The following is a 57,671-nucleotide window of genomic DNA, read 5'->3' on the forward strand; positions in this document are numbered from 1 at the left end:
TCGCGGAATCCTCACGCAGAGTTAAACAATTCGTGATAACTACACTGTTGCAAAACCCGCACAATGCGCGAATCACGAGAAAAGGTTTTGCCAATGGATCAGCCCAAACGTGTCCTGGTTGTCGAGGACGATGCGCACATTGCCGATTTGATCTGCCTGCACCTGCGGGACGAGCAGTTCGAGGTGGTGCACAGCGCCGACGGTAACGAGGCCGTGCAACTGCTGGAACAAGGCGGCTGGGATGCGTTGATCCTCGACCTGATGCTGCCCGGCGTCGACGGCCTGGAAATCTGCCGCCGCGCCCGAGCCATGACGCGCTACACGCCGATCATCATCACCAGCGCCCGCTCCAGTGAATTGCACCGCATCCTTGGCCTGGAGCTGGGGGCCGACGACTACCTGTCCAAACCGTTCTCGATGCCCGAGCTGGTGGCACGGGTCAAAGCCTTGCTGCGCCGGGTAGATGCCATGGCCCGCAACCTCAAGATGGACGCCGGCAGCCTCGATCTCGGCCAGTTGTTCATCAACCCGCTGACCCGCGAAGCCACCCTGCAAAGCCAGCGCCTGGACCTCACGCCACGGGAGTTCGACCTGCTGTATTTCTTCGCACGCCAGCCGGGCAAAGTCTTCTCGCGCATGGACCTGCTCAACGCCGTGTGGGGCTACAGTCACGAGGGCTACGAACACACGGTCAACACCCATATCAACCGCCTGCGGGCCAAGGTCGAGACCGACCCGGCCAACCCGGCGCGCATCCTCACGGTGTGGGGCCGTGGCTACAAATTCGCCGAGCAAGCGTCATGAAACTGACCCTTACCCAGCGCCTGTCGTTGGTGTTTGCGCTGTTGCTGCTGATTTGCAGCGGCACTTCGGCCTGGTTGCAAGTGCGCTCCAACCACATGCATGAACTGGAGGTGGTGCAAGGCCTGTCCCGCGACCTCGCGGCACACATCGCCCGCGACACCCAGTTGATGGACGCCGACGGCCTCAAGCCCGATGCGGTGCGCAACCTGTTCAGCCAGTTGATGCTGGTTAACCCGAGTGTCGAGGTGTACCTGCTGGACATCAATGGCCGGGTGGTGGGCAATGCCGCGCCCAGCGGGCACTTGCGCCGTGACCAGGTGAACCTGGAGCCGATTCGCCGATTCCTCAGCGGCGCCCGGTTGCCGATCGTGGGCGATGACCCGCGCAGCGTCGACGGGCTCAAGGTTTTCAGCGCCGCGCCGCTCAAGGTCAATGGCCAGCAAACCGGCTACCTGTACGTGGTGCTGCTGGGCGAGGCCCATGACCTGTTCGATGCCCAGGACGCCACCAGCGTAGCCCTGAATATCGCGCTGTGGTCCATCGCCCTGGTAGCGCTCCTGTGTCTGCTGGCCGGCTTGACCGCCTTCGCCTGGATCACCCGACCCCTGCGCCTGCTGACCGAGAAAGTCGGCCAGTTCGATATCAACGGTGCGCCGAAAGTCCAGCAGCCCGTGGCCACTGCCCCGTCGAGCCAGGACGAAATCGCCGTGCTCGACCAAGCCTTCAACCAGATGGAAAACCGCCTGGGCGAGCAATGGCGCGCCCTCACCCACCAGGACCAGGAACGTCGCGAAATGGTCGCCAACATCTCCCACGACCTGCGCACGCCGCTGGCTTCGCTGCATGGCTACCTGGAAACCCTGTCGCTGAAAGACGCCAGCCTGAGCCCCGAAGACCGTCGGCGTTACCTGGGTATTGCACTGGACCAGAGCCGCAAGGTCGGTGGTTTGGCGCAATCGCTGCTGGAGCTGGTGCGGTTGGAACATGGTTTTGTGCAGCCGGTGATCGAGGGCTTTTCCCTGCCGGATTTGGTGCAGGACATCTTTCAGAAATTCGAACTGACCGCCGAGGCGCGCGGCATCGTCTTGAGCGCCACCCTGCCACCGCAGGTGCCAACGGTGTTTGCGGATCTGGGATTGATTGAACGGGTGCTGACCAACCTGCTGGATAACGCGCTGCGGCATACACCGGTGAACGGGGATATTCAGGTCACGCTTGCGCCCAAGGGGGATCGGGTGGAAGTGACCGTCAGTGACAGTGGGCCGGGGATTGATGCGGAACTGCGTGAAGGGTTATTCCTGCGGGCGTTCACCATTGGTGGTGCACGGCGGGATGGCGGGTTGGGGTTGAGGATCGTGCATCGGATATTGCAGTTGCATGGGCGGGAGATTCGGTTGGTGGAAGTGGTTGGGCGTGGGGCGACGTTTAGGTTTTCGTTGGTGAGCCAGCCTAGAATGTTGGCGGGGGAATAAAAGCGGAGCAGATTCATTGGTTAAATAAATCGGCCCCGCTTACTTTGCGCTATTCGTATTATAGTTGTGTCACACGCAACAGAAACACAGAGATCGACTGAAGGTCCCCCCCATTCGATATCGTATTAACTGAGAATTGAAGAGGACCAGTAGCGCTGGCCGTAAACTCTATTTTTAAGTCCTTTCCTTCGTTCTGGAACGTATAGGTCGCACTCCTATGAACACCCGCCATGATATACGCACCTGGCGGACCGCCATAATAGTTCCCGATTAGTGTTGCCTCGAAAATATAGCGTTTACCGGCCGTGACATTGATGTTCTTTGTAAGCGCGCGCCCCTCCCCTTTAATGGGACCATTGTTGTGCCACAAGAAATATTTGATGCCTCCACCATTGGTCAACAATGTAAGGTAAAGCCCCATCGCGGCTCTGGTCCAACCGTTCATGTTTTGATTATCGAAGTTAGTGTAATCCAGTATCTGGATGGATTTGACAGTGTACGTCGTCGTCTGAAGAAGTACCGCCTGAGATTTATTGTTCACTTTGTCGAAAGCAATACGTACCTCAATGGTCAATGTGGTCCCATCTTTAAGTGTCCGAAACCAGTTGTGATTAGGGTTGTAGCTATACGCTCCCGCATGGCCATTGTTCGCCCCAGACCAAGGCTCATAAACCACGGCTTGGTTGTTACTGTCGGTTCCTTTGTAGGTCAGCCATTTAATTTGCCCATTGGAAAACTGGAACGGATAGGCCGCGATACTCCACAAGGTGGACGCACCAAAGCCGGTTATGTCCAGTAAACCACCCGTGGCAATGCTATTGATCAACGGCCTCGGCAAGCTGCCCACAGGAATCGGTGTTACCGTAACCGTCAACGTTATCGAGGGGCGTGTTACATTTGCCCGGGTCACTTCATACTTGAGCATAAAGGTTTTGTTGACATTACCAATGTTGGCACCAATAGCTGATGCTGGAATGCCAAACGTCACAACGCCGCTGGTTAGTCCGTTTTTGGCGGCAATCACTGGAGAACCAGCACCGGCAGTACCTTGCATGGTGACCTGAATCGAATCACCGTCGCGCATGCCGACATAGCTCACCACCAAGGTCGTGCCGGTCTGTACATCCAGTGGCGCAAGTGTGGCAGTACCGGGGCCTGTGATAGTCGCTCGGCTCAAGCCCGGCGGTGGCAACTCGCCTAGGCCCTGGCGAATTTCCACGGTGGCGATATGGGAATAACGGGGCCGTTGCTGGCTACGTTCCAGGGTGTAAAAGACCTTGACCTGTTCGTCCAGATTGGCCGTGATGTAGTCAATCAAAATGCTGTGCTCAGTGGTGGCTCCGTCTACGCCCACTTGAACCCTGACACTGGTATTGGCGCCAGGACCTATCCAGTACAAAGTGATCCAGTCACCCTGCAATGTGCCGGTAAACGGGGCAATCACCCAGGCATACTCCGTAATATCATCCGGGTTCAAAACCCCGTCGTACGCTTTTTCGACAATGGGTTCGGGCAGCTCCCGCACCGGCTCGCCCACATGGACTTTTAAGCGCAAGGACTCCTGAGGCAATGCCCCCTGGCGGGATAGAACGTAATACACCTCGGTGGGGTAACCGTTGAAATGCTTGAGTATGCTGTCGGGTACCATAACGAGCATCTCGCCTTCGGGCGTGATCGGGATGTTGCCAACCGGCGCGCCTATCCTACGCACAATGGGGCTCCCTACCCCCTCCGCAACCACCATCACGTCCAGAAATGCGCCGTCAGGCCAACTCGCCTGGGCAGGAAACCGCACCGTGGCCTCAGGCAGGTCTGGTTCAAGGTAATCACCGATCAGTTGATCGATGGTCGGAGCAGGCCATTTGACTACATCACCCAGGATCCTCAGGTGGCGGTTGTATGAGCGTTTATCCGGCAATCCGTCGCCCTGGAGCAGGTAATAAGCGTACGCCGTCCCCTTGGCCAGTGCAGCCACCAGGGCATGCTCGATATTGAAGTAATAGGCCTTGCCACCGGACAGGTTTTGACTCTCCAGATGCGGCACTGCAACGCCCTCATTGTCAGTACCCGCCCACACCAGCGTGACGACCGAATACGCACGGGCGTCCGCGCTGCTGACGCGCGCACCCACCCTTACCGCCTGGCCACCCAATTGCTCCAGTTCGATGTCCCGCTCAGTCTCGGGGAACGTCAGCCAAGGGGCCTCTGGGCGCTCCGTATCGAGGTACACGTCCACCCAGGTTATCGGCGACCAGCGCGCCCATTCATCCGGATAATTACCGGTCGCTCCCTCCACCTGGAAGCCCACGGGAATCGCTTCGCCGTTACCGGCGGCGCCGATGTTTGCGTAGTCGACAGTGAGGCGGATGTCGGTGTTCACCTCGTCAGGCTGGACCCGGTGTTCGATTCGCTCGGAACCCCAAACCAGAATCAGCAGGTCATAAGGCGCCATGTTTTCCCAATGCCGAAACACGATCTCGACGCCCTGCGCGGCGCGGGTGTCGTCGACGCCATCGATCAGCACATCCGGAGGCAGTTCGTAGACCAGGCGCTGATGCCCCGGCGTTTCGTCATCGGGATCACGCCCACCAGGACGCTGCAGGTTGACCCGTAGCCGCAGGCGTTCGGTTTCGTCGCTATTGCCGCTGCTGCGAATGACTTTGGCATACACCGGATCGGCCCACGCCTCGAGGATGTGGTCCACGGGTACGATGAACGGGATGCGCGTCAGGTCCTCATCGTCCTCGCGGATAAAGTTGCCCGCGACCGGCCACTGCGGGTCGCCCCAGTACAGCTCGAACACCGTGCCGGGCGGCGTATTTTCCGGGCGTGCCATATGCACCAGCAGCGGGTGTTCGATATGCCGCAGGCCGATGCCACCATCGGCGGCCTCGATATCGTCGGGAATGGGCGGCTGAAGCAGTGGAATGTCGACGGGAGGCAGGAGGTCGGCGGATGGGCGATGCATGGGCATGATGAAAGTCCTCGTTGAGTCGCCGTTGGGCGCTGATCCCATCCAATACTTATGGACGCGATGTGGCTACTGTCAGGGGTATTTGATATCTCCAATGGCGCACCCATTTCGCTCAAGGTGCGCCGTCGTCCGAACAGGAGATTGACCGTGCCCAGCCAAAGCCACACTGCATCGCTCACCCCGTCGAATGTGCCCGAGGCCCTTGAGCGTCTGGTTATTCCCGGCATGACCCAGAACGTTCCCGGCTATGACGGCGGGTTACCCGAGTGGTTGTTTGCGTCCGGGCTGACGGCACAGGTCAACAACAGTTGGGGTGCCCAGCCAGGAGACATGATCACGGTTGGCGAACAAATAGACCCCTTGAACATCCGGGCCATGGCCATCAAGCAACTGGAGCCTGGGGATGAGTTGCAAGCGCATTTTTTCTTTAGCTTGCCGCAAAAAAACCTGCCCGACGGTGAGTTCAAGCTGGGCTACGTGTTGCATCGTGCCGGCGGAGTTCCTGGTCAGTTTTCCTTGCCCCTGAATGTGCTGATCAAAACCGATTTACCCGGCGGCCCGGACAGCGGTCACCTGCCGGAAGGACACCCAGCGCTCTCATTCAGCCTCTCCGCCCTGCAAATCTACCCACCCGAAGCCGCCCGGGGCGTTATCGCGACCATCGAGCCTTACCCGAACATGCATGCGCAAGACGTCATCCACTTCCAGTGGGGGGGCTTGACCCTCTTGCAGCCGGTAGAGGGCGTCGGGCAGCAGACCCACATCTCCATCAGCCATGCGCAGATTGTCGAGGCGGGCGACAGCTATGGCTTGTTGGTCAACTTTTATCCGGTCGACCTGGTCGGCAATCCTTCCGTACAAAGCTCCAGGTACCTCGAGGTGGTTGTCGACCTGGCCGGCGCAAAACCCGACGGCCCGGCCATCATCACCGATGACCCGTTGGGCTACATCGACCCGGACCGGCTCAACGGCGAGAGCCTGCAACTCGAGCTGTACACCACTGCCCAGGTTGGCAAACCGGGAGACCTGTATGACATCTCGTTCCGCGCCTACCCACCATTAGGCGGCGTGGTCACATACCGGGGGTTTGAAGAGATTGTCAGGGCCGGGGTGCCCGTCAATCACCCGGTGCCCTACAGCGTGGTCCGCGCCGCCGCCGGGGGCAAGATTGAAACCAGCTTCGTCCTGCGCAAGCGCACGGAACCGTCAGACCTGGTGTCGCAAAAAACCTTCGCCCGCGTGAGGGGGTCGGTGGTGCGCCTGGCGGCTGCGTTTTTTGAACGCTACCCAGGGCACGTCGTGGCGCCCATACCCGATTCGGCCATCGTGAGTATCCCCTGGTACCCATGGTGCAAGCCCACAGACAGCATCACCGTGATCCTGCGGTACGTGAAATCGCTCAATGAAACCATTGTGTTCAGCGAGCCGCGTGTAGTGGGCACATCGTGGGCCGATGGCGCGCCCATCAGGCGTTTGATCTATCGCAAAGACCTTGAACGATTCGAGGGTTTCAGCCCTGAGCTTTATTACGTGTATGAGTCCGCGCAGGTCAGGGCTCGCTCCCTGGACTTGAACGAGTCTGTTCGCCAGCGCGTGCAAATCGGTTAATACCATCCGTCGGAACCTGTTAATTCTGACAGTAGCCAAGCTATCCACGACCGGTATTTGATAATCCAAAAACTCAGGAGCGATTCCTGTATCACGTACCCACTGCCAGACCGGAGAACGCCATGCCGACCAAAAAAACCAAGACATCCGCGGCTAAACCCAAGTTTCTGGATCAATTGTTCATCCCTGGCATGTCACCGGGGTTTGCTAACTATGCTGGCGGGATCCCTCTACGGCTACTGACTCATGGCCTGACCGTGATCGTGTACAAAACCTGGTCGGCGAAGCCCAAGGATAAAATCCAGGTTGTTTCGATGCCAGGCTTGAACGTCTTGGCGGAAAAAACGTTGATGCCGGGAGAAGAGACGGACAACAGCTTCGCGTTTGCCATTCCCGACAGCAGCCTTCCCGAAGGGAGCGTGACGCTGGGCTACGTGGTGCACTATGAAGGCGGCCCGGACTCCGACACCTCCAATCCCTTGGACGTACGAATCAAAAGAACCCAACCGGCAGGCGCCGACAAAAATCAAATTATCCCAGGCCACTCCGAACTCAACTTCAAGCCTAACTACCTCGAAATCAGAGAGTTTCAATCCAGGCTGGTGACGGTCACCGTCGATCCCTATCCGAATATGGATAGCGGAGACCTGATCGCGCTGAAGTTCGGCAACTACAATGCGCCGCGTCAGCAGGTTTCGGGTGTCGGCAAACAGACAGAGATCGCAATCAGCCGTGACGGTATTGTCGAGGCCGGTAACGGCACCAACCGGTTGGTGAGTTTCAGCGTGGCTGACTTGGTCGGGAATGTTTCCACGCCGCGTTCGCGGAACATTCCGGTGCTGATAGACCTTGATCGCGACACCCTGGCTGCACCTATTTTCAATACCCAGGATGTTGAAGGTTTCATCGACCTTGAGCGGCTGAATGGCCAGCCTTTGCATATACAGCTTTACCTGCCCCCTTTTCAAGGCCCCGCAGGTCATACCTACCACGTGACCTACCGTGGTTATCCGAAGCTGGGGGGCGTTGTATTGGAGGAAAAGTACATCACCATTGAGTTTGCCGGCAGAGCGGAAGACTTCTTCATACCCAATGAAAAGGTACGCGCCTGTGCTGGCGGCAGAGTGGAAATCAGCTACCTGCTGCTCAAGACAGGTGTGCCTACGCGGTATTCGAAGTTTGCGACCGCACAGGTGGTGGATGCGATTGTGAAGCTAAGTGCACCGTTCTTCCTGAACCACACCAACCATGTGCTCAACCCCATTCCCAGGGAGGGCGGTGCCGTGGAGATCCCGTGGTACCCATGGCGCAACCCCACGGACAAAATCGAGCTGATACTGCGTCACGTGTTGCCGGGTAGTAATGAGGTCACCCTGTATACCGACCGGTTTACCGTCGGCAATGTGCCGGAAGGCATACCGATCAGGCGCCTGATTCCCTACAGCGAGCTCTTGAAGTTCAACCGCCTTACCCCTGAGCTCTATTACGTCTATGAGCCGGAACAATATCTGAACGCCACCGCGGACATAAACGAATCCGATCGCCAAGTAGTCCAGATTGGCCCACCGGCCGCAGAGGTTTGAACCTGGTTTTGACTATTAAAAGCGCCCGTTCGACGCTGGAGGTTGCCCAATGTCTCGTGCACCGGAAGTAGATTCCGAGCATCCGCTCGATGACGAAGAATACGACATGATTGGTCCGGTATTTATCGATGACCTGTACCCACCGCTCAAAGGCTTTGGCGACTATGACGGCGGCATCGGCCTGCGGCATGTCGAACACGACCTGGTGGTGGTGCTGGTGCCTCCGGCGGTACTGCCGTTAAACACCCAGATCTACCTCCACTGGAGCGATCCCGTACTACCGGTGTACTACATCGTCATCCAACCTGAGAACCAGGGAAACCGACATTTCGAACTCATAGCCCCTAAAGAACTGATCCTGGCGGATTGGGCCGAAGTCTACTGCATCATTCGGCGCCCCAGCGGCAACGCGTCCAAAACCGAACCTTTAAGGCTACGCGTCAAGCGTGACCGCCCTGGAGACCCGGATCCGGACCCGGATACCCCAGGCAACCAAGGCCTGGTGTTTTTCCTGCCTGAAGACCTGGCCGCCGGCAGTCATGTGGATCAGATCAGAGCCAATCGAGGTGTAGCGCTTAGGGTGGAACCCTACGAAAACATGGCAGCGGGTGACACCTGTTTGATTGCCTGGGGTTCCCAAATAGTCCCTTACGTCGTTTCAGAAAAGGAGGTGATGCGCTCGTTTGACGTCGTCGTCACCGCAGACGTGATCAGGCATGACGACTACGAAGACACGCTGCCGGTGGCGATGCAGATCATCGACATGGGCGGTAACTACCCTGCCCCCAATACCGACGCCAACTGGTCCGAAATCAGTCGGGTCAACGTCAACCTTGGAGTCCCACGGCCGCGAGGGCCTTGGCTTGAGCAGCCAGGGGAGATCGTTGACATGGAAGAACTCGGAGGAGCGGCGCAATTGATTTATCTGTGGACCGACCCGGATTTTTTTGAGGTGGGTGACACGGTGAGGTTTGAGTGGCAGGGCCGCGACATACAAAACATACCCTTCTTTCATACGGAAACCAGATTCGTCGACCGCAAAAATCACTTGATGGAGTTCGAAGTCGAGAATGAGTTGCTTAGGGTCATCGCGGGCGGTATCGCGATCATGTATTACGAGGTGTACAAGATCGTGACCAATACCTGGTACCCGTCACGAAAAGTGCGTGTACAGGTTATCGGGCAATTGATCGAATGGCCGGCTCCGACCATTGACCAGGCACCTAACGGACAGATCGACGCCAACTCAATTGCGACGATGAGATTCAGTGCGCAGGATGGTTGGACACCGGGCACTCGAATTCGCGTGGTCTGGGTCGCCCCCGGGGTCAACTTCTCTGATGAGATATTTCTGGAGGCCATTCCTGTAGACCGGCGATTGAGCTATACGGTGCCGAGCGCACAAGTCCAACGTTTTAATACCTTGCCCGTCGAGGTGTATTACGAGCGTATTGATCGCACGCCCCATCGTCCGTCGCTGCGAATGCAACTTCAGGTGGGAGAGCCGACAAGAACATTGCCCGCTGTGATTGTCAGCGGAACCTCGGGGGATTATCTGAACCCAGATGATGTTGGCGCCCAGGTGACTGTCACGCTGCCGGTTACCGATACGCTGGAAAATGACGTCATTACCTTGATCTGGGACGGTGATGTGTCGGATACGTCCGCCGTGGTTACCGTCAGCGCAGCCCAGGCAGGAAGGTCGCTGCAGATTCCAATTCAGAGGCGGTTTGTCAGTGAAAACCTGAATCGATCCGTGAGGATCAGATACGACCTGGCCCGGGCGAATGTCCCCCGGCGCTTTTCGCTGATTCGGGTGTTGCTGATTCGCCCCGGGTTCGACCACATCACCAACTTCCGCAACAGCAACCAGAATGGCTGGGCATTCGGTGCAGCGCTCAGTGATATGCGCGATCGGCGGTTTGTGGACTGGGGCACCTATACAACTTTTTATAACTACACCTATCCGCCAGGCGGCAAGAGCGGCGTAATTTTCAGCCAGGCGTTTGGCAACCTCCGGCCTGGGTCTGCCTACATATTCAGCATTCAGGTGAGAAGATTTGACGGCCGTTTCACGTTACCGTCCATCGGTTTGCGCTCTTCGCAAGGCCAGGTGGTTAGTGCTACCCAGATCAGCAACATGAGTAGCTGGCGCACCCTCTCAGGTCCCGTGACACCTGTGGGGTCCTCAATAACTCTTTTCATCGATAGCCATCAAGTCTCTTCGGAGGGCAATGACTATGAAATCGGTGAAATACGTTTCAGGTTGGCGTAACGCTCGCCTCTGCTCTCCCCCTCAAATGGGGCCATCCAGAAAGGAGTCATTGCGATGTCCACAGTCATTACAGACGTACCCCAACCCACTGCTGAATTGGGTAGCCTTGAGGTGCCAGGGTTGTTTCCAGCCAGTGCCGGTGACGTGGGCATTGACGGTAGCCTGGGCCTTCGAAATATCCAGACGCCCCAAGTGGTTTACGTGCACACGTCCTCAAGGATGGCCAATGGTGATTTACTCGAATTGTTCAGCAATGACCCGCTGATACCGGTGGCTCATACCTTTGTCCAACCTGGCGACTTGCAACAGGCGCGGCTACCGCTGCTGCTGCCGGCGGCCAGTATCAGGCCGCTGTTGATTGACCCACTGGTATGCCGGAACAACCTCACCGGCGAGTCGACCCAGACCCTGCGCCTGCGGGTTGACCTGAACATGCCTGGCGGCCTCGACCCCGACGTAACGACGCCGGGGCACCAGGGGTTGGTTTTTAAACTGCCTGCCGACGTGATGGTTAACGGCGTCAGCAACAAGCGCGCCCGCGAGGGTATCGAAGTCGAAGTGCTGCCCTACCCATTCATTGCAGTCGGGGACCGCTTGTTGCTGTGCTGGGGTGATCAGCAAGTGACCCATTCGGTCAGTGAAAAAGACTTGCGGCGCTCCATCATCCTGGTGGTGCCCTACGACACAATTATCGCCGCTGGCGATAGTGATCGGCTGAACGTGCAGTTTCAGGTGCGTGGGCACACCGGAAACGATTCCGATCCTGCTGCACCCTGGTCGGCAGCCAGTGAAGTAAGGGTGTTTGCCCGGGACGACTTCCTGTATGCGCCGTTTATCAACGAGGCCGACCCGCAAACCCGGGTGATCGATCTGGCGAAACTTGAGGGAAAATCGATTACGGCGAATGTCTACGCCGACCCCAACTACTTCTCGCCTAACGACACGCTGGAGTTTTTCTTCCAGGGCACCGACGCCCATGGAAATCCAGTCACCTATGGCGAGAAAACGCGGATAGACCAAAGCAACAAATTATTTGAGTTCCCGATAAGCCATGAGCTGGTGGCGAAGCTGGTCCAGGGCCACGCCAAGGTGCAATACACACTTCACAAATTTATCGAAGGCATAACCTTTCACTCGGTCGCCGACTACGTAACGGTTCAGGGCGTGGTCGCACCATGGACTGCGCCGTACATGAACGAGGTGCAACCCTTCGCCCATGTGCAACCCGTACCTTTTGATGGTTACGCCTACGTGCCTTATCAGGAAAGCTGGAAACCCACAGACCTGATCACCCTGGTCTGGCTGGTACCCGACCCGGAGGGTGCCGTGGAGTACCGGTTCAGCCGCAGTGCCGGCGAGCGTCCGGAGCACAATGTGCTTGAGTTTCATGTGCCAGGCGCCCAGACCAAGCGTTTTGAGGGACGGCCTTCGGTGATGTACTACGAAGCCACCGATAGCCGCGCCATCCCTCGGTTGCTGGGGCAATCAGCGCGTAAAAACCTGCTGGTAGGCGAGCGTTGGGCGCCCATGACGGCACCCGTGGTGGAAAGAGTCATCGGCCACCGGCTTGACCCGGATCTGGTGCCAGACGGCGTGTGGGTCACCCTTCCCAACCCGCCGCTTGGCCGGGATATCCGCTTGCACTGGTTCGGCCCGGGCAACCGTATCGAAATGCTGGTGCGTGCCAATACCCCAGGTGAGGCACGGGTCAAGGTGCCGGCAAAATTTGTACTGGATAACCTCAACCGCATCGTAAAAGTCTATTGGCTGGTCAATCTGGGCGGGACACCGCAGCGTTACTCCGGCGTGACGACGGTGCGGATAGCACGCAGGCATACGGTTGACGATGAGAACCTGCCGAATTGATTGCAGCCCCTATACCGTGGAGGTTTCACCATGTCTCGTGCGCCCAAAAAAGACGCGGGCGGCCCCCGTGCCGACGATAAACCCGAACTTGTCATCCACAACCTGACGCCGCCGATCCCGGAAGATGAAGCCGCCACCCAATCCAGCGGCGGCCTGGGCCTTCGGCATGTGGAGCATGATGTGAGGCCGACGCTTTACCCAGAGCGCACGTACGCGCTCGGCACCGAGATATTTCTCTATTGGGATGGCCCGGTCCCGGAAGATTACGTGGTCATAAACAGTGGGAACCAGAACGCCCCGAGAATTTCCCTCAGGGTGGACAAACACAACGTCCTACCAACGTGGGCCCACCCGTATTGCACTGTTCAGGAACCTCGCGAAGGCCCGGTGGAGTCAAATGACCTGAAGGTGCGGATCAAACTGGACCGTCCCGGTGGGCGCGATCCAGACCCGGATACCGTGGGCCATCAGGGCTTCGTATTTAGAATGCCCCCCGACTTGCAGGCGGGCGAGGTGGTGACTCGTCACAGGGCAGTGCTGGGCATCATTCTTGATGTCCAGCCTTACCTCAACATGGCGGAGTTCGATACCTGCAATATCGTCTGGGGTTCTCAAGGTTTTTCTCATGTGGTGAGGACGCCTGAGTTGGGCAGACCTTTTTCAATTAAAGTGCCCACGGAGGTCGTCCTGGACGCAGGAAGCAGCCCGCATATCTCGGTAGCAATGCAGGTAATCGATGCCGTCGGCAATTACCCGGCCGTGAATATGGACCCTGACTCGGACACTAATTGGTCACCCATCACGTGGGTTAATGTCGACCTCGACGCCGTACTGAACGAGCCGCCCTCTCTCGAACGGGAACTGCCATCGAGAACCACCCGGATCGGTGCGCGCGGCGCAGGTAGTCCATGGTCGGCACCCCAGGTTCTGGAGGCGGAAGGGGGCCGTCTGGACCCGAACATCGCCAAGGCCACCGTGGTGTTCACTGCGCCCGCTGGCTGGGATGCACCGATGCAGATGCGCCTGGTATGGGAGGCAGATACAACGATCTACACCCAGGAACACACGCTGGACGAGATTCCGGAAGATCGCACCATCGTGTTGACGGTGGATGGAGCGCAACTCAAAACGCTGGCTAACCAGCTCACCGAACTGTTTTACGAACGCATTGCCCCCTTGCCCGCTCATGAGTCCCTTCGCCTGGAATTGCAGGTGGGCGAACCCGTCAGTCGTCTACCCCAGGCGCAGGTTGAGCATGCGCAAGGCGAGCACCAAGTGACGGTCATCGTACCGTTCACCGAGACCGCACCCGGCGACACCGTGACCTTGCAATGGATCGCCAACCAGTCGAGAACTACCGTAACCACCACCCTGAACGCAGACACGGCCGGCCAGGCGCTGCGCGTCACCATATCAGTGGATGGTCTTCAAACAGGCGAAATCGTGAAGGTGTATTACAGCCTCGATCGCAACGGACAGCTCCCCCGTTACTCGAAGCTGCAGGTGTGGGAAATGAGGTAATACGGTTTATGCAGTTCGCTCGCGATACTCTCGGGGAGAACAGGCCATCACACGCTTGAAGGCATTGCTGAAGGCGCTGTCTGACTGATAACCCAGGGCCTGGCCGATCGTGGACACGCTGTTGTCGCTGGCCTTCAAGGCCTGCACTGCCAGGTGCATGCGCCACCGGGTCAGGTATTCCTGTGGCGCCAACCCCACCCGTTGTTTGAAGTGCAAGGCAAAGGTGGAGCGGGATTGGCTCGCAAGCACGGCCATTTCACTCAACGTCCAGCGCCGGGCGGGTGCTGCGTGAAGTTCCCGCAGCACCGGAGCCAGCCTTGGGTCGGTCAACGCTCCCAACCAGCCAGTGGTATGCGCGCCCATGGAAGATTGATAAAGCCGCAGGATCTGCACCAACATCATTTGCGCCAAATGCTCGGTCATCAGCGCCGCGCCCTGTAACGGACTCGCGTATTCCCTGGCCAGGCGGTCCAGGCACCAGCGCAATACGGCGGCCTGTTCGGAGTTGGCGCTCACCCGCAGCACCGGCGGCAGGCTGGCCAGCAACAGTCGGGCGTCATCCCCGTAGATAAATCGTCCGGCGATCAGGAACAGATCCACCGTGGCACCCACCGTGGCGATGCCTCCCACCGCATCGGCATACACCTCACGTGCATCGAGTCCTTCAGGGGACAGATTGCTGGACAGCCTCCACGGGCGAGCCTGGGTCAACAGGAAACAATCCCCCTCATACAAGCGTATCGGTACCGCCAGCCCTTCCACTTCCAGCCAGCAACTGCCCTCCACCACCGCGTTGAACTTGATGCCATCCGGCGCCGCAAAGTTGATGGCCCAGGTGCCTCCAGCCTTCAGGCCGGCGAAGGTCGAGCGATGGCTTTTTAACAGTGCCAGCACATCGGAAAGGGTATCCATGAAAAAGCTCCGGACGATCGCGACAGAAACACGGACTCTAGGGCATTCCGCGTCCGGGCTCCAGCGAGAGACCCTAGGCCTCCCATAAGGAGATCTTTCATGGCTAACAAACAAACCCCAATTGGCAGCGGCTTCGATGCCGGCACTACCGCCCAGCAAGCCTTGGCGGGCAGCGATTTGCGAGGCAAGACGGTGATTGTCACCGGTGGCTATTCGGGCATTGGCCTGGAAACGGTGCGCGTGTTGGTCGACGCGGGTGCGCAGGTGATCGTTCCCGCCTGGGATCCTGAAAAGGCCGAACGCAACCTCTCGGGCATCATCGGTGTTGAACACGCCAGCCTGGATTTACTCGACCCGATTTCCATCGACCGTTTTGCCGAAAACTTCCTCGCCAGCGGCCGGGCATTGAACCTTCTGATCAATAGCGCCGGAATCATGGCCACCCCCCTGCAACGGGATGCGCGAGGTCTCGAAGCGCAGTTCGCCACCAACCACCTGGGCCACTTCCAGCTAACCGCCCGGTTGTGGCCGGCGCTGCGTGAGGCGAATGGCGCACGCGTGGTTTCGGTATCGTCCCTCGGCCATCGTCTAAGCCCCGTGCATTTCGATGACCCGCAATTTGAACACCGCCCCTATGACAAGTGGCTCGCCTACGGCCAATCAAAAACCGCCAACGCACTATTCGCGGTAGCACTGGACCGACGAGGTAAAGCAGAGCACGTGCGCGCATTTTCCGTGCACCCGGGGGAAATCCTCACCGACTTGATCCGCTATCTGGACAAGGACGACCTGGCATTCGTCGGCGCACTGGATGAGCACGGCAATATCCGCCCCGCCAGTCACTACAAGAGCCCCGAGCAAGGCGCCGCGACGTCGGTGTGGTGCGCTGTCAGCCCGCAACTGGAGGATATGGGCGGACTCTACTGCGAAGATTGCGATGTGGCCGCTTGGTCGCAGGATGACACCCGCCGTAACGGCGTATGGCCCTGGGCTGTCGACCCGGAACAGGCCGAACGCTTATGGGCACTGAGTCAACAGCTGTGCAATGTCACGTTGTAGTCCGGGCCCCTGGCGTTCATATTTGGCAGTCATGCACTGCCAATGAGCGACCTGAACCATGCAGCCTCCTGCCAGCTACCTCGTGCCCCTTGCCGCCTCCCTCTGCGCCACCCTCGCCTGCGCCGACAGCCCGGACCCGCTGCTCGCCAAGCGGGTGGATGCGGTGGTCGACAGCGCCATTGCCGACAAGCGCCTGGTGGGCACCGTGGTGCTGGTGCTGCGGGACGGGCAGCTGGTGTATCACCGTGCTGCCGGCCTGGCGGACCGCGAAGCCGGGCGCCCGATGACAGAGGACACGATCTTTCGCCTGGCATCGGTGACCAAACCGCTGGTCTCCGCCGCCGCGATGCACCTGGTGGAACAAGGTCGCTTGGGCCTTGACGATCCGGTCAGCCGCTGGCTTCCTGACTTCAATCCCAAGCTGGCGGATGGCACCACACCGGTGATCACCGTCAGCCAGTTGCTTAACCACACCGCAGGCCTGAGCTATGGATTCCTGGAAAGTACCCGCGGTCCCTACCGCACCGCCGGGGTTTCCGATGGTTTGGGCGAGCCCGAGATCAGCTTTGCCGAGAATCTGAAGCGCATCGCCAGCGTGCCCCTGAGTTACCCGCCGGGCAAAGGTTGGCAATACTCGATGGCCACCGATGTGCTGGGTGCGGTACTGGAACAAGCGTCGGGCCAGAGCCTGCCGGTATTGATGCGCGAGTCAGTCACCGGACCGCTGGGACTAACCGATACCGGGTTTTCCGTGACGGATATAAAACGCCTGTCCGCCGCCTATCAGGATGGATCACCGCAGCCGCTGCGCATGGTCGACAAGGCCACCATCACCTCGGGCAACAGCACTGCGCTGTTTGATGTGCGGCGGATACTTGATCCCCATGCCTACCCTTCCGGCGGCGCTGGCATGGCCGGGACGGCAGGTGACGTTGCGCGGTTCCTGGAAACCATTCGCCAGGGCGGCGCACCGATCCTGTCCGCACACAGCGTGCAGTTGATGGTCACCGATCACGTCGGCGCCATGGTGCAAACCCAGGACCCGGGTTGGGGCTTCGGTTATGGCTGGGCGGTGCTGAATGAGCCCGCGCTGACGGGCACGCCGCAATCCCGGGGCACCTTTGAGTGGGGCGGCGCCTACGGTCACAGCTGGTTTGTCGACCCGCAGCAAAAGCTCACGGTGGTTGCACTGACCAATACGGCCTACGAAGGCATGTCCGGTCTGTTCACCCACCAGTTACGGGATGCGGTGTATCCGCCGAAGTGATCGACCACCAGCGCGGCAATAGCTGCCGCACCCGCGCTTCACCAAAGCGGTCATCGATCAGCATCACCACGCCCCGGTCCTGCTGGCTGCGAATCACCCGCCCCGCGGCCTGCACCACCTTTTGGATGCCAGGGTACAAGTAGGTGTAGTCGTAACCGGCACCGAAGATCGCGCCCATCCGCAGTTTGAGCTGCTCATTCACCGGGTTGAGTTGCGCCAGGCCCAGGGTGGCGATAAATGCACCGATCAGGCGGGTTCCCGGCAGGTCGATGCCTTCGCCGAATGCGCCGCCGAGCACGGCAAAACCGATGCCCTGGCTGTGCTGGGTGAACTGGTCGAGAAACCCCTGACGTTCGGTCTCGGCCATGCCCCGTGACTGCTGCCACAGGGTGATGTGCGGGTGCCGCTCGGCAAGCAATTGCGCCACTTGCTGCAGATAATCGAAGCTGCTGAAGAACGCCAGGTAGTTGCCCGGCTGCTGCGCAAACTGCGCTGCGATCAGCTCGACGATGGGCTCCAGGGACGCCTGTCGATGCACAAACCGGGTGGAGATCCGGTCGACGATATGCACCTGCAACTGCTCGGCCTTGAACGGCGATTCCACATCGACCCAGGCCGTGTCCGGCGGCATTCCCAGCAAATCCGCGTAGTAATGCCGAGGGCTCAAGGTTGCGGAAAACAGCACGCTGCTGCGGGCTGCCGTCAGCCGTGGCCGAATGAATTCGGCAGGCACCACGTTGCGCAGGCACAGGTTCGATGAGCTGCGTTTGCCGCTGTGTTCGCGCTTGCTGATGTCGAAGATGAAGTGTTCGTTGAACAGTTCGGCGACCTTGGCAAACTGCAAGGCCTCGAAGTAGAAGGCTTGCAGCTCGCCATTGAGTGCTTCGGGATGGTCGTTGAAATACTCGCCCATGGCGCTGGTACACAGGCTCAAGGCGTGCAGCAGTTTGTCGGGCTTCTGGGCATAAGCCTGATACGGCGCCACTTGTTCCTTGTGCAAGGCATTCCACTCACGGTTCAGGCGCTGGAGGGGCTTCTTCAGCGGCTCGGGCGCGATCTCCCGCAGGGTCTTGAGGGTGTATTGGTCGAGGGCTGCGCTGTACATCGAACGACCTCGGTCCACCAGGTTATGGGCCTCGTCCACCAGCACCGCGACCCGCCACTGGTTGAGCTGCGCCAGGCCGAACAGCATGGCGCCGAAGTCGAAGTAGTAGTTGTAGTCGGCGACCACCACATCGCTCCAGCGCGCCATTTCCTGGCTCAGGTAATAGGGGCAGACGTCATGGGCCAGCGCGACTTCCCGCAGGTTGCGCTGGTCCAGCAGCCGCACGCGAGATGCGGCTTCACGGGCAGCCGGCAAGCGGTCGTAAAAACCCTTGGCCAGTGGGCACGAGTCGCCGTGACAGGCTTTGTCGAGATGCTCGCAGGCCTTGTCCCGGGCTACCAGCTCCAGTACCCGCAGCGGCAAATCCGGGCTGCTGTCATACAGCACTTGCGCGGCATCCAGCGCCAATTTTCGGCCCGGGGTCTTGGCCGTAAGGAAGAACACCTTGTCCAGTTGCTGGGGGGCCAGGGCCTTGAGCATCGGGAAAATAGTGCCGACGGTCTTGCCGATACCGGTGGGCGCCTGGGCCATCAGGCAGCGACCGGTGCTGACGGCCTTGTAGACCGTTTCCGCGAGTGGCCGCTGGCCGGGACGAAACGCTGCATGGGGAAAGCCCAGCGCAGTTGCTGCGGCGTTGCGGGCTTCGCGCTGGTACATTTCCTGTTCGGCCCAGCCGAGGAACAGCGCGCATTGCTGACGGAAGAAAGCCTGCAGGTCGTCCGCCTGAAAGCGTTGGCTGAGCAGCGTTTCGTGCTCGCCAACAATGTCGAAGTACACCAGCGCCAGGACAATCTCCGACAACCCGAGCTTCTGGCACATCAACCAGCCGTAGACCTTGACCTGGGCCCAGTGCAGCTGCCGATGGTTGGCCGGCTGCTTGTCGAGGTCGCCGCGATAGGTTTTCACCTCTTCCAGCTGGTTGCGGTCCGGGTCGTAGCCATCCGCCCTGCCCCGGACTTTCAACTGCTGGTATTCACCTTCCAGCGCGACTTCATTCTGGTAGTGGGCGCTGCGCCGCGAAGCCACGGTGCGGTGGCCGACAATCCCTTCCTGGGCGCTGGGAGACGGGGTAAAACGCAGGTCGAGGTCGCCGACCTTGGCGGTGAATTCACACAACGCACGCACCGCGACGCTGTAACTCAAGCCGCCTGCTCCGCCCAGCGCACATAACAGACGGTCACGGGCATCTGGTGTTCGCCGCAGAACTCCAGCCAGCGCAGCTGGTTGTCTTGCAGGCGATCGCCGGGGCCTTTGACTTCGATCATGCGGTAGGTTTTTTCCTCGGGCCAGAACTGGATCAGGTCGGGCATGCCGGCGCGGTTGGCACGGATATCCAGCAGCAGGCGCTCGAACCAGTGACGCAGGTGCGCGGCGGGCAGGCAGTCGAGGGCCTGGTCGAGCAATTCTTCGCTGAGTACGTTCCAGAACACGAAGGGTGACTGAATGCCCCATTTGTCGACGTAACGCTGGCGAATGGCGTGCTTGTAGCGCTCATCGTCCAGTTGGCCCAGGCACTCGGCGAACAGCTCGGCTCGCCGCTGATGAAAGTCTTCGCTGTGCAGGTCCACGGGACCACGCTGGAACGGGTGGAAAAACGACCCCGGCAACGGCGCAAAAATCGCCGGCCAGCACAGCAGTCCAAACAACGAATTGATCAGCGTGTTCTCGACGTAATGCACTGGCGCACCGTGGTCGCTCAAGTGGGCCTGCACGCAATACTCCACCGACATCAACGGGTCCGGTGCCGGCAGCTCAAGGTCCAGGCGCACGATAGCCCGGGGCTTTACCTTGGGCATCGCCGGCTCGCCGAGTTTGCGCCGCAGCCTGGGGATCACACGCAACAGGTGCTGCCGCTCGGCAGCGCTCTCCGGAGCCAGCTGTGCTTCACGGGCCAGCCGCATCGCCTGGGCAAAATCCTCCTGACGCTCCAGCACCCGGATCAGCCGTGCCCGTGCGCCGGGGTATGTGCAGCTGCGGTAGATCGCCTCCGCCAGGGCCAACTCGGCGCTGCGCTCACAATACTGGCCGACTTGAAACAACAGCTTGGCCCGACGCTTTTCAAGCCAGGGGTTGTCGGTGTGCAAGGTGGCGATTTGTTCCAGCACGTTATCCAGTGCCTCACCCGCTTCAAAAGCCTGTTGGCACTGGTGCAGGAACAGAAAGCCGTGCACGTCGTCACGGCTGCGCAATCCACGGGATTCGGCGCAGAATTCGACTTTCTCGTAGGTAAAAATCCCCAGGTCCGCCAGCACAAACTCCGACCAGTCCTGATAGAGATTGCCGAAGAACATCAGCCGCAGCCGGTCGCACAGGTCCATCACGGTGAGACTGTAAAGCTGATCGGCCAGGTCCGGGCACCAGTGCTGGAAGTGACGCGGTTCACAAAACTGCGTTGACAGCGACGCCAGCCAATCTGCCTTTTTGGCCCTGGGTTGCTCGATCCAGGGTTTGAACGCCGCCAGGATTTCAGCTTTCTGCAACAGGCCAAACAGCTCGCCAAACGACAACAGGCACTGATCTGTCACCCACCCCTGCTCCAGCAACGGCATCACCGCCTCGTGCACCGCGCCGATTTCGACATAATTGAGCTTGCCGGCCCGGAAATGCGCGCCCTTGCGCATCACCATGCGCACCAGCAAGGCCTGGGACGACTGCGGCAAGCTGTCAAATTGCTGAATGAAATGCTCTTCGTCCGGGGCCAGTAAATCGGCATAGCGCTGCCCCAGCCAATCGAGCACCTGGCGGAAGTTATGCAGGTAATAGAGCGGGTCTTCAAGGGGATTGGACATATCAGGCACGGGATCAAACACTGGTTATGCATACAGAGTGCCGTCCCTGAGCGGCTGTTGCAATCGGTAATAGATCAAAGGCGCACGCAACTTTTTGCGTAATAATGATCAGATGGCTGTCAGCCACATAAAATATGTTTCCCCCGACCGCTCAGGCGCGGGGTTTTCGAAGGATCAGGGTAAGGGTTATGAGCATGAAGAATTTGGGTCTGGCGGTGAGTATGGTCACGTTGCTGGTGCTGGCCGGTTGCTCCACGCAAACCGTGGTGACGTTGCAGAACGGCACCCAGTATTTGACCAAAGACGTGCCGAACGCGAAGACCGCTGATGGTTTCTACGAATTCACCGACATCGCCGGCAAGCATGTACGGGTCAAGGCCTCCGACGTCGCGACCGTGATCAAGGAGAAATAAAAAGTGGGAGCCCGTTGGCTCCCACTTTTCTTTGCAATGCACGCCCCTGTGGGAGCCGGGCTTGCCCGCGATGCAGAAACTCGGTTTGCCAGGTGCACCTTAGCGATCCTATCGCAGCCTCGCCAAGGCTCGACAGCTCCCACATCAGCGATCACAAAACTGTGGGAGCTGTCGAGCCTTGGCGAGGCTGCGATGGCGTCCGCACTGCCAACACTAATGCCGGCTTGTGCAAAATAAACAATATTTCACCGAAGGATTTCCCCCTGCCCCTGCGTTTAACCGATCAACCGCCTTCAACTTCGAAAGCGGTATGACGGAGAACCATGGCCATGGCATTCATGTCCCGAGCGGTGCGCACTCTGCTACTCATTCCCTTGATGTGGGCTGCGCTGGCGAGTACGCCGGTGTTTGCCGACACCATCATCATCCGCCAGGCGCCATCGCGCGTGGTGATCGTGCAGCCCCCTCCTCCCGGCCCGCGCTATTACAGCCACTGGGGCTACGGCTATGGCCCGCGAGGCTATTGGCCGCGGGGTCATTATTACGGCTACGGGTACGGCCAACCCCACCGTCCGTACTGGAACCACGGTCACTACTGGAGATAACCCAACCTGCGATACTGATTAACCCTGTGGCGAGGGAGCAAGCTCCCTCGCCACAACAGCGGCCCGCTACTTAGCTGATGGAAATTCCATCGCCCCAAACGCCGGCGAGTCCAACGCCGACCAGCGTCACAGAATCCGCGCCAAAACTCAGCACCGTATCGCCCCCCACCACTTTGGCATGGTCACGCCAGTCCGCACTGCCCTCCACGTCCCGGAACACCAGCTTGTCAGTCGGCTGATAACCAATCACCCGGTCCTGCCCAAACTGCCCGCCGAACAGAAAGGTGTTATGCCCACTGTTGTCGCGGATCGTGTCATTGCCCTTGCCGCCCTCGATGAAATCCACACCCTTGCCGCCCTGGATCAGGTCATCACCATCACTGCCGATAATGAACGTGTTGCCCTTGTGCGGCTCGGCATTGCGGTTGAGGTCCTGCACCCAGGTATTGGCCCGGGCCGGGTCCGACAGGTTGGCAACGATAATCGTCGAGTCCCGGCTGGTCAGGTCGTAGAATTTCGAGTCCAGGACCCGGGTCAAGCCATCGCCATAGGCCGTGGGCAAATGAGAAAGCCAGGTGGGCACATTGACGATGGAAAACGGCAGGACATTCCACAGCGTCGACGCGTAGTGGTCGTTGAAGTTGACGATATTGTCCGTCGTCGACTCATGGGGCTTGTCATGCACGCCCAGGGACGAGAAGTTGAACGACGAGCCGTCCAGCGCGCGAAACACCGGGTCGTTTTCATAACCGATATTCAGCACCTTGTCGCCGCTGCTCTGGGTTGGCGAGGCATAGGCCACATAGTTGGAGTCCTTGTAGAACCCCGACCATTTATTGCCGCTCAAGTCGGCCATGCTGTTGACCGCCAGGCCGCCCAGGCTATGGCCGCTGACCACCACGTCCTTGCCCGTCAGGCCATGACTGCCGGCATACGCCGCGACATCCTTGAGCAAGGTGCCAAAGGCTTCGCCGGCGTAGTTTTTCGCGTAATCCTTGGGCCCCAGCGCTGCCAGCAAATCACTGACCAGATCGCCAATGGAGTCGGTGATCAAGGTTTCCCGAGGCCCCGAAGTCCCGCGAAAACCAATACCGATTTCCAGCAGTTTGCCGTCACCATCGTACTTGCCCAGCACCTCCACCTGCGCGGTGGTGTAGCCGGCCTTTTCACCGAAGAACGTGCCCCGGGCATCCACCTTGCCGCCATAGCCCAAGGTACTGGCGCTGATGGGCGTCCAGCCGGCTTTGTTGACCGCCTCAAGGGCGGCCTTTTCCGAGTCAGGGTTCCAGGGAATCCCCGGAATCACCCCCTGCGAGTCAGTGCTGCCCAGCAACGCACCCACTAGCGTGGCCGGCAGCCCCAGGCCAAAACCGTTGTGCTGATAACCCACGGCAAAGCCGTTGTCCAGGTTGTGGTAGGAGTACAGCGTGATCGCCATGGCATCGGCGAACAACGCTTTGGAGCCCTCGGTCCCGAGGTTTTTATAGTCGAAAACACCCATGGTATTGCCTCTCTTTTGTTGGAATTGTCGAGAAAGCCAAATCTGCACAAATGGACGATTGGAACCGGATCAATGTGGGAGCGGGCTTGCTCGCGAAAGCGGTGGTTCAGTCAACCCATCCACCGACTGGCACACCGCCTTCGCGCGCAAGCCCGCTCCCACATTTCCAACTGCGGTGTTTAGAAAGCCCAGTCCAGACTCAAACCCACCCCATGGACTTTCTCTTTGCTGGCCAGCAGGCCGCTGTAATCCAGATTCACCTTCGCATCCTTGCTCAGCGCCAGGCTGACCCGCGCGCCCACCAATGCCGCATCACGCACCATCGACGAGCTCTCCACCGAGAACGACGGGCCGCCCGAGGCAAACGCCAGGTTCCGCTCGGAGTCGACGCTGCTCAGGTTGTGCTGCCAGCCCAGGGTGCCGGAAAGCTCCAGTTGCTGATGGTCGTTGATATTCAAGGTTTTCAGCGCTCGAGCACCCAGGGTACTCAACACCACATCGCGGCTGTCATCCCGGCCCTTCAAGGCCGCCGCATCACCCTTTTCGGTAAACCCGTCGGCATCCAGATGCACATACGCCAGGTTGGCAAACGGTTCCAGGGCCAGCGGTTGCAGGTTCAAGCGATACGCCGCTTCGGTAAACACCTGGGTGCTGCGGGCATCCACCTTGGCTTTCTGCTTGCCGGCGACTTCACCGTATTGCAGCTCACGCTTCACATCGGCGCGGTGCCAGCTGTAGGTCGCCCCGCCGCTCAAACGCAAGGCACCGATTTCATGCCCGGCGTACGCGCCCAAGTGATAGCTGTCTACCGACGCCCGGGAATGGGTGTCGCTGCCCATGTTCAGCGACGTGTCGCTGTACCCCGCCACCAGGCCCACGCGGGTGTCTTCATCCAGCGCGCCGTCCACACCCGCCAGCATGCCGCCGATGGAGGTGGTGTAGCCCGCCGTATCGCTGCCGCTGTTGGTCTTGCCCCAGGCGCCCAGCGCCTTGACCCAGACGTTGCCACGGCTGTCGACGGTCTGGCTCGATGCGCCCATTTCCCCTTGCTGCAAACGCTCGCCCACGGCTTCGCGCAGGTAGCGGTTGTCATTGACCAATGCGGTTTCCAGCGCCGGGTAGATTTCCCCGGACAGCTGCTGGAACGCGCCTTGAGCCGAGGCTGCATTCGGCGCCAGTAACAGGCTTTCATAGACGGCGTTGCCCGCGCCCAATTGCTCGGCGGCGGCTGCCACCGACCGTTGGTTCGGAGTGGCCGCCACACTGGCAAAGGTGTTGGCATTGCGCCCCACATCCAGTTGCACGCCGTTGGCGGCGTAGTTCAAGGTGCCGCCGATAAACAGGTAGTCAGGCAGCACCGAACCGAAGCTGCCGGTGATCCCGCCTGCGGCCTGCAGGATGTTGTATTGGCGACCGATCAGGCTTTCGGCCTGGGTCTGAGTCAGCAGCGTCGGGCTGTTTTCCAGGGCCAGGGTCACCGTGCCGCCGCTGAGGGTGGCCTTGCCACTGGCGACGATGCGGTCACTGCTGGTTTGCGACAGCTCCACCGCGTAAGTGGAGCCCGCCGCAAAGCTCACATCACCGGCCACATTCAGCGTGCCGATGGAGTTACCCGGCGCCACGGTACCGCCGCTGTTCGCCGTCAGCGAACCAATTCGCCCGGAACCGCCCACTACACCGCTGTTGCTGACGGTGACGTCGGAGGTGATCGAACCATTGATTGCCAGCAACCCTTGGTTGACCAGGGTCGGGCCGCTGTAGGTGTTGGTGCCGGTCAGCACCAGCGCACCGATGCCCTGCTTGGTCAGACCGCCATGCCCGGAGATGTTGTTGCTCCACACATCCAGCCCGCAATGCACGTCGGTGCACAGGCGCTGGGTCGGTTTGCCGGCATCCACCATGGCGCCAATCCCTGGCAGGTCCGCGACGAATTGACCGGAGCCGTAGGCCCCGTCGATACGAAATTCGGCCGGGATATCCTCAGCCGTCACAAACATCCCCGGGCCGTTGATGGCCTTGCCCAGGTTGATCATGCCCCAGCCGTACAGCGAGTCGATGCCCGGTGCGCCGAGGTCGGTCGCGGTGGTTTTCAGCAGCGTGGAAATCTGGTCGCCACTCATGTACGGGAAGCGCTCCATCAGCACCGCCGCACTGCCGGCCACATGAGGCGCGGCCATGGAGGTGCCGTTGAAGTTGGCGTAGTCGGTGGTCAGGTTTTCCAGGGTGGTGCCGTTGATCACCGAGCTGTAGATCTTGGTGCCGGGGGCCGCCACGCAGAAGCTGGCGGCATAACCGCAACGTGAAGAGAAGGTGCTGATCACGTACGGATCGGAACTGGCGGTGTCGGGGTTCTGTTGCAGCGCCGCTACCGACAGCCAGTTGGGCGCGATCTCCGGCACGAAGTACGCGAGGCCCGAGATCGCGTCCGGGTTATTGCGGTTGTAGTCGTTGCCGGCGGCAAAGATCGTCAGCACGCCGCTGCGGGCGGCATCGATGGCGCCTTGATAAGCGCCGCCTGCGATCGTGCCAAGGATCGGCCGGATGTTATTGAACTGCGCCTGGGCTTCATTGACCGTGAAGTTGGGGAACGCCGGATCGCGCCCGCCCTTGGCGTACTGGTCACCGATGCCGATACCCCAGCTGTTGTTGATGATGCGTGCGCCGCTGGCCACCAGGGCATCCCAACCGGCTTTGTAGACCGCGCCGTCGTTGCCCAGGATGATCCCGTCTTCGGGGCCCGGGTCACCGTTTTCGGCACTGATGATCTGCGCGTCGAACGCCACGCCATGCATCGGCCCGCCGTCACGGTTACCTGCGGCAATCCCGCCCACGTGTGTCCCGTGATTGCCGAGTTTGCCGTTGGAGCCCAGGGAGGGTGTGCCGTCGTAGCGGAATGCGTCCCCGGCCTTCACCGGGATGTACGGGTCGGTGTATTGGCGAATGCCTTCGGTCACGATTGTGACCACTTTGCCGGGGCTGGCGAATTCCGGATGCTGGGCATACACCGGCTGATCGAAGATCCCCAGCTTCACGCCCTTGCCGGTGTAGCCGGCGGCGTAAGCAGCGTCTGCATGCACGGCGCCGAGCCCCCAATCGGCTTTGAATTCATTGCTGCGCCAGCTGGCAGCATCCCCCGGTTTTCCGCTTTCCACGTAGGGTGCGGCCTGGGCGGTACCCAGGCTGGCCAGGCAACACAGCAACGCGCCGTATGGCACGCAGCTCAGGGCCTTGAGCGGGTAGCCCGGGCCTGTTGGGATGGCGGATTGAAACCCTCGTTTTGTTTTTTTCACGGTGACCTTCCTTAGTTTTTATTGCACTTGTATAAATCACGTTTCTCCCAGGCGCCGCCGACCCAATGTGGGAGCGGGCTTGCTCGCGAATGCGGTGGCTCAGTTTCAGGTGAGCCGACTGACACACCGCATTCGCGAGCAAGCGCGCTCCCACAGTTGACCTCCTTCGGCCTCAGGATCTTGCTCAGAACTGCCAGTTCAGACTCAACCCCACGCCCTGGATTTTTTCCCGGCCAGCCAGTTGGCCCGTGTAGTCGAGGTTGACCCGTGTGCTTTTGCTCAACGCCAGGCTGGCCTGCACACCCACTAGCGCTGCATCGCGCATTAACGGCGAGCTTTGCACCGCGAACGACGGCCCGCCGGCGACAAACGCCAGGTGCTCTTCGGATTCAACGGCACTCAGGCTGTGCTGCCAGCCCAAAGAGCCGGAAACGTCCAGTTGCTGCCGGTCATTGAGGGGCAAGGTTTTCGATGCCCGTAGGCCCAGGGTGCTCAGCACTGCATCGCGGCTGTCACTGCCACGCTCCAGCGCGGCAGCGTCGCCTTTCTCGTGAAAGCGTTCGTTGTCCAGGTGCACGTAAGCCAGGTTGGCGAACGGCTCCAGCGCCACCGAGGGCAAGTTCAAGCGGTAGGCCGCTTCGGTAAAGACCTGGGCGCTGCGCGCATCCAGCTTGGTCTTCTGCTTGCCGCTGACTTCGCCGTACTGCAAGTCACGTTTCACGTCGCCGCGATGCCAGCTGTAGGCGCCGCCGACGCTCAGGCGCCAGTTGCCCAGCTCATGCCCGGCATAGGCGCCGAGGTGGTAGCTGTCGATGGACGCCGAGGAATGAGTGCCGCTGCCCATGTTCAGCGAGCTGTCGCTGTAACCGGCCACGAGACCGGCGCGGGTCTGCTCGTCCAGGGCGCCGTCGACACCCGCCAGCATGCCACCCAGTGAGGTGGTGTAGCCCGCCGTGTCGCTGCGGCTGTCGGTCTTGCCCCAACTGCCGAGCGCCTTGACCCACACATTGCTTTCACCGGTAACCGGCGTATGGCGCAGGCGCTCGCCGACGGCATCACGTAGTTGGCGACTATCGTTGATCAGCAGGGTGTCGATGGCCGGATAGATTTCCCCCGACAGTTTCTGGAAGCCTTGTTGCGCGGCGGCCACGGAGTCCGAACGCAGGATGCTTTCGTACACCGGGTTGCCCGCGCCCAGTTGCTCGGCAGCCGCCGCCACCGAACGCTGGTTACGATTGGCGCCGACACTGGCAAAGCTCGCATCACTGCGAGCAATGTCCAGTTGCACGCCGTTGGCGGCATAGTCGAGGGTGCCGCCGAGGAACAGGTAGTTGGGCAATGCCGCACCGAACTGACCCTGGATCCCGCCCGCCGCCTGGAGGATGTTGTACTGACGCCCCAGCAGGCTCTCGGCCTGTTGCTGGCTGAGCAGCGTCGGGCTGTTTTCCAGGGCCAGGGTCACCGTGCCGCCGCCGAGGATTGCCTTGCCGGTGGCGACAATCTGGTCGCTGCTGGTGGGGGTGAGTTCGACCGCATAGGTGGAACCGGCGGCGAGGTTCACGTCCCCGGCTACCTGCAAGGTACCCACGGAATTGCCCGGCGCCACGGTGCCGCCGTTGTTCACTTGCAACGCCGCGATACGGCCGGAGCCACCCAGTGTGCCGCTGTCATTGACCGTCACTGCCGACGTCAGTGAACCATTCACCGCCAACCGACCGCCATTCACGGTGGTCGGGCCACGGTAGGTGTTATCCCCGCTCAGCACCAGGCTCCCCGCGCCGGACTTGATCAGGCTGCCTTCGTAGATACGCTGGGCCGCCGCTGCCGCCCGGGCGGTGCCAACGGCATAGTCCGTCTGGTCCTGCTGACTCGCGCCGGCGCCCACGCCGTTCTCCCAGCCCTTGTCGCGCAGGGTTTGCTGCCAGGCCAGGGTTTCGGCGCTGTCTTCGGCCTGACGCTGGATCAGGGCCTTGTCGGAGATCGCATTGCTCCACACATCGCCCTGCCCGGCCGCCAACGTGACATTCATCGGCCCGAGCAATTGCCCGGGCCCGTGCATCGCCCGGCCAAGGTCCGGCACGCCCCAGCCGACCTGGGTGGTCGGTGCGTCGGTGACCGAGCCATTGAGTTGAGTGGCGGTGGTCAACAACACCTGCAAGGCCTGCTCGTTGTTCAGGTACGGGTAGCGTTCCATCACCAGCGCCAGTGCGCCCGTGGCATGGGGCGCCGACATCGAGGTGCCGGACTTCACCCCATAACCGCCATCGGGAACGGTGCTGTTGATCAACGCCCCGGGGGTGGAAATGCACCAGTACTTGGCGATGCCGCACTGGTTGTATTTCTGGTTATTCGCCTTGTCCAGGCCCGACACCGCCAGCCAGTGGCCTTCCAATTCCGGCTGGAAATACGGCAAGGCTGAACGCACGCTGGCGTTGGCGTAGCCGCTGTTACCGGCACTGAACACGTTGATCACCCCGGCCTTGGCCACATCCGCAGCGGCATCCAGCCAGGTGTTCTGGTTGTAGTGCTGGGCATAGGCCGCGTGCAGGTCGCCCAGGGTCTGATAGCTGACGTCCTTGGGCTGGCTGCCCCAGCTGTTGTTGATCGCGCGCACGCCGGAATCCACCAGGGCGCTGTACACCGCCTTGAAGTACTTGGGATCCGGCGTGGGGCCAAACAGGAAGCTGTCATTGGCGTTGGTGTTGCCGACGTAGATCTGCGCGTTGTACGCCACGCCGTGCATGCCCACGCCATCACGGGCCGCGCCCATGGTGCCGGTGACGTGGGTGCCATGGGAGTCATTGTTGGAGTTGAGCGCGCCGGTGGTGCTGAACGGGCTGCCATCGACGTAGGTGCCGCTGGCGGTGACCGCGTGATAGCGGTCCTTGGAGGCTTCGGGATGGTTGGGGTCGAAACCCGAGTCGAGGGCGCCGATCTTCACGCCACTGCCGGTGATGCCGCTCGCGTAGGCCTCGTTGGCTTTCATCCGGTCCAGTCCCCAGTCACTCTGGAACTCGGCGGAGCGCCAACTGGCGGGGTCGCCCGCTTTGCCGGTTTCGATGTACTGCCCGTGGGCTGCCACTGACAGCAGCAGCAAGGAGCCTGCGGTGAAGGGTTTGAAGCGAGGTGAATCAGTGATCATGAAGAGTCCTTTTTCTTATTGTTGAAATACCAGTGGCGAGGGCGTCTCCCTCGCCACAACACACTCCCTCCCCACAAAAGCCCCCTTGCACCCGGTAATACTCGTCCAGGCATCAGCGGCTCATAGGGCCAAACGCCTCATCCACCTTGGCCAGGTCGGTGTCGCGCAAGTTGCCCGCGTAGTAATGCAATTTGGTCCAGGCCATCAGGTAGTCGTACCGCGCCTGGGCCAGGTCGCGGCGGGTGCTGTACAGCTGCTGCTCGGCGTTCAGCGCATCGAGGTTGACCCGCTCGCCGCCGAGGATGCTTTGCTTGGTGGAGACCACCAGCGCTTCAGCCGAAGTCAGCGCCTTTTGATACGCCCGCAGCTTGCTTACCCCCGACAGACAAGCGCTGAACTGGCGCCGCAGTTCGATCAGGGTTTCGCGGGTCTTGCCTTCCAGTTCGTACTCGGCCTGCTCCATGGCGCGGCTGGCCTGGCGGGTGGAGGCCGAGACGCCACCACCGGCATACAACGGCATGCTGACTTCGATGCCGATGGTGTTGGTGTCATAGCGTTGGTTGTAGGTGTTGCCGCTGTCGGACTCCTGCTGGCGGGAGCTGGCATAGGCCGTGATGCGTGGCAGATGCCCCGAGCGGTTGCGCTCCACTTCATAACGCGCCACTTCCACGGACTGGCGTTGCGAGGCCAGGTTGGGGTTGTTGGTCAGCGCCAGTTCGTGCCAGGTGTCGTAGTTGGCCGGGGTCAGGGTGAAGGCGGCAAATCCCGGGTTCAGCGGCGCCAGGTCATTGATGTTGACGCTCTGCACACCGATCAGCGCTCCCAGTTCTCGCAGCGAGGCGTCCTGTTCATCCAGCGCCTGGATTTCCTCGGCAGTGGCCAGCTCATAGCGCGATTCCGCTTCCAGGATGTCGGTGCGCGTGCCTTCGCCCTGCTGGAACAGATGCTGGTTCTGCTGGAACTGCTGCTCGTAGGCCTTTTTCTTCGCGCGGGCAATGTCGATCTGGTCCTGGGCGAACAGCGCCTGGGTGTAATAGGTCAGCACCCGCACCAGCAACGCCTGGCTTTTGTCGCGAAAACTCTCGTCGGCAAACAGCGCCTGGGCCACGCCCTTGCGGTAGTTGGCATAGGCTTCGTAGTCGAACAGCGGCTGTTGCAGGGTGAAGGTGGAGCCGTAGCTGTTGTAGTTGCGGTCATCGTGATAATTGCCGCCGCGCCCGTCGGGCAAGGTGGCCTGAGAGTTGTTGCGGCCCTTGTTGTAGTTGTACGACAGCTTCGGCAGCAGGCCGGCGCGGCCGATGGTGCGGTTCTCCAGGCCGGCGTCGCGCTCCTTGATGGCGCCGAGGAATACCGGGTCGTTGCGCAGAGCCTGTTCGTAAACATCGAACGGGCCCATGGCGGCCTGGGCGCTGCTGCAGGCGAGTAACAAGGCGATGAACATCGGCTTCATGCTCATTCCTCGGTCAACGCCGAGCCGGCGCGGTCCAGCAGCGGCTTGAACAGGTAATTGAGCAAGGAGCGTTCGCCGGTGCGGATGAACATCTCGGCGGGCATCCCCGGCTTGATCACCAGGCCATGGAGTTTTTCCAGGGCGTTGCTGCTGACGACGGTGCGCAACACGTAGTACGGCATGCCGGTTTTTTCGTCGAGCATCTGGTCGGCGGAGATCAGGCTCACCTCCCCCGGCACTCGGGGCGTGCGGCTCTGGTTGAAGGCGGTGAAGAGGATGTCTACTGGCAAGTGCGCACCGACCTTGTCCACCAGATGCACCGGCAAGCGACCTTCCACTTCCAGGCGGGTGTCCTGGGGCACGATTTCCAACAGGGTTTCACCGGCACGCACCACAGCGCCTTCGGTGTGCACGCCCAGGTTGACGGCGATGCCGTCGGCGGGCGCATTGATTTCGCTGTGCTGCAGGTCGAAACCAGCGGAGGTCAGTTGCTGCTCCAGGGTCAGGCTGCGCAATTGCGCATCGGCCAGTTGGCTGCGGACTTCCTTCTGATATTCCTCGCTGTGCTGCTGCAACTTGAGGCGCGACTCGAGGATGCCCTGCTCCACCCGGCCGCTTTCCCCGGTGTTCTGCGCCAGGTCCTGTTGCACCTGGGACAGTTGACGCTGGTACTCCATCAGCCGGTTGCGCGGGATGTAGCCGTTGTCGGCCAGGGGTTGCAGGTTATTCAGTTGGTCACGCAGGGATTGCGCCTGGGCGGTCAGGTCGCTGCGGGCGCGGCGCATGCCGTTGAGCTGTGCGGTGGCGCCTTCGATACTCGCGCGAATCCCGGCCTGTTCCCGGGCAAAGGCTTCACGGCGACTGCTGAACAGTTGGCGCTGGCCTTCGAGGACCAACGCCAGGGCTTGATCAGGGTTGGTACTCAGCTCCGCCGGGAAAGTGATGGTCGACTGGTTATCCCGCTCGCTCTGCCACCGCGCCACGCTGGCCCAGGCCATGCGGTATTGGGCTTGCAGGGAGTGCACGTCAGCTTGGTTTTGCGTCTGGTCGAGGCGGAACAGGGGTTGGCCCTGCTTCACCGCCTCGCCTTCACGCACCAGGATTCGGCTGACCACGCCGGGGCTGAGGGTTTGTACCGCCTTGCGCTTGCCCGACACCACCACCGTGCCTTGCACCGGAATCCCCTGGTCCAGCGGTGCCAGGCTGGCCCAGAGGAAAAACCCGCCGGCGCCAACCACCGTCAGCAGCCAGCCCATGCGGGCAAAGAAGCGCGCGTCGTGTTCGGGGTGAGTCTGTTCGTAATCGCGGTTGATTTGAATGCTGTTGTCGCTGCTCATGCGCCTGGATTCCTTCCGGCTTGATACTGACGGCTGAGGCTGACCCCCGCCTTTTCTCGCGGTGCTTCCTGCTGGCCGGACAGCGCCCGCAGCACGTCCTGGCTCGGACCAAATGCCTGCAAACGGCCTTCGTTAAGCACCAGCAACTTGTCGGCCTGGGCCAACGCCGAGGAACGGTGAGTCACCAGCACCACCGTGCTGCCCTGGGCCTTCATCTGCATGATCGCGCTGGCCAGGGCGGCTTCGCCCACGGTGTCGAGGTTGGAATTGGGCTCGTCAAGCACGATCAGGCGCGGGCCGCCGTACAGCGCACGGGCCAGGGCGACCCGTTGTTTCTGGCCACCGGACAGGCCGCTGCCCTCGTCACCGAGCACCGTGTCGTAGCCGTGGGGCAAACGCAGAATCAATTCGTGCACGCCCGCTTGTTGGGCGGCCTGCACCACCAACTCCGGGTCGGCTTCGCGAAAGCGTGCGATGTTGTCAGCGATGCTGCCGCTGAACAGTTCGATGTCCTGAGGCAGGTAGCCAATATGCGGGCCGAGGTCGTCGCGGTCCCAGCGATGGATGTCGGCACCGTCCAGGCGCACGGTGCCCGCCAGGGTTGGCCACACGCCCACCAGCACCCGGGCCAGGGTCGACTTGCCGGAGCCGGAAGCACCCAGCACGCCGAGCACTTCACCCGCCGTCAGGCTGAAGCTGACCTGATGCAAGGTCGGCACACGCCGCCCCGGCGGGCCCGCGCTGACCTGCTCGAAACTGACATTGCCCTTGGGCGCCGGCAAGGCCATCTGCTCGCCCTGGGGCGGGAATTCGCGCATCAGGTTATCCAGGCGCTGATAAGCCAGCTTGGCCGAACTCCATTGCTTCCACACGGCGATCAACTGGTCGATAGGGCTCAACACCCGGCCCATCAGGATCGAACCGGCGATCATCATCCCTGCCGTCATGTCGCCCTTGATCACCAGCAACGCCCCCAGGCCCAGCACCAACGATTGCAGGCACAGGCGCAGGGATTTGCTCAGGGAACTGATGATCGAGCCGGTGTCGCTGGCCTTGTTCTGCAAACCCAGAAACTGCGAATGCACCTTGAACCAGCGCTTGCGCAATGCGCCGAGCATGCCCATGGCCTGGATGGTTTCGGCATTGTGCAGGTGGCTGGTGGCCAACTGGGTGGATTGCTGGGAAAACCCGCTGGCTTCACCCAGGGGCTTTTTGGTCAGGTATTCGTTGAGGCACGCCAGGGCAATCAGCAGCACTGCACCGGCGCTGGCCAAGACACCCAGCCAGACGTTGAACAGGAAGATCACAAACAGGTAGATCGGAAACCACGGCGCATCGAAAAACGCGAACAGCGCCGGCCCCGTGATGAATTGGCGGATGTGGGTCAGATCCCCCAGGGATTGCCCGCCATGGCCTTCGCCCCGTTGCAGATTGCGCTCGAAGGCGGCCTTGTACACCCGCAGGTTGAAACGCCGTTCCAACTGGCTGCCGATGCGAATCACGATAAAGCTGCGGATCACCTCAAGCACGCCGATAAAGGCGAAGAACCCCACCACCATGAGCGTCAACATCACCAGGGTGGTTTCGTTCTGTGAAGACAGCACGCGGTCGTAAACTTGCAACATATAAATCGACGGCACCAGCATCAATACGTTAATCAATGCCGTGAAGCAGCCAATACTGATCAGAATACTTTTGTAGTCGCCGAGTGCTTTGAATAGTGGTGCAACGGGAGTGGTCTTCGCCATGTTGCCTGATCTTCCCTGAGCCGAATGACGCGCAATAGTTTGCCAGGCGCCCCATTAAGGGGCGGGCAAACATTAAAATCGGGTTATATCGTTATAACGAACTATTAGGGTGCACGTTGTAATATCAATACCGCGCCAGATTTTACGCGGCCTTCATATTCGCCTTCTTTCTGGCGATTCAAATGGGTAATGCCGGTACCTTCGGCATTCATCAACCAAATACCGTCGGGCGTTGGCGTCCAACTAACGGGGGCTTCACCCAGCCATTGTCCCACGCACTCCACATCGCCCCCCAGGGCGTTGGCTTGCTCAATCAGATCCAGCGCACACACCTGCTCTTGCTGGTGCAGCGTCCAATGCCCGGCCAACTGCGCGGACGTGGGTAAAACCAGACTGCTTGCCATTGCTGTGGCTCCTGCCGACATAAGCAACGCCTGGAGACACCAGGCAACTGTACTGCGAAATAGCGTCATCACCTTCGCCCGTTCAAGGGGTGGATGCAAGGGCAGAGGGCGGCGCGTGTGCGCCACCCTCCTTTACACCTGAATCAAGCCACGATGTCGCTGACGGCTGCCTGGCCAACGGTGGTGACGAGGAAATCCGCCACGCCGTGACCGGAGAAGTCCACTGCCAATGTGCCCAGGTTGGTACCCGAAGCGTAGGACAGCACCGCGTCGCCGGCGTGACCGGTAAACGCGTTGACGAAGGTCAGGCCCGCACCTTTGGTGATGCCGGTGAGGTCGATCTTGTCCGAACCCGAAGTGAAGTCGAAGATCTTGTCGGCCGCACCTGGCTTGGAGTCCGAGCTGGCGCCGAACACGAAGGTATCGTTGCCTGAACCGCCCCACAGCTGATCTGCACCGCCGCCGCCGAAGATGATGTCGTTGCCGGCACCGCCCTTGAGGACGTTGGCTGCAGCGTTACCGATCAACAGGTCGTTGCCCGAACCGCCGATGGCGTTCTCTACGGTCACGCCCTTGGCGATGGAAACGTTGCCTACCAGGCCACCCACGTCGGAGAACGAGGTCTCATTGAGGTTGATCTTCTGGTTTTGGGTAAAGCCGGAGAAGTCCAGAGTATCGTTGCCACCACCGTCCCACACCGAGAACACCAGCTTGTCGGCCGATGAAGTGGCGCTGAGGAAATCACGCCCGGTGTTGGAGTTGAAGCCGTAGGTGGTGTCGCCGGCGCGGGTGTTGTAGTTGGCGCCGTAGAGCTTCTGGATCGCGGCGATGTCGTCGATCAGCGGGCCGGAGGAGTAAGCCTCTACCCCGCCTTTGCTGAAGTTCTGGTTGGTGTTGCTCTCGCTCCAGTAACTCATGACGCTGTAGCCACGCGTGTCCTGTCCATAGTCCGCGTCTTTGTACGAAGGGTTGCCGGTCCCGGCGTTGTAGTCGCCAGGGTGGTCCAGGCCCAGGGTGTGGCCGATTTCGTGGGTCAGGGTCTGCCGGCCATAGTTGTTCAGGTCCGGCGTCTTGTTCGGCGTATAGCTGTTGTTGGTCAGGTACCAGGAAGTGCCGTCAAGGCCGCTTTCGTTGTACTTGGCGTTGGTGCCTGGCAGGTAGGCAAAGGCCGCTGCGCCGTCCTGGCCGCCGCTGTAGTTGCCGAAGGTCATGTGGAAGTCACCGCCCGAGGCTTTCTCGGTGAAGGTGACATTGGCCACATCAGCCCAGGATTGCATGGCCAGTACGGCCTGTGCTTTCTGCTGGGTGTTGAACTGGCTGAACCCGGTGATCCCATGCTTGTTCATGGTCGCGTTGGAAGCCGAGGTCAGGAAGGTGTAGGTGAGATCGATCTTGCCGTTGCCATCCACGTCCCGGTAAGCGGCGTTCTCACGCAGCAGGTGGTCGGCGGCCTGGTCAACGGTGAACGAGGGTTTGCCATTGACCGTGAGGTTGCCGCCACGGTCGTATTGATGGCTAAAGCTATCGATTTGCGTATAGGCGGTACTTGCTTGAGCCGCCGACACAATAGCTTTGTCTTTTACTTTTGACATAAACGTACTTCCTTGTTTGCAAGTGGAACAGTTTTTGTCCGACCGGACTCACTTTGGCGAGTAAGTCCGATCACTCGCCCCTTTTGAAGGCGAAAGAAAACTGACACAACCTGAAATCATTCGTCCAGCGGTTTTTATCCAAGGAAAAAGTTGGGCCGACGAACAAAACCTGCAAACATTGGCAAATAACGCCTTATAAAAATCCAACTATTTAAATATTAAATACTCCTAAAGACATTTGATGAGGAATGGATCCAAAGTATTGCTTGAGGTGCACTAAGAAAGTGTCACCGTGTCATTGTTAGTATTGAATGGCCACTATTTAAGTGCTTGTCCCGTATTACCGGGACAAGACTTAGTTTATTTATTGCTCGCGCCAGCCTGTTTGACGTAATGCCTGCAGGAGCGTTTGCGAATCCAACCCCGGCACGCGCACCCCGTCGTCGGTGAGCATGTCCTCCCCGGCCACTATCGCATTAATGATCGCTTCCTCGACCGCTTCCGCTGCCGCGCTGAACAACGGTGAAATGTGGTCGTTATTGACCATTTGCAGCGATGTGCTAAGGGGCAAACCCTTGCGCCCGTAGTCGGCCGCCGGTAAATCCTGATTGCCGGTGGCGAACGCCAGGAACAGGTCTCCGCTGGAGTCCTCGGTGCCACCGCCCGTGCGCGCAATGCCAATGGACGCGCGCTGTGCCAGGCGCTGGCATTGATGGGGCAACAACGGCGCATCGGTGGCGATGATCACCACAATGGAGCCCATGCCGGGGGTGCCGCGATCGGCAAACGGTGACGGAATTTCCATCAGTTGCCGACCTACCGGGTAACCGTCCACCCGCAACTCCTGGCGCTTGCCATGGTTGGCCTGTACCAGCACACCGACGGTCCAGCCACCCTGCTCCGCCGACAGGCGCCGCGAGGCCGTGCCGATCCCGCCCTTGAACTCATGGCAGATCATCCCGGTGCCGCCGCCCACGGCGCCCTCCGCCACCGGCCCGGACTCGGCGCTGGCCAGCGCCTCGCGCACATGCTCCGGGCCGACGTGCTGGCCCCAGATGTCGTTGAGCAAGCCGTCGTAGGTTTCCATCACCACCGGCATGCACCAGTACACTGCCGGGTCTGCCAGGCTTTCACGCTCCAGGGCGATCAGGGTGTCGCGCACAATCCCGATGCTGTGGGTGTTGGTGATCGCCAGTGGCGTGGTCAGCAGGCCCGACTCGGCGATCCATTCAAGACCCGTGGCGTCGCCATTGCCGTTGAGCACGTGGTAGCCGGCAAAACACGGTTGAAACCGCGCGGCACCGGCCCGGGGCTGGATTGCCGTGACGCCGGTGCGTACCTGTTTGCCGTCGATGCGGGTCTTGATCGTGCTGTGGCCGACCCGAACCCCTGGAACGTCGGTGATGGCATTCAGCTCACCGGGCGTGCCCAGTCCCAACGTGATGCCCAATTGACGTGCGCGCATAACCACTCCTTACAATTTCTGAAACGCCGGACTCAACCGGCCACTGATGCAATACAGGATCACCGACAGTGCCAGCAGGCCGATGATAATCATGATGTCGCGAACCGAGGCGGCAATCGCGAGGGTCACCAACAGGTAGCCGGCCCCCAGCACCGCCAGCAAGGCCGGCACCGGCCACAACGGCATGCGATACGGATGCTCGCGGTCACGCAGCAGAACCCGGCTCATCAGCGCGCTCAACGCCACGATCAGGTACACCAGCATGATCAACAGCACGCTGAAGGACGTCAGGTCCGCCAGGTTCGAGCTGAAGCTGAGCAATGCCGAAGGGATCGCCAGGAACAGCGTAGCCAACCACGGTGAGTCCCAGCGCGGATGAATGCGGGTGAAGAGTTTATTGATGGTCGGCGTCCACAGTGCATCGCGGCCGCTGCTGAACACCACCCGACCGATCTGAATCACGATGGCAACAATGGCGTTGAACACCGACAGGAAAATCCCGGCACTCACCAACCGCGACAATGTTTCATTGCCATGGCTGGTCAGCAGGTAGCCGATCGGATCGGGACTGCTGATCATCGCGCTGAGGGAGGGTGCACCGATCAACAATGCTGTGATGGGTACCAGTTCGATGACCACCACTAGACCCAGGGACCACAACACCGCCTTGTGCACGCCCTTGCCGCCGCACTTCATGTCTTCGGCCAGCAACACCGCCGGGCCATAGCCATTGAAGGAGAACAGGCCAATGCCCACCGCGCCGATCACCAGTGCCCAGGGCGCCAGGTGCAACACGCCGTTTTCGACGATTTGCGGTTGCAGCAGCACGCTGACCGGCTGCACCGGGTTGCCGAAGCCGATAAACACGATCACCAGCAACGCCGCCACTTCCAACAGCAGGCAGGTGCCGGTGATCCAGGCATTCAGCTTGATATTCAGGATGCCCAGGGCGTAGCTGCACACAACGATGACCAGGGCCACGGTTTGTGAATCGAACTTTGTGCCGAGGGCGTTATTCAGGTACGTCGCCGCGCCGGTGGCCAGCACCGGCGGGATAAACAGCAACATCACCAATACCGTGAGGAACGTCGCATAACCGGCCATGCCGCCGAACACCCGCTTGGCGTACACGTACTCACCGCCGGCACTGTTGTGGGCGCGGCCGAGTTCGGCGTAGCAAAAGGCGAACATCAGCGCGAGCAACGCGGCCATCACAAAAGCCAGGAACACCCCGCTTCCGGCCTGCTGGATGGCAAAGGGCGCAATCACGAACACGGAACTGGCCGGGGTCACCGCCGAGACGGTGATGGCCACTACATCGAATACGCTCAGGGTGGGTTTCAGCACGCCGTCGGGCGTGGAAGGAGCACTCATATCGTTATCCTCTTGATTGTTCTTGGTTTGAGGCAGAAACGAAAAGGTGAAGCGGCGCGGGGTATGTTCCCCACTGACTGACGGCAAACTTAAACACTCTACGTAGATCGGCCAATTCCCCTATTGGAGTACTCCCCTTGACGCCGACGGGCAAAAGTCGAACCCTTGCGGCCTGAATTCTTTGCGTGGAGCTGCACATGAGCCTGTTCAGGGAAGTCGGCATGCACGCAGGCCTGGGCCGCACCGTCGCGCAGATCGGCACCGGACGTTTCTGGAAACAACTGGTGCTGCTGTTGCACCAATGCGTGCCCTTCGACAATGCCCTGGCGATCTTCTACCCCGCCGACGGGCCGCCCCAGGCGCTGGAGGAATACGACGCGCAACCGAGCAGCAAGCCGGCGTCGATGCTGGTTTACCTCAATGGTTTGTACCTGCTGGACCCGTTTTTCCAGGCATGTCGCGAGGGGTATGCCAGCGGCGTGTACCGCCTTGAAGAAGTGGCGCCGGATCATTTTCGCCAGAGTGAATACTTCCTCAACTACTTCCACGACAACGTGCTGGAGGACGAGGTGCAATTCATCCTGCAATTGCCGGGTGCGGGGACGTTGTCGCTGTCGTTGGGGATGCAGCGGTTGTTTACCGGCGAGGAAACCGGGTTGATGACCACGCTGGCGGCCTGGGTGTTGCCGTTGATGCAGCAGCATTGGCAGCAGAGCACCCAGCGGGTGGCCGCGCCTGCCGAGATGGCCAGCCAGATCCGGGATGCGCTGAGTCATTTTGGCTGTGGGGTGTTGTCGGAGCGGGAGTTGGAAATTGCGCGGTTGGTGTTGCGTGGGTTTTCGTCAAAAGCCATGGCCGAACGGCTGAATATCTCGCCGGATACGGTCAAGGTTCATCGTCGGCATTTGTATGCCAAGCTGGATATCTCGTCGCAGCCGGAACTGTTTTCGTTGTTTATCCAGTCGTTGGGGCATGACCTGGAGAATCCTTAATGATCGTTCCCACGCTCTGCGTGGGAACGCCGCCCTGGACGCTCCGCGTCCGCTTTTGAAGTCGTGACGCGGAGCGTCACAGGATGCATTCCCACGCGGAGCGTGGGAACGATCATCAACGGCCGGTACGAATGGTGTTCCACACCCGCGTACGAATCCGGTCGATGTTCAGTGGCATTGCTTCCAGTGCGAACAACTTGCCCATCATTTCCGGGCTTGGGTACACCTTGGTGTCGCTCTTGATCGCCGGGTCTACCAGGCTGTCGGCCGCAGTGTTGCCGTTGGCGTAGTGCACGTAGTTGGTGATGCTGGCCATGACTTCCGGGCGCAGTAGGTAGTTCATGAACGCATAACCGGCTCTTTCATCCGGGGCATCGGCGGGCATGGCGACCATGTCGAACCAGATGGCGGCGCCTTCCTTGGGAATGTTGTAGCCGATGTTCACGCCGTTCTTGGCTTCCTTGGCGCGGCTTTCGGCCTGGAGGATGTCGCCTGAGAAGCCGACGGCCACGCAGATGTCACCGTTGGCCAGGTCGGCGGTGTATTTCGAGGAGTGGAAGTACGCCACGTAGGGCCGTACTTTCATCAGCAGGTCCTCGGCCTTTTTGTAGTCTTCCGCCTTCTTGCTGTGGTGCGGCAGGCCCAGGTAGTTGAGCGCCGCCGGCAGCAGCTCCGGGCCGTTGTCGAGGATGGCCACGCCGCATTTCTGCAGTTTCTGCATGTTCTCGGGTTTGAAGATCAGGTCCCATGAATCTACCGGGGCGTTGTCGCCGAGTACCGCCTTGACCTTGTCGATGTTGTAGCCGATGCCAGTGCTGCCCCACAGGTAAGGGAAGCCATGGGCGTTGCCCGGGTCGTTGTTTTCCAGGGCCTTGAGCAGCACCGGGTTGAGGTTCTTCCAGTTAGGCAACTGGCTCTTGTCGAGCTTCTTCAGCGCCCCGCCCTGGATCTGCCGGGCCATGAAGTGGTTGGAGGGGAACACCACGTCGTAGCCGGATTTGCCGGTCATCAACTTGCCGTCGAGGGTTTCGTTGCTGTCGTACACATCGTAGGTGAAGCCGATCCCGGTTTCTTTCTGGAAATTCTTGGTGGTGTCGGGGGCGATGTAGTCCGACCAGTTGTAGATCTTCACCGTCTCGGCGGCTTGGCTGAGGGTGGCGACGAATACCAGCGGCAACAGGGCAATGGGTCTCATGGTTCGATTTCCTGGCGGTTTTAGGGCTGTTTTTATGGCAGGCGATCAAAGATCAAAGAATCAGAGGATCAATACATAGGTCTTGCGCACGGTTTCCTGGATGTCCCAGATACCGGTGCTGTTGACCGGCAACATCAGTGCGTCACCGGCTTCTATGTGGAGCATCTCCCCGTTGTCGGGGGTGAAGGTGCAGCGTCCCTGGATAAAGTGGCAAAACTCCTGGGCTTTGATCTGCCGGCGCCAGCGCCCGGGCGTGCATTCCCAGATGCCGGTTTCGACGCCGTCGCTACGTTCCACGCTCAGGGTCGAGGCCACCGCGACCGGTGTGCCCAGTGGTACGGCAACCGGCGAAGCGTCCGGCAAATGGGCGCTGAGTGTGTCTTTGAACTGGGTAATGCTCATGTTCATACCTGTGGTGATTGAAACGACTTAGTGCATGAAACCTTCCATGAACCCGGCAACCCCGCTGGCCAGCTTGCGGCGCCACGGCGCAGTGTTGGGGTTGGCCAACACCTGGTCCTCATGGACAAAACTGCGAATGATCGCGTTGTAGCCCAGCCAGCGGCAGGGTTCCGGTTCCCAGGCCTTGAGCCCCTCCAGCCGGCCCGGCTGGATCACCCATGGCTGCGTGACCAGCGGTGTGTCGAGCCCCAGGATCAAGTCGGCCAAGGTACGCCCGCCCAGGTTGCTGGCCCCTACGCCCTCGCCGCCATAACCACCGGCCAAAGCGATGCCCGCTGCGTGATCGCACAGCATGTGCGGCTTGAAGCGCCGGGACATGCCGAGGTTGCCGCCCCAGGCGTGGGTGATGCGGACTTTCTTGAGCTGCGGGAACAGTTCACCGAACAGGTAGCGACGCAGTTCGACTTCGCTGTCGGTGAGGTCGAAGTTGTGCCGCAACTTGCCGGCAAACTGATAGCCCCCACGGGCGCCGAACACCAGGCGGTTGTCCGCCGAGCGCTGGCCGTAGGTGACCTGGCGACTGCTTTCGCCGAAGGCCTGGCCACGGTTCAGGCCGATTTCGTCCCAGGTGCTGGCGGGCAACGGTTCAGTGGCGACAATCAGGCTTTGTACCGGCAACTGATAGCGGCCCAAAGGCGCCAATGTGGTGGCATACCCTTCTACCGCCGGCACCACCCATGACGCGCGCACTGAGGCTTTAGCCGTGCGCAGGCTGCCGGACTGCCAATGGGTGACCGGGCTGTTTTCGTAGATCGTGACGCCCATCTGCTCCACCACCCGCGCCAGGCCGCGCACCAGCTTGGCCGGGTGAATCGTGGCAACGTGGGGGGCATAGATGCCGCCATAGGGTTTGGCGATGCGGATTTGCTCGGCCAGTTGCTGCGGGCCGAGCCAACGGTAATCGTCGTCGGTCAGGCCCTGAGCGTGGAGCTTGGCCAGGTAGGCCCGCAGGGTGGCTTCCTGTTCGGGATAACGCGCGGCGCAATACAGCACGCCGCCCTTGCGGTAGTCGCAGTCGATGCCTTCGTGCTGTATCACTTGCGCAACTTCATCGGGAATGGCGTGCAGCAGGTCGAACGAGGCCCGGCGTTGTTCGGGAGACAAGCCGGCCAGCAGGCGGTCTTCCCCCAGCAGGTTACCCATCAGCCAACCGCCGTTACGGCCCGAGGCACCGAACCCGGCGGTTTGTGCCTCGATGATCGCGATTTTCAGCTCGGGCGCCTGGCGCTTCAGGTAATACGCGGTCCAGAGCCCGGTGTAGCCGGCGCCGATAATGGCCACGTTGACGTCCAGGTCGTGCTCCAGGGACGCACGCGCCACCAGCGGTTCGTCCAGCTGGTCCATCCATAAACTGATATTGCGCCATGCAGGCATGCCAAGCTCCACCACCACACTTCGATGGCCGTGATCCTAGAGCCTGGCCTCAGGGGCTGTCTTGCGCGCGTGCACGCAGGGAAATTTGTTTGACGTAGGCCTTGGGCGACTGGCCGGTGTGCTGGCGGAAGCAGCTATAGAACGCCGACGTCGAATTGAAGCCCGCGGCAAACGCCAGTTCGTCGATGCGGATCGGCGGCGTGGCCTTGTCCAGTGCGGCCAGCAAATGCTGGAGGCGCGCCTGGTTGACGTAGCGGTAAAAGCTTTGGCCCAGCACCTGGTTCAGCAGGTAGGAGATCTGGTTGCGGCTGTACCCGCACTCCTTCGCCACCCGTTGCAGGTCCAGCTCGGGGTCCAGGTAGGGTTGCTGGCGCTCGAAGTACTGCTGCAGGTCCTTGGCCATGTAACTCAGTTGCTGGGGCGACAGGCCCAGGCGGCTGACGGTTGGGCGCGTGGTCTCGCTGCGGCTGGCGGACTGCTCGTGCACCAGGGAAGCGTATTCGTTGACCCGCCAGATCAGGCCGTCACGCACGGTGATGGCTTCACTGGTGCGAAATGACACCAGTCCCTGGCCGCCACGCAACGTGATGCGGTACTGGATGAAGGCCGTGTCGCCGTCGGCGCGGATACGGTCGGTGTGCTCGATCGCTTCATCCGCTCCACGGGGCATGCTGGCTTGCAAGTACTCGCGCAGATCGTCTGCACCGACCACGCGGTTCTGGAAGAAATCGTGGTACTGGATGTCCGGGTGGTAGTACGACATCACGCCATCCAAGTCCCGGTGTTTCCAGCACAGATGGTGACGCAGCACCAACTCGCCAGTGGCTTGGGTTTGCTGGGAGTCATCCGCGATGAAGTCGGGCATGGAGCGCTCTAAGGCTGGGACAGCCTGCGAGCTTGCCCAACTTTCCGGGCGGGTTCAATGGCCATTTGACAGTTATGACTAATGGCCTTTCGCCCATTTCCGCGTAGGACATGACCCACATCAAACTTCCCGAAAACAACCGCTGAACGGGGCAAAAAAACTCCCCTGCTGGATGCGAACGAATGCTATTTTTAAAGCTCACGACGGCCAGGACCAGTGACGGTCCTGGCGCCCCTGCAGCGAGCTAAAGGAAGCGCTCAATGAACAAGGTGGGCAAGATGAACAAAGTGACATTCCCCAACGCCTGCCAGCTGATGCGCTGGCATTTTCATCCAATGGGCTTTGAAGCGAGCATGGATGCTCCCGGTAGCATGATCGCCCGCCTGTTCGACCGCGCCAGCGGAGAAACCCTGATTGCGATTGCCGGCATTCCTTGTGCCACGGTGATGAACGCCGCTGATGTGGAGCGGATCATCGAGGCCGTGGAGGATGAGCTGGAGTCGTTTGTGCCGCCGCTGTCGCTACGAGCTTGATCTGTGTGGCGAGGGAGCTTGCTCCCTCACCACGTGATTCAACGTCGCCCCTTATGATTTGCTGATGCGCTGATCATCAAAAAACGGCTTGTCTGCGGCAATCCGGTCCGAAGCCTTTGGCATATTCACCCCTTGGCCATCCTGCGCCTCGACATACCAATAGCAATGGCTCACCGCCCGGGTAATCCCCACGTAGGCCAGGCGTAGCACTTCGTCCTTTTGCGCGCTGTCGTAAGGTTCGGTGTCGCCGTCCTTGCCCAGGCCCGCCATGCGGTAGACCTGGTTCTTGTAAGGCGAACTGGTCAAGTGCTGGCAGTCGCCTAGCAGGAATACCGCATCCGCTTGAAGGCCCTTGGCGCTGTGATAGGTCAGTTGCTTCAGACGGCGATCGCCGTACGGCAAGCTAGAATCCAGATTAACTACAGACTGAATATGCTCTTGTATCAATGACTTATCGCTGCTTTTTCGATATAGCATCAATACCGAATCACCCTTTTGATAGTGCGCCAGCAGTTGCTGGCCCAGCGCCGCATCGTCACGATCACGCACGGTGACGGGCACCAATGGCTTCGGGGTTCCACAGGCCTTGGCTTTCTTGCCGCTGATGGCCGGGGCGGCACGCACGATGTATTCGGCAGCATCAATAACGTGTTGATGGCTGCGGTAGTTCTCGCCCAGCATCACCCGCGTGGTGGTGGGCGACGGGAATTCCTTGTTGAACTCCATGAAGTACTTCGGCGAACTGCCGCGCCAGCCATAGATCGATTGCCAGTCATCCCCCACGCACAACAGCGAAGACCGCTGGGCGCCACGGCCTACGTGCATGGCCGGGCCGCGACTGCGGATCTCCCGCAGACTGGCCCGGATCCACGAGACGATCTGCGGGGATACGTCCTGAAATTCGTCGATCATCAGGTGCGACATCGGCCGCAGCAGGCTGTCGCTGAGGAGCTTGAGGTTTTCCGGGGTGTTTTCGCCAAACAGCGAGAACATACGGTTGTAGGTCATCACGGGGGGCGACTGGTCCAGCAAGTGGTCTTCCAGGGCTTTCCAGAAAATGCTCAGGGCTTCGAAGTAGAAACGGTCCGGATCGTCCTTGGCAAAGCTCATCTTGCCCACGGCGGTGGGCACATCCAGCCCGAGGTTCTCGATAAACCCGGCGGCGGCGACAAAGCTGTCCAGCAGCGGCGCCGAACCCAGCTCACCCTTGACCTTGTAGTCGAAGCCCGGGCCCGCGGTTGCGTCGCCAGCCAGGCTGCTCAAAAGGCGCCTGGATGACTCATAGTTATCAATCCATATCAGTGGCTTACGGCAGAAAGCTTGAAACAGGGTTCGCTTTACCGCCCACTCTGCGCGCACGGACAGCTTGGAGCCAGGACGACTGAGCTGGGCATTTTCCCGAGGGTCAAAGCCCAGCATTACCCAGGCATCCAGCTCGGCAATGTAGCCGTGGCAGTGGAACTGCGCGCCATTGATATCGAAGGTCTGGCGATTGGGCTCAATCCCTTTGATCGGCCAGGCACCGGCGCGAAACCACAGGTCTTCAATCACATCACAGAGTTCTTCATCGCGCTTGGCCGCCAGTTCGGTCACCGCCACGCGTTTCTGTACGTCTGGATGATCCCGTTCCAGCTCCTTGAGTTGCAGGGCGTGGCGCGCCAACGGGGCGATCAGCTCGCGGAAGCGCGCATGCCGGCCATGCAACTGGTGGTAGCAAGCATTCAGTTGCTGGCGCTGGGCGTCGTTGATGCGCAATTCGAAGGGATTACTGTCAGCCTCATCAAAGCCCGCTTCGGTGCGCACGTTGAGGTTCTCAAACGCCTGCAGCCGTTCAAGGCCCGGCAGGCTGCGCACCATTGGCAGGATGCGCGAGTGAAAGGTGCGCACCACGGCTTGCGCCTCTTTCATACCAAGGGGTTGGCCCCACAAGGCGAGAATTTCCATGAGCTTGTTGATGAAGTCCTTGCGCGACTCACGGGTGAAGGTCACCACCGTCATTGAGCTCAGCTCAAAGCCCAGGTAATGGGTCAGCAGCAGGATACGCAGCACCAGCGAGGTGGATTTACCCGCACCGGCGCCGGCAATCACCGAGGTGGACGGCGTATCGCTGAAGATCATCTTCCACTGGGCCGCGCTCGGCTGGGCATGGGCCGGCAGCAGGCGTGCCACGTCGGCCTTGATGCGTTTTTTCAACTCGGCGGTCAGTGGCAGGCGCCAATCGTCGAACAGGTTGTCGTCGACACCCGGCGCGGTGTGTTCATCCGGCCGAAAGTCACGAATCAGCAGGACCTGCCGGCCTTCCTCGATGCCATCCGCCTTGCCTTCCTGATAGCCATACTCCACGCCGGCCATGTGGCCACTTCGAAAGCCGTCGGCCTGGCCATGCAACCAGGAAAAACGGTGCTGGGCGCGCAGGCGCGTCAGGCCGTGACCGAATAATCGGGCGGCGAGCCGTTTCAATAGGGGCATTTCGGCCAGTGGCCGCAGTTCGGGAGGCAGATCGGGGGTGTGTTGCGGCACGCGGACTCCTGCAATGCGTTAACTCGGACAAGAGCCCTATGGTCGCCGCAAATGCCCCACAGTTCCAGCCAATTGCTTTGCGCTCATGCAGTTAGGCGATGAAGTGAAGACAGGTCCTTAGGATCGGCATCGAAGCATTCGATAGGAATCCAGCATTTTTTACGCTTTTTATCGATCTGGCGCTGCTGGATCATGGCTCCCATCCACAGGAGACGATCATGCTTGAACTTCGACCTTTCAACACCCTGGGCGGCGCCAATCACGGTTGGCTGGACGCTCACCACCACTTTTCCTTCGCCGAATACCACGACCCCAAGCGCATGCACTGGGGCAACCTGCGGGTATGGAACGATGACCTCATCGCACCGGGCACCGGGTTCCCTCAGCACGCGCACCGGGACATGGAAATCATCACCTATGTGCGTGAAGGCGCCATCAGCCATGCCGACAACCTGGGCAACAAGGGCCGCACCGAGGCTGGCGATGTCCAGGTGATGAGCGCTGGCACCGGGATCGCCCACAGCGAATACAACCTGGAAGCCACGCCGACCAAGATTTTCCAGATCTGGATTATTCCAAACGAGGCCGGTTTGCCGCCGTCGTGGGGCGCCAAGCCGTTTCCTAAGGGTGACCGCGAAGGTTTTGTGACCCTGGCCAGTGGCAAGGCAGGAGACAGCGAAAGCCTGCGCATTCGTGCGGATGCACGGCTGGTAGCGGCCAATTTGAAAGCTGGTGAAAGTGCCGAGTATCGGCTGGACAGCGGGCGTCGGGCGTATCTGGTACCAGCCACCGGCGTGATTGAAGTCAATGGCTTGCGTGCACACGCTCGAGACGGTGTGGCAGTTGAGGATGAGCAGGTGTTGCGGGTGACGGCGGTTGAGGACAGTGAGATCGTGTTGGTCGACCTGGCCTGAATTCGCAAGCTCGCACATCCAATGGGTAATGAGCTTTATGTGGGAGCTGGCTTGCCTGCGATAGCATCAACTCGGTATGGCTGAAAGACCGAGTTGACTGCATCGCAGGCAAGCCAGCTCCCACAAAAGCCTGGCTACCACATTTTGGCCGTGGTGTTACTGGGAGATCGCCCCGTCCACCAACACCTGCGCCTCTTCCACCAGCTGCTTGAGGTGATCCTCACCGATAAAGCTCTCGGCGTAGATCTTGTAGATGTCCTCAGTACCCGATGGCCGTGCGGCAAACCAGCCGTTTTCAGTCATGACCTTCAGCCCGCCAATCGCTTGGTCGTTACCCGGTGCATGGCTGAGGATCTGCTGGATGCTTTCCCCCGCCAACTGCGTGGACGTCACCTGGTCCGGCGACAGCTTGCCCAGCAGGGCCTTCTGCGCCGGGGTGGCCTTGGCATCCACACGAATGGCGAACGGTTCGCCCAACGCGTCAGTCAGCCCACGATAGATCTGGCTTGGGTCCTGGCCTTTGCGCGCCGTCATTTCGGCAGCCAGCAGCGCCGGGATCAAACCATCCTTGTCGGTGCTCCAGACGCTGCCGTCCTTGCGTAGGAACGACGCACCGGCGCTTTCTTCGCCACCGAAACCCAGGGAACCCTCGAACAGCCCATCCGCAAACCACTTGAAGCCTACCGGCACTTCATACAGGCGACGGCCGATGCGCTTGGCAACCCGGTCGATCAGGCCGCTGCTGACCACGGTCTTGCCCACGGCAGCATCAGCACGCCACTCAGGGCGGTTCTGGAACAGGTAATCGATGGACACGGCGAGGTAGTTGTTCGGGGCCAGCAAGCCACCGGATGGCGTCACGATGCCATGGCGGTCGTGGTCCGGGTCGCAGGCGAAGGCCACGTCGAAGCGGTCCTTCAGGCCGATCAAGCCTTGCATGGCGTAGCTGGAGGACGGGTCCATGCGGATCTGGCCGTCCCAGTCGACGCTCATGAAGCGGAAGGTGGAATCGACTTCGGTGTTCACCACGTCCAGGTTCAGGCGGTGGTGCTCGGCAATGGCCGACCAGTAGCGAACCCCTGCTCCGCCCAGCGGATCAACGCCCAGGCGCAGGCCTGAACCGCGGATCGCATCGAAGTCGATGACGTTGACCAGGTCGGCCACGTAGGTGTTTAGGTAGTCGTGACGATGGGTCGTATCGGCCTTCAGGGCCTGGGCATGGGTGATGCGCTTCACCCCGGCCAGTTTATTGGCCAGCAGCTCGTTGGCCTTGGCTTCGATCCACTTGGTGATGTGGGTGTCGGCCGGGCCGCCATTCGGCGGGTTGTACTTGTAGCCGCCGCTTTGCGGTGGGTTATGGGACGGCGTGATCACGATGCCGTCGGCCAGGCCGCTGGTGCGGCCACGGTTGTAGCAAATAATGGCGTGGGAAATCGCCGGTGTCGGGGTGTACTCGTCGCCCTCGGCCAGCATCACGTGCACGCCATTGGCCGCCAGCACTTCCAGGGCGCTGGCGCCGGCAGGCGTCGACAGCGCGTGAGTGTCCAGGCCGACAAACAGCGGGCCGTTGATGCCTTGGGCTTCACGGTAAAGGCAAATGGCCTGGCTGATGGCAAGCACGTGCCATTCATTGAAGCTCAGGTCGAACGAGCTGCCGCGGTGCCCGGAGGTACCAAAGGCGACACGCTGGGTGGAGATCGCTGCATCAGGCTGGCCGGTGTAATAGGCCGTTACCAGTCGCGGGATGTCTACCAGCAGTTGAGCTGGTGCCGGCTTGCCCGCAAAAGGACTGAGAGTCATGCATAAACCTCTGAAAGAGAAGGATTCGGAAAAAAGTGCAGTTTACTGAGAGTTGGACTGCTCCGCGACGTTATAAATCCTACAACAATCAGTGAAATTTCATTCGGCGCCGGTCTGTGCCTGCCTCAACGCCTGGGCCAGCTCATCCAGGGCGTTTTCCAGGTGATGCGCCCCGTCAAAGGTAGGGCTCAGCCGCAGGTGCTGGCGGTGCAGGCCGCTGATGCTGAACAGCTCTCCCGGCGCAATCACCACCTGCCGGGTGAGCAGGCGCTGGAACACCTGGCGCATGTCCACCACCGCCGTTGAGCGCAACCAGAAGGTGGCGCCAGCGGCAGGCATTCGGTAGCTCACCTGCTCCCCCAGATGCTCCTCCAGATGCTGGTTCATCAGTCGGGACTGCTCGTTGAGTTTCGGTCGCAACTCCCGCAGATGCTGGTCGATCCGCCCGCTGAGATAGAGCCGCGCAATCGCCCGCTGGCGGATGGAGGACAGCCGGAATTCGCGCAGCAGGAACTGGCGTTGCAGCTCGCTGCCCAAGTGGCGGGACAACAAATAGCCAAACGGCGCTTCGGGCCCGAGCATTTTTTCGAAGGTGGAAAACACCATCAGGCGCTCGGGGTTGGCCAGGTCACGCAAGGCGGTGGTCGGCTGCTCAAAGCCCAACTCGCCATGGCTGTCATTTTCTAACAACCAGCAGTCATGCCGGTTCAGCAACCGTACCAACTGCAGGCGGTCATGGGTGGACAGGACGATGCCGGACGGCAGGCTGACGCCCGAGGAGAGCAGCGCCAGTTGAACCGGCTCATTGCCGAGCATTTGCTCGAGCAGCTCCAGGTTCAGCCCGCCGTCGGCCGTGAACGGCAGTTCCAGGACCTTAACGCCCGCGCCCTGCAACAAGCGCAGGATCAACCAGTCACAGGGCGATTCCACGATGACCGCCGCGCCCTTGAGCCCCAGCACCTCAATCAGTATTTCCAGCACCCCGCGCAGATCGGCACCGATGTACACCTCATCAGCCTGCCAGCAGCGGGTGGGCGACGAGGTATAACGCGCTGCCAGCGCCGCGCGCAGCTCCCAGACGCCGCACGGCTGCGACCATGGCTGCAGATGACGCGGGTAGTGACGTAACAGTTCGCGCTCCAGCAGCAACAGTGCACCGTCCAAAGACGCCCCAAGTGCCGGTTCATCGGCGCTGAGCACCCGCATTCCCGGGCGCCGCGCACCGGCGTAGAGGCGCTCCAGCAGATCACCACCGCTACTGCCTGGCGGTTTATTCAATACCGGCCAGGCGTAGTAGCCCGACTTGGCCACCGAATAGACCCGGCCCTCCTTTTCCAGCAACGAGTACGCGTATTGAATGGTCGAGATCGACACGTTCAGGCGCTCCGATAATTGCCGCAATGATGGCAACTTTACCCGGGCATCGGTACCAACCTCGTTGATGAGGTTGATCATGTAGCGATACACCGCCTGGTAGGCGAAGTCGGTTTGCCTGTCGTCCTTGAGGTTCATCGCTGCTCACCCGCCGTCACCCCGTTAACGCCCGGTTGCCATGGCAGGCGCGCCTTGCTGCGGGGCTGCGGCCGCACACGGAACCGCGGTGGCCGGCCGTTTGCGATAGAGGTGCTGCAACAGGTGGATCGGCAGCCCGCTGATGTCGACAGCCCATTGCACCAGCATCTCGGCCACCGGTTTGCCTTGCAGCGCCTTGTGCAGCTCGGGAAGTGCCACCAGCATGCCGGGGTGGCAGTGGCGCAAAAAGCTCTCGAGGCGCTCCCCGTGACGGATAAACGGCGAAAACATCAGGCAGCTCAGTTGGCTTTCATCCAGCCCGAACAGCGCCTGGGCGTAGCCCGCGGACAAGGCGCGGCCTTCCGGGGTGGCAGCCTGGGCAATCATAGGTTCGGGAATCTGCTTGCGGCGCATGAACAGCAAGGCCTGCTGCACAAAGCCCAAGGCGCCCTCCTCGTAGTCCAGTTCCCGCAGGCACTCGGCCTGCAAGCCTCGCAGATGGGCCATCAACATAGGGTTCGCGTAGGTCGTGTGGCTGAAATGGAAGCCAAACTCGTCGGGTTTATAGTCCAGAAACTGCCGCAATAGCGGGCCGGACGGGTACTCGGCCGCCGCCATCAGGTCTGCCATGCAGATGTAGGCCATGTGGCGGTGATTGTCCTTTTCAGACATATCGACGACATCGTAGTGCTCACCGTAGACGTCGCAGTAATAAGCGTGACTCCACTCATCCATGCGCGCAAACAGCCCGCTGAGCATCAGGGGCTGGCGGGCCGGGACCTCTACCCCGGCCGCCAGCGCGGCTTTTTTCAGCCACGCAAGGTACTCGCGTTGCTTGCGCGCGGAATCACCGCTGACCAATGCATGCACGCCGCCATTCCACGTGGTCACACGCTGGTAAAAGTCGCCAAGGGCCAGATAGGCGTCGTTGCACAAGGTCTGGCGAAGATCGCCCGAGGTCAGGTGCCCCACCATCAGCATGTTGCGCCGGCTGGTGTCGCGCGCAGTGCCGGAGGCCGGCCGCAGGTGATTGAACGGCAACACTTCCTGGTTTTCCACCATCAACAGTTCGACACGCGGATCGTCATGCATAAACAGCGCGCTGTAGCCGCGATGCAACGTGTCCAGCGCCGATTGCGTCATGCCGGCATGGCGCAAGGTGGCGACGCGCAATTGAAAGGTCCGCGGCGCCCGGCCCGCGAGTGTCAGTTGTGCCGCCCGCAGCAAGGTCAAGGCGTAACTGGTGCCAGCCCCCGTACCGTGAGCCAGCAGCACCTTGTATTCACCGATCCGCTCCATGCCACCTGCCGCCACCACGATGCGTTGAATCAATAATTGAAGCGAGGTGCGTTCTGTTCGTGAGAAATGCCCTACCAAGCGTTGCAATACTTGTTGATAGACATAGTTCATGGCTTGCTCGTGAATAGCGCTCATAGTTCTACTACCTGAGTTGAAATATCAGTTTCGGGCAACCGTTAACGGTGTTTGCCCGACCTGTTGTTTCTGTAGGGGCGTTGCAACATGTGACTTCAATGAAAGATTAGCACCGCGCCATACCCGAAAACGCGCGCCTCAGGGCTCCCAGCCCAGGAAAAGCGCCGCGCTTCGGGGCTCAATGCTAAAACGGGCAATCTTAGGAATATTCTGACAACTTCCTACTCTGTCCTAACTTACAAATTAAAGAACCATCCGACATAACCAACTTTAATATAAGTTTTTCGCCTGGCCGGGCATATAGAGCATTATTGGATTTAACGGACGCACGGAGTAATTTCAGATATTCAATCATTGCTCAATCCTTGAGATGAAAGTGACCGCGCAATTATCAGCACTTGCGACGTGATTAACAGATACAGAACCGCCGCTAAAACCAGTTCAGATGGGAGCACCCGTGGGGTGTCGAATGTCCAGACACGACAACGCCGCACTGGGATTCAGGGCGGCGTCAGGGGTTGGGCAAGTGATTTATCGGGTTGAAACGTTGAAGTCCCGATTCAAGCGGTGAGCAGGTTAAGCCCTGTCAAATGGCGCATTTGCCCCATGCGCCCGGGGGCAGAAATACTCTCTTGAGAATATTCCCACAGATCAAACAGCTTCTACCTGCAAGGCCACGCGTTCGCGGCACGGGCATTCGTCCATATAACGGTGTGCTTCAACGAACTGACTGAAGGGAAATACCGTGGTCTTCAGCGGTATCAGCACCTTGTCAGCGGTCAGTTGATTGATGTCACGCAGGGCTCGCTGCAAGGCCACCTGGTCCTGGATGATGCCCAGTTCCGGTTTGCCGGTGAAGTTGCCGATGCAATGCACAAAGAACTGAATATTCTTCTGGAACGCCGCGCAGGCCGGGAATGGGGTCTGGTTGCCGCCTTGCAGACCGTACAGCACCAGGCTGCCACGAGGTGCCAGCACATCACCCAGCAACGACATCTGCGGGCCACCCAAGCCATCGAACACCACATCTACGCCGCGGTTGTCGGTGAACTTGTTGACTTGCATCAGCAGGTCCTGTTCTTCGGTAACGATGACCTTTTCCGCCCCGAGGGACAGCAGGTATTCGCGCTCATCACTGGTCTTGGTGGCGGCAATCACCCGCACACCCAAGGCTTTGCCCAGCTGCACAAACGATGGGCCGGCACAGTGACTGGCGTCCGTCACCAGGGCGAATTGCCCGGGTTTGACCCGCGCCAGGTCCATGTAGGCAAAGTAAGCAATCAGCAGCGGCGTGTAGTGCACACTGGCTTCAATCGGGCTCAAGACGTCCGGGTAACGGGTCAGGGCCGAACGCGGCAGGACGATCTGTTCGCCGTATACCGGGTAATCGTTCGGGCTCTCGGCCGGGAAGCTGGCAACTTTGTCACCCACCGCCAGGTCGTCAACACCCTCGCCAACGGCCACCACCACACCGGCCATTTCATGGCCCAGGCCGGATGGCAGGCGGGCATGGGACGACGCCAGGTTCTGGCGCCAGAGAATATCGTACCAGCTGATGCCAATCGCCTCGACGCGCACCTGCACTTCGCCCGGTGCGGGCTTAGCGGCTGCATGCTCTTCGCATTTGAGCACCTCGGCCGGACCAAACTTGTGAAAACGGATCGTGCGGGACATCGCAAACCTCGTCAAAGTAACCTCTATTGCCATGAACTCTATCTGGGCTTTCGGAGCAAGACCACCGGTCGCCGTTAATAGTCGACATGCCTGTCATTGATTCCGCACATACGGAAATCGCACCAGGCCATGTAGGAAAACTGAATTAGCCGGTGCAGAGTACCAGCCTTTCCCCGTAAGATTCATGCCGGTCATTGTTCTTATATGACCGCTCCCGTCAAGTTTACTGACGCCGCCTGGGACACAAGATGAACCGTAACGACCTCCGTCGTGTCGACCTCAACCTGTTGATCGTATTCGAAACCTTGATGCATGAGCGCAGTGTGACCCGCGCTGCCGAGAAATTGTTCCTTGGCCAGCCGGCCATCAGCGCGGCGTTGTCACGCCTGCGCGGCCTGTTCGACGACCCGTTGTTTGTGCGTACCGGGCGCAGCATGGAACCATCGGCCCGTGCAGTAGAAATCTTCGCCCTGCTCTCCCCGGCGCTGGATTCGATTTCCACCGCCGTCAGCCGCGCCTCCGAATTCGACCCGGCCACCAGCACCGCCGTATTCCGCATCGGCCTGTCGGACGACGTCGAATTCGCCCTGCTGCCACTGCTGCTCAAGCGCCTGCGGGCCGAAGCCCCCGGCATAGTGCTGGTGGTGCGCCGCGTCAACTACATCCTGATGCCCGGCCTGCTGGCCTCCGGGGAAATCTCGATTGGCGTGAGCTACACCACCGATTTGCCGGCCAACGCCAAGCGTAAGGTCCTGCGCCGCAGCAAGCCGATGCTGCTGCGGGCCGACAGCATGCCGGGCTCCATGAGCCTGGATGACTTCTGTGCGCGGCCCCATGCCCTGGTGTCGTTTGCCGGGGATTTGAGCGGGTTTCTCGATGAAGAACTGGAGAAACTGGGCCGCAAGCGCCATGTGGTGCTGGCGGTGCCGCAGTTCAATGGGTTGGGGACGTTGCTGGCGGGGACCGATATTGTCGCGACCGTGCCGGACTATGCCGCTGAAGCGCTGACTTCAGCGGGTGGGTTGCGGGCTGAAGAGCCGCCGTTGCCGGTGCGTACGTTTGAATTGCACATGGCGTGGCGTGGGTCACAGGACAATGACCCGGGGGAACGGTGGTTGCGGTCGAGGATTCAGATGTTTTTTGGGGATCCGGACAGTCTCTGATTCACTGTTTAACCATCCGTAGAACGCGTCAGTGCCTCCCACTGATCAATATCCCTCAGGGATTGCATCAGTTTTTCCCGCACATAACCCAGCGCATCACTGCCCAGCAGCAAATGCGCCGGTGGGTGGTCGCTGGCAATCAGCGTCAACATCGCCTGCGCGGCTTTTTGTGGGTCACCCAATTGGTGGCCGCTTTTCTCTTCCCGCGCCTGGCGCACCGGATCAAAGCTCGCATCGTAGTCGGCGATACTGCGCGGCGTACGCTGCATGGACCGCCCGGCCCAATCGGTGCGAAACGAACCCGGCGCCACGGCAGTGACAAAGATGTTGAACGGCTTGAGTTCTTTGCTCAGGGTGTCGGAGATGCCTTCCAGCGCGAATTTGCTCCCGCAGTAATAGGCGATGCCCGGCATGGTGATCGTGCCGCCCATGGAGGTGATGTTGATGATGTGCCCACGGCGGCGCTGGCGGAAGTACGGCACGAAGGCCTTGGTTACGGCAACGGCGCCGAACACATTGACGTCGAACTGACGACGCATGTCCTCCAGGGGCGACTCTTCGAAAATCCCCTCATGGCCGTAACCCGCATTGTTCACCAGGACGTCCACCGGGCCGAAACGGGTTTCCACCTCGGCAACGACGCTGTCGATCCGCTCAAAATCCGTGACGTCCAGAATTACCCCGTGGGCGCGTTCCGCCGACAACGCTTCGAACGCTTGCAGGGCCGTCTCATTGCGTACGGTCCCGATGACTCGGTGGCCGGCAGCCAATGCCTCTGCTGCCAGCGCTTTTCCAAAGCCGCTGCTGATGCCGGTGATGAACAGTGTTTTTTGAGTAGTCATGAAAAATGGCTCTTGGTGGATGTACTCCCATGGTAGTCATGGTAATCACTGTCGACCTATGCCGGTAAATCTATGAGGTTTGCCTATTCCTATCAGCCGAGGTCGCCGCCACCTACCGGCAAGGTCACGCCCGTGATGTAAGAGGCCTCATCGGAGGCAAGAAACAGGATCGCGCCGGCCTGTTCGTCGATGCTGCCATAGCGCTTCATCGGGCTGCTGTCGAGGGTCTGGTCGACGATCTGTTGGTACCAGACCCGCTCCTGGTCGCTCTGGGGCTGGCTGTTGCGCGGGATCCGACGTGGCGGCGCCTCGGTGCCGCCGGGTGCGGTGGCGTTGACCCGGATCCCGCTGCCGGCAGTCTCCAGGGCCAGGCATGCGGTCAGGGCGTTGACGCCGCCCTTGGCGGCGCCATAGGGCACGCGGTTCACCCCACGGGTGGCGACGGACGAAACATTGACGATGGCACCACTGCCCTGCTCCAGCATGTAGGGCAACACGCAATGGCAGCACCACAACGTGGGGAACAGCGAACGACGCACTTCAGCCTCGATTTCGTTCTCGGCGTAATGTTCGAAGGGCTTGGCCCAGATGGTCCCGCCGACGTTGTTGACCAGAATGTCGATACGCCCGAAACGCGCCTTGGCAGCGGCCATCACGCGCGCGCATTCGGCGTGCTGCTCCAGGTCGGCAGTGAGGACCAGCGCCCGCTCATGCTGCAACTCATGCACGAGTTCCGAGCGGTCGACCACCACCAGCCAGGCGCCCTCTTCCAGCAAACGCTCGGCAACACGTCGGCCAATGCCTTGGGCGGCGCCGGTGACCAGCGCGACCTTGT

At 60.5% G+C, this 57,671-nt stretch carries 40 protein-coding genes (1 of these 40 only partly in view); 15 read left to right on the forward strand and 25 right to left on the reverse strand.

Going from position 1 to position 57,671, the window contains the following annotated elements; genetic code table 11:
- Positions 1-93 precede the first annotated feature (93 nt).
- Together K0H47_RS10885 and K0H47_RS10890 are read left to right on the forward strand one after the other, a co-directional pair.
- Entirely contained in the window at positions 94-804 is a 711-nt protein-coding gene (locus K0H47_RS10885; RefSeq protein WP_017479736.1) for a response regulator transcription factor, read from the forward strand.
- A complete protein-coding gene (locus tag K0H47_RS10890) occupies positions 801-2,276 on the forward strand; it encodes a sensor histidine kinase KdpD (RefSeq protein ID WP_218262828.1) in 1,476 nt (491 codons plus the stop codon). Before K0H47_RS10885 ends, K0H47_RS10890 begins: the two co-directional genes overlap by 4 nt.
- Before the next feature lie 58 nt (positions 2,277-2,334).
- On the opposite strand, the gene K0H47_RS10895 is transcribed toward K0H47_RS10890, so the two are convergent.
- Positions 2,335-5,250, reverse strand: coding sequence for a hypothetical protein (locus K0H47_RS10895; RefSeq protein WP_218262827.1), 2,916 nt, complete (start codon positions 5,248-5,250; stop codon positions 2,335-2,337).
- Between the two features lie 147 nt (positions 5,251-5,397).
- Here K0H47_RS10895 and K0H47_RS10900 point away from each other — a divergent pair, with 147 nt between their 5' ends.
- From K0H47_RS10900 to K0H47_RS10920, 5 genes are all read left to right on the forward strand, one after another.
- Positions 5,398-6,858, forward strand: a complete 1,461-nt coding sequence (locus tag K0H47_RS10900) for a hypothetical protein (protein ID WP_219272575.1) — start codon at positions 5,398-5,400, stop codon at positions 6,856-6,858.
- Between the two features lie 122 nt (positions 6,859-6,980).
- Positions 6,981-8,441 carry a hypothetical protein gene (locus tag K0H47_RS10905; protein ID WP_219272577.1) on the forward strand — a complete coding sequence of 487 codons (1,461 nt, stop codon included), beginning with the start codon at positions 6,981-6,983 and terminating at the stop codon, positions 8,439-8,441.
- A 49-nt stretch (positions 8,442-8,490) separates the two neighbouring features.
- Positions 8,491-10,716, forward strand: a complete 2,226-nt coding sequence (locus K0H47_RS10910) for a hypothetical protein (protein WP_218262825.1) — start codon at positions 8,491-8,493, stop codon at positions 10,714-10,716.
- A gap of 54 nt (positions 10,717-10,770) precedes the next feature.
- A complete protein-coding gene (locus K0H47_RS10915) occupies positions 10,771-12,582 on the forward strand; it encodes a hypothetical protein (RefSeq protein ID WP_219272579.1) in 1,812 nt (603 codons plus the stop codon).
- Positions 12,583-12,612: 30 nt separating this feature from the next.
- On the forward strand, positions 12,613-14,103 hold the full coding sequence (locus K0H47_RS10920; protein WP_219272581.1) for a hypothetical protein: 1,491 nt from the start codon (positions 12,613-12,615) through the stop codon (positions 14,101-14,103).
- Positions 14,104-14,109: 6 nt separating this feature from the next.
- Here the strand turns inward: K0H47_RS10920 and K0H47_RS10925 are convergent, their stop codons facing one another.
- Positions 14,110-15,015 (reverse strand): AraC family transcriptional regulator, encoded by a 906-nt coding sequence (locus K0H47_RS10925; protein ID WP_177071233.1) that lies wholly within the window; start codon positions 15,013-15,015, stop codon positions 14,110-14,112.
- A 99-nt stretch (positions 15,016-15,114) separates the two neighbouring features.
- On the opposite strand from K0H47_RS10925, the gene K0H47_RS10930 reads away from it, so the two are divergent.
- Together K0H47_RS10930 and K0H47_RS10935 are read left to right on the forward strand one after the other, a co-directional pair.
- Entirely contained in the window at positions 15,115-16,074 is a 960-nt protein-coding gene (locus tag K0H47_RS10930) for an oxidoreductase (protein ID WP_219272583.1), read from the forward strand.
- Positions 16,075-16,132: 58 nt separating this feature from the next.
- A complete protein-coding gene (locus K0H47_RS10935; protein WP_219272585.1) occupies positions 16,133-17,341 on the forward strand; it encodes a serine hydrolase in 1,209 nt (402 codons plus the stop codon).
- Here K0H47_RS10935 and K0H47_RS10940 read toward each other — a convergent pair.
- Complete coding sequence (locus K0H47_RS10940; protein WP_219272587.1) at positions 17,301-19,589, reverse strand: ATP-dependent DNA helicase; 2,289 nt, start codon at positions 19,587-19,589, stop codon at positions 17,301-17,303. The two genes, K0H47_RS10935 and K0H47_RS10940, sit on opposite strands and share 41 nt — an antisense overlap.
- The gene (locus K0H47_RS10945; RefSeq protein WP_219272590.1) at positions 19,586-21,235 is read right to left on the reverse strand and encodes a VRR-NUC domain-containing protein; all 1,650 of its coding nucleotides are present in this window, start codon (positions 21,233-21,235) and stop codon (positions 19,586-19,588) included. Before K0H47_RS10945 ends, K0H47_RS10940 begins: the two co-directional genes overlap by 4 nt.
- Positions 21,236-21,423: 188 nt before the next feature.
- Here K0H47_RS10945 and K0H47_RS10950 point away from each other — a divergent pair, with 188 nt between their 5' ends.
- Together K0H47_RS10950 and K0H47_RS10955 are read left to right on the forward strand one after the other, a co-directional pair.
- Positions 21,424-21,648 carry a YgdI/YgdR family lipoprotein gene (locus tag K0H47_RS10950; protein WP_063030332.1) on the forward strand — a complete coding sequence of 75 codons (225 nt, stop codon included), beginning with the start codon at positions 21,424-21,426 and terminating at the stop codon, positions 21,646-21,648.
- A 329-nt stretch (positions 21,649-21,977) separates the two neighbouring features.
- Positions 21,978-22,253 carry a hypothetical protein gene (locus K0H47_RS10955; RefSeq protein ID WP_177025406.1) on the forward strand — a complete coding sequence of 92 codons (276 nt, stop codon included), beginning with the start codon at positions 21,978-21,980 and terminating at the stop codon, positions 22,251-22,253.
- A 70-nt stretch (positions 22,254-22,323) separates the two neighbouring features.
- Here the strand turns inward: K0H47_RS10955 and K0H47_RS10960 are convergent, their stop codons facing one another.
- The 10 genes from K0H47_RS10960 to K0H47_RS11005 all read right to left on the reverse strand — a co-directional run bounded on the left by K0H47_RS10960 (position 22,324) and on the right by K0H47_RS11005 (position 39,556).
- The gene (locus K0H47_RS10960; protein ID WP_219272597.1) at positions 22,324-23,754 is read right to left on the reverse strand and encodes a lipase; all 1,431 of its coding nucleotides are present in this window, start codon (positions 23,752-23,754) and stop codon (positions 22,324-22,326) included.
- Positions 23,755-23,933: 179 nt separating this feature from the next.
- Positions 23,934-27,044, reverse strand: coding sequence for an autotransporter serine protease (locus K0H47_RS10965; protein WP_219272600.1), 3,111 nt, complete (start codon positions 27,042-27,044; stop codon positions 23,934-23,936).
- Positions 27,045-27,228: 184 nt separating this feature from the next.
- Positions 27,229-30,186, reverse strand: a complete 2,958-nt coding sequence (locus K0H47_RS10970; protein WP_219272603.1) for an autotransporter serine protease — start codon at positions 30,184-30,186, stop codon at positions 27,229-27,231.
- A gap of 112 nt (positions 30,187-30,298) precedes the next feature.
- On the reverse strand, positions 30,299-31,636 hold the full coding sequence (locus K0H47_RS10975) for a TolC family outer membrane protein (RefSeq protein ID WP_017479720.1): 1,338 nt from the start codon (positions 31,634-31,636) through the stop codon (positions 30,299-30,301).
- A 2-nt stretch (positions 31,637-31,638) separates the two neighbouring features.
- Positions 31,639-32,973 (reverse strand): HlyD family type I secretion periplasmic adaptor subunit, encoded by a 1,335-nt coding sequence (locus tag K0H47_RS10980; protein ID WP_201142044.1) that lies wholly within the window; start codon positions 32,971-32,973, stop codon positions 31,639-31,641.
- Positions 32,970-34,721, reverse strand: coding sequence for a type I secretion system permease/ATPase (locus K0H47_RS10985; protein ID WP_219272605.1), 1,752 nt, complete (start codon positions 34,719-34,721; stop codon positions 32,970-32,972). The genes K0H47_RS10980 and K0H47_RS10985 overlap by 4 nt, the downstream gene beginning before the upstream one ends.
- A gap of 104 nt (positions 34,722-34,825) precedes the next feature.
- Complete coding sequence (locus K0H47_RS10990) at positions 34,826-35,194, reverse strand: AprI/Inh family metalloprotease inhibitor (protein WP_063030346.1); 369 nt, start codon at positions 35,192-35,194, stop codon at positions 34,826-34,828.
- A gap of 74 nt (positions 35,195-35,268) precedes the next feature.
- Positions 35,269-36,717, reverse strand: coding sequence for a serralysin family metalloprotease (locus K0H47_RS10995; protein ID WP_003217113.1), 1,449 nt, complete (start codon positions 36,715-36,717; stop codon positions 35,269-35,271).
- Positions 36,718-37,081: 364 nt separating this feature from the next.
- A complete protein-coding gene (locus K0H47_RS11000; RefSeq protein WP_219272608.1) occupies positions 37,082-38,182 on the reverse strand; it encodes a P1 family peptidase in 1,101 nt (366 codons plus the stop codon).
- Positions 38,183-38,191: 9 nt separating this feature from the next.
- Positions 38,192-39,556: an APC family permease gene (locus K0H47_RS11005; RefSeq protein ID WP_093209814.1), complete on the reverse strand. Its 1,365-nt coding sequence runs from the start codon at positions 39,554-39,556 to the stop codon at positions 38,192-38,194.
- A gap of 197 nt (positions 39,557-39,753) precedes the next feature.
- Here K0H47_RS11005 and K0H47_RS11010 point away from each other — a divergent pair, with 197 nt between their 5' ends.
- Positions 39,754-40,548, forward strand: a complete 795-nt coding sequence (locus K0H47_RS11010; RefSeq protein WP_373568920.1) for a response regulator transcription factor — start codon at positions 39,754-39,756, stop codon at positions 40,546-40,548.
- A gap of 115 nt (positions 40,549-40,663) precedes the next feature.
- Here the strand turns inward: K0H47_RS11010 and K0H47_RS11015 are convergent, their stop codons facing one another.
- Genes K0H47_RS11015 through K0H47_RS11030 form a run of 4 tightly spaced genes read right to left on the reverse strand, consistent with a single transcriptional unit; the run spans position 40,664 to position 44,444 of the window.
- Positions 40,664-41,743: a polyamine ABC transporter substrate-binding protein gene (locus K0H47_RS11015; protein ID WP_219272610.1), complete on the reverse strand. Its 1,080-nt coding sequence runs from the start codon at positions 41,741-41,743 to the stop codon at positions 40,664-40,666.
- A 60-nt stretch (positions 41,744-41,803) separates the two neighbouring features.
- On the reverse strand, positions 41,804-42,145 hold the full coding sequence (locus tag K0H47_RS11020; protein ID WP_219272613.1) for a cupin domain-containing protein: 342 nt from the start codon (positions 42,143-42,145) through the stop codon (positions 41,804-41,806).
- Positions 42,146-42,172: 27 nt separating this feature from the next.
- Complete coding sequence (locus K0H47_RS11025) at positions 42,173-43,579, reverse strand: FAD-binding oxidoreductase (RefSeq protein WP_201142050.1); 1,407 nt, start codon at positions 43,577-43,579, stop codon at positions 42,173-42,175.
- A 49-nt stretch (positions 43,580-43,628) separates the two neighbouring features.
- A complete protein-coding gene (locus K0H47_RS11030) occupies positions 43,629-44,444 on the reverse strand; it encodes an AraC family transcriptional regulator (RefSeq protein ID WP_063030356.1) in 816 nt (271 codons plus the stop codon).
- A gap of 260 nt (positions 44,445-44,704) precedes the next feature.
- Here K0H47_RS11030 and K0H47_RS11035 point away from each other — a divergent pair, with 260 nt between their 5' ends.
- Positions 44,705-44,977: a DUF1652 domain-containing protein gene (locus tag K0H47_RS11035; protein ID WP_017479708.1), complete on the forward strand. Its 273-nt coding sequence runs from the start codon at positions 44,705-44,707 to the stop codon at positions 44,975-44,977.
- Positions 44,978-45,028: 51 nt separating this feature from the next.
- On the opposite strand, the gene K0H47_RS11040 is transcribed toward K0H47_RS11035, so the two are convergent.
- Positions 45,029-47,497: a UvrD-helicase domain-containing protein gene (locus K0H47_RS11040; protein WP_219272615.1), complete on the reverse strand. Its 2,469-nt coding sequence runs from the start codon at positions 47,495-47,497 to the stop codon at positions 45,029-45,031.
- A gap of 218 nt (positions 47,498-47,715) precedes the next feature.
- On the opposite strand from K0H47_RS11040, the gene K0H47_RS11045 reads away from it, so the two are divergent.
- Positions 47,716-48,411, forward strand: coding sequence for a pirin family protein (locus K0H47_RS11045; RefSeq protein WP_177025334.1), 696 nt, complete (start codon positions 47,716-47,718; stop codon positions 48,409-48,411).
- Between the two features lie 156 nt (positions 48,412-48,567).
- Here the strand turns inward: K0H47_RS11045 and pgm are convergent, their stop codons facing one another.
- From pgm to K0H47_RS11065, 4 genes are all read right to left on the reverse strand, one after another.
- The gene (gene pgm / locus K0H47_RS11050) at positions 48,568-50,211 is read right to left on the reverse strand and encodes a phosphoglucomutase (alpha-D-glucose-1,6-bisphosphate-dependent) (RefSeq protein WP_219272618.1); all 1,644 of its coding nucleotides are present in this window, start codon (positions 50,209-50,211) and stop codon (positions 48,568-48,570) included.
- 99 nt (positions 50,212-50,310) lie between these two features.
- On the reverse strand, positions 50,311-51,723 hold the full coding sequence (locus K0H47_RS11055; RefSeq protein WP_218262812.1) for a PLP-dependent aminotransferase family protein: 1,413 nt from the start codon (positions 51,721-51,723) through the stop codon (positions 50,311-50,313).
- Positions 51,724-51,747: 24 nt separating this feature from the next.
- Positions 51,748-53,157, reverse strand: a complete 1,410-nt coding sequence (locus K0H47_RS11060; RefSeq protein ID WP_235616462.1) for a hypothetical protein — start codon at positions 53,155-53,157, stop codon at positions 51,748-51,750.
- Positions 53,158-53,808: 651 nt separating this feature from the next.
- Positions 53,809-54,831, reverse strand: a complete 1,023-nt coding sequence (locus K0H47_RS11065) for a zinc-dependent alcohol dehydrogenase family protein (RefSeq protein ID WP_017479702.1) — start codon at positions 54,829-54,831, stop codon at positions 53,809-53,811.
- Between the two features lie 248 nt (positions 54,832-55,079).
- On the opposite strand from K0H47_RS11065, the gene K0H47_RS11070 reads away from it, so the two are divergent.
- Positions 55,080-55,994, forward strand: a complete 915-nt coding sequence (locus K0H47_RS11070) for a LysR family transcriptional regulator (RefSeq protein WP_003217142.1) — start codon at positions 55,080-55,082, stop codon at positions 55,992-55,994.
- A gap of 8 nt (positions 55,995-56,002) precedes the next feature.
- Here the strand turns inward: K0H47_RS11070 and K0H47_RS11075 are convergent, their stop codons facing one another.
- Together K0H47_RS11075 and K0H47_RS11080 are read right to left on the reverse strand one after the other, a co-directional pair.
- The gene (locus K0H47_RS11075) at positions 56,003-56,836 is read right to left on the reverse strand and encodes an oxidoreductase (protein WP_219272620.1); all 834 of its coding nucleotides are present in this window, start codon (positions 56,834-56,836) and stop codon (positions 56,003-56,005) included.
- Positions 56,837-56,928: 92 nt separating this feature from the next.
- A protein-coding gene (locus K0H47_RS11080) for a 1,6-dihydroxycyclohexa-2,4-diene-1-carboxylate dehydrogenase (RefSeq protein WP_177025320.1) crosses the window boundary here: on the reverse strand, positions 56,929-57,671 show its 3' portion. The gene runs 19 nt beyond the window's last position; only the last 743 of its 762 coding nucleotides appear in the window; its start codon lies beyond the right edge, outside the window; the stop codon is at positions 56,929-56,931.

It is taken from the genome of Pseudomonas sp. Xaverov 83 (assembly GCF_019352905.1).
Classification (GTDB): Bacteria; Pseudomonadota; Gammaproteobacteria; order Pseudomonadales; family Pseudomonadaceae; genus Aquipseudomonas; species Aquipseudomonas yamanorum.

Excerpts from the sequence above, each read along its gene's own strand:
- K0H47_RS10985 (WP_219272605.1), bottom strand. The coding sequence starts at position 34,721 with ATGGCGAAGACCACTCCCGTTGCACCACTATTCAAAGCACTCGGCGAC.
- K0H47_RS10945 (WP_219272590.1), bottom strand. The coding sequence starts at position 21,235 with ATGTCCAATCCCCTTGAAGACCCGCTCTATTACCTGCATAACTTCCGC.
- K0H47_RS10960 (WP_219272597.1), bottom strand. The coding sequence starts at position 23,754 with ATGGGTGTTTTCGACTATAAAAACCTCGGGACCGAGGGCTCCAAAGCG.
- K0H47_RS10955 (WP_177025406.1), top strand. The coding sequence starts at position 21,978 with ATGGCATTCATGTCCCGAGCGGTGCGCACTCTGCTACTCATTCCCTTG.
- pgm (WP_219272618.1), bottom strand. The coding sequence starts at position 50,211 with ATGACTCTCAGTCCTTTTGCGGGCAAGCCGGCACCAGCTCAACTGCTG.
- K0H47_RS10970 (WP_219272603.1), bottom strand. The coding sequence starts at position 30,186 with ATGATCACTGATTCACCTCGCTTCAAACCCTTCACCGCAGGCTCCTTG.
- K0H47_RS10905 (WP_219272577.1), top strand. The coding sequence starts at position 6,981 with ATGCCGACCAAAAAAACCAAGACATCCGCGGCTAAACCCAAGTTTCTG.
- K0H47_RS10930 (WP_219272583.1), top strand. The coding sequence starts at position 15,115 with ATGGCTAACAAACAAACCCCAATTGGCAGCGGCTTCGATGCCGGCACT.
- K0H47_RS10935 (WP_219272585.1), top strand. The coding sequence starts at position 16,133 with ATGCAGCCTCCTGCCAGCTACCTCGTGCCCCTTGCCGCCTCCCTCTGC.
- K0H47_RS11055 (WP_218262812.1), bottom strand. The coding sequence starts at position 51,723 with ATGAACCTCAAGGACGACAGGCAAACCGACTTCGCCTACCAGGCGGTG.
- K0H47_RS10895 (WP_218262827.1), bottom strand. The coding sequence starts at position 5,250 with ATGCCCATGCATCGCCCATCCGCCGACCTCCTGCCTCCCGTCGACATT.
- K0H47_RS11070 (WP_003217142.1), top strand. The coding sequence starts at position 55,080 with ATGAACCGTAACGACCTCCGTCGTGTCGACCTCAACCTGTTGATCGTA.
- K0H47_RS10920 (WP_219272581.1), top strand. The coding sequence starts at position 12,613 with ATGTCTCGTGCGCCCAAAAAAGACGCGGGCGGCCCCCGTGCCGACGAT.
- K0H47_RS10890 (WP_218262828.1), top strand. The coding sequence starts at position 801 with ATGAAACTGACCCTTACCCAGCGCCTGTCGTTGGTGTTTGCGCTGTTG.
- K0H47_RS10975 (WP_017479720.1), bottom strand. The coding sequence starts at position 31,636 with ATGAAGCCGATGTTCATCGCCTTGTTACTCGCCTGCAGCAGCGCCCAG.
- K0H47_RS11065 (WP_017479702.1), bottom strand. The coding sequence starts at position 54,831 with ATGTCCCGCACGATCCGTTTTCACAAGTTTGGTCCGGCCGAGGTGCTC.
- K0H47_RS10950 (WP_063030332.1), top strand. The coding sequence starts at position 21,424 with ATGAGCATGAAGAATTTGGGTCTGGCGGTGAGTATGGTCACGTTGCTG.
- K0H47_RS10910 (WP_218262825.1), top strand. The coding sequence starts at position 8,491 with ATGTCTCGTGCACCGGAAGTAGATTCCGAGCATCCGCTCGATGACGAA.
- K0H47_RS11030 (WP_063030356.1), bottom strand. The coding sequence starts at position 44,444 with ATGCCCGACTTCATCGCGGATGACTCCCAGCAAACCCAAGCCACTGGC.
- K0H47_RS10915 (WP_219272579.1), top strand. The coding sequence starts at position 10,771 with ATGTCCACAGTCATTACAGACGTACCCCAACCCACTGCTGAATTGGGT.
- K0H47_RS11005 (WP_093209814.1), bottom strand. The coding sequence starts at position 39,556 with ATGAGTGCTCCTTCCACGCCCGACGGCGTGCTGAAACCCACCCTGAGC.
- K0H47_RS11015 (WP_219272610.1), bottom strand. The coding sequence starts at position 41,743 with ATGAGACCCATTGCCCTGTTGCCGCTGGTATTCGTCGCCACCCTCAGC.
- K0H47_RS11060 (WP_235616462.1), bottom strand. The coding sequence starts at position 53,157 with ATGAGCGCTATTCACGAGCAAGCCATGAACTATGTCTATCAACAAGTA.
- K0H47_RS11000 (WP_219272608.1), bottom strand. The coding sequence starts at position 38,182 with ATGCGCGCACGTCAATTGGGCATCACGTTGGGACTGGGCACGCCCGGT.
- K0H47_RS10885 (WP_017479736.1), top strand. The coding sequence starts at position 94 with ATGGATCAGCCCAAACGTGTCCTGGTTGTCGAGGACGATGCGCACATT.
- K0H47_RS10995 (WP_003217113.1), bottom strand. The coding sequence starts at position 36,717 with ATGTCAAAAGTAAAAGACAAAGCTATTGTGTCGGCGGCTCAAGCAAGT.
- K0H47_RS11010 (WP_373568920.1), top strand. The coding sequence starts at position 39,754 with ATGAGCCTGTTCAGGGAAGTCGGCATGCACGCAGGCCTGGGCCGCACC.
- K0H47_RS10990 (WP_063030346.1), bottom strand. The coding sequence starts at position 35,194 with ATGACGCTATTTCGCAGTACAGTTGCCTGGTGTCTCCAGGCGTTGCTT.
- K0H47_RS11075 (WP_219272620.1), bottom strand. The coding sequence starts at position 56,836 with ATGACTACTCAAAAAACACTGTTCATCACCGGCATCAGCAGCGGCTTT.
- K0H47_RS10925 (WP_177071233.1), bottom strand. The coding sequence starts at position 15,015 with ATGGATACCCTTTCCGATGTGCTGGCACTGTTAAAAAGCCATCGCTCG.
- K0H47_RS11020 (WP_219272613.1), bottom strand. The coding sequence starts at position 42,145 with ATGAGCATTACCCAGTTCAAAGACACACTCAGCGCCCATTTGCCGGAC.
- K0H47_RS11035 (WP_017479708.1), top strand. The coding sequence starts at position 44,705 with ATGAACAAGGTGGGCAAGATGAACAAAGTGACATTCCCCAACGCCTGC.
- K0H47_RS11025 (WP_201142050.1), bottom strand. The coding sequence starts at position 43,579 with ATGCCTGCATGGCGCAATATCAGTTTATGGATGGACCAGCTGGACGAA.
- K0H47_RS10980 (WP_201142044.1), bottom strand. The coding sequence starts at position 32,973 with ATGAGCAGCGACAACAGCATTCAAATCAACCGCGATTACGAACAGACT.
- K0H47_RS11045 (WP_177025334.1), top strand. The coding sequence starts at position 47,716 with ATGCTTGAACTTCGACCTTTCAACACCCTGGGCGGCGCCAATCACGGT.